Here is a 57,671-nt window from a genome sequence, read left to right on the forward strand (position 1 = left end):
ATCCGACCATTTGGCGGAAGAAAGATTCTGTATATTTGGGAAACTATCGTAAAAGACATGTGCAGGTTTTCGCAAGATGCTATGTCCATACCGATGTCCAATGGAGGAAATATCCATGGGTAATGTCAGATCAAGAAAAGAAACAGGTAAACTATATTTTGACTTCAGATATAGAAATATCAGATGCAGAGAGCAAACTAAACTCCAAAATACACCGGTTAACAGGAAAAAACTGGAAAATATTATGGATAAGATAGATGCTGAAATTTTATTAGGTAAGTTCAAATACGGGGACTATTTTCCAAATAGTCCCATACTTGAAAAAATTAATTATCAGGATGATATGATTCGTAGAAATACAGATTGTATTCCGACAATTTCTGAGTTTTTTGATGTGTGGATTGCAGAATTGGATTTTTCATGGAGGAAAAGTTACAAAAAATCTGTCTTGAGTATTTTTAAAAATCATATTCTTGAGGTGTTTGGTGATAGAAATGTTGATACACTAACTAAGTCTGAACTACTGAAGTTTAGAGCTGATATTGCAAATAAGGTTAGAAAGAACGGAACCTATGTGGGTGCTCAGCATATCAATAAAATTATGAAGTTTTTCAAAAGAGTTATTGTTGAAGCGTCAGAGCGATATGATTTTAAAAGTCCATTTATTGGAATCAAGCATTTAAAAACTTTAAAGCCTCAAATAGAACCATTTACTTTGGAGGAAGTGATGCTGATTTTGAATAATGTCAGAGATGATTTTAAGAGTTATTATACAGTACGCTTCTTCACCGGAATGAGGACCAGTGAGATTGATGGGCTCAAATGGAAATATGTTGATTTTGAAAATCGATACATATCAATTAGAGAAACGCTTGTTAAGGGACGAGTAGAACAAACCAAAACCGATTCCTCACTTAGAGATATAATGATGTCACAGCCGGTTTATGACGCTTTGAAGCATCAATATCGAGTCTCAAAAGAACATGATTATGTTTTTTGTACTAGAAGTGGTAATCCACTGGATTATGGTAATGTCACCAAAAGGGTATGGAATCCAATATTAAATTATCTGGGGCTGAAGCAGAGGAGGGCGTATCAAACCCGCCACACAGCTGCCACATTATGGCTTGCCAGTGGCGAAAATCCTGAATGGGTTGCACGTCAGCTTGGTCACTCTACAACTAAAATGTTGTTTAATGTTTATTCCAGATATGTTCCTAATGTCACCAGACAAGATGGTAGTGCATTTGAAAAATTACTGGATAAAAATATGTGAATATTCGGAGAATATGTTTATGGCTTTATCAGATATTTTGATATTTGTATTGAGTTGTCAGATAAAGCCAGAACTATTACAGTTGTTAAAGGAGGTTTATTAGAACATTATTGGTATTTTATTGGAATCATGTTAGAATTATATTGGTATAGTTCTCTTATTAAGCAAAGTATTTAGTATGTTCAAACCAAATTTTCAAATCACTCCTGCCTTGAGTAAAATTCTGATGGATATTGAGGCTTCTCGTCAAGCGGTATCAGGATTGCCGATTACTATTTCAGTATTAACATCCTTACGAGAGTCAGCACGATTGATTTCTACACACTATTCAACCCAAATCGAAGGAAACCGTCTCACCCAACAACAAGTGCAAGATGTCATTCAAGGTGGTACTTTCCCGAATAGGGAAAGGGATGAACGAGAGGTCAGAGATTACTATAAAGCATTGGATTTTCTTGATGTTCTGGTCAATCAAAAAGCCTCATCAATCAAAGAGAAGGACATTCAAACTTTACATGGCTTGGTGATGGAGGGAAAAGAAAAACCAACGCCTTATCGTGATGGACAAAATGTTATTCGGGACAGTGGGAGCGGAGCTATTGTGTATATGCCACCGGAAGCCAAAGATGTACCGGATTTGATGAGTGAACTCATTGCATGGATTAATAAACAGTTAAATGAAGATGATTTGCCTGTGCCAATGATTGCCGCAATCGCTCATTACCAGTTTGCAACCGTTCACCCCTATTATGATGGAAATGGGCGTACTGCCCGCTTATTAACCAATCTGGTTTTGCATAAATCAGGCTATGGTCTGAAAGGTATTTATTCTCTGGAAGAGTATTATGCCAGAAACCTACAAGCATACTACCAGGCACTGAGTGTGGGAGAATCTCATAATTATTACTTTGGCAGAGCTGAATCTGAAATTACAGATTGGATTGTTTACTTTTGTTCGGGGATGGCTGACTCATTTGCCAAAGTTCGTCTAAAAGCCTCAGAATCATCCCAAAGAGGTCAAACCGACCAAAGCCATTTATTAAGGGAGCTTGATCAAAGACAAAAACAGGTGTTATCACTTTTTACCAATAACAAATTTATAACCACAAAAGAAGTATCCGATCTGCTAGGAATACACAGAAGAACCGCTCTGAACTTGTGCAATCTATGGTGTAATGAAGGTTTTATTATTCAACAAGGACTGGCGAACAAATCCCGAAAATACGAACTAGCTTCTAAGTGGCTGGAATTATTGTAATTTAAGGTGCCACTAGTCTTGACTGATTATTTTATGATAATTATTTTTGGCTTGTATTAGATTTTCACTGGGCGTTGGTGGATGCTTCAATTTATTTAAAAATATTTTAAATGCCCTCTCAGATAATTTGATGTTAGTCTGGATTCCACTTTTTCCAGTTAAATCAGTTTCAATAATATTTTGGTTGTTGTGTTTCATTGAATTTACATGGTTCTTTATCAAAGATTTTAAAATGGTTCGAATCTATATTTTTAGATTCTATGTGAATTTAAATTACTATTCAAATATATTGAATAATGGATCTGAATAAAAATTGATCCGTAGCCATTATTTTATATTTTCAAAGCTACACCTAATAAAATGCTGTTTAATTTTTCTCATTCAAAGTATTGCAAATATATGCACCCAATACCACTAATGTCATATCACCCAATTTTTTTAAAATGGTTTACCTGACCTTCTTGGTCGTTTCCTTTGCATTTCAAATAATTCTTTTTGTTCTGGTTTATAAAATAATCTTGCTTTATCAAGTAATGTTTTAACCTCATTTAAAAAGGCATATCGGGGATTGAAAAAGAATTCTTTGGTACGACCTTTCATATTGCTTAACATCACACCAGCGTCTTCAAAATTGTTTAATTGGTTTTGAACAGAAGGTAATGATATGTTTAAATATTTAGCTATTTCTCTGGCGTAGCCGTATTCAAAGCAATTTACATATTGCAGAATTAACTCTCTAGTTTTTGTTCCTAAAATAGACTCAAAGACATAAATAATATAGATTTGTTGATTGATTAAAAGTTTTTATAAAAACCACTATTTGTTCCGATCTTAATCTAGTTTGAGTATTTTGCCATATTTCAGGCACAACTATTTTTGCTTTAAGGTTATATCCATGGCAGCAAAATTGATGTATGTATGATATCCTCCATCTTTAAATAAGAGCTTCAGAATAAAACTAACGAATATATTTGCCAGTTTGTTGTTGCGGTGGGTGTATTTCTTTTATTTTTTTAAATAATCATGTTCCTTGTTTATAGGCATATCAGCATAATTGAGTTTCTTAAATTGTTTAGAATCATGCACTTTTTGTAAACTGTTAAAATAAATTCACTTTTGTATTTTTCATTTTTCCATTCTTAGTATTAAATACTTTCTAATCATAATGTTTTGAAATGTGATTTTCAAATAAATTTTATATTTATGGAACAAGTATGATCCGGTTTCCATCAAAGGAAAAATAATTTTTCCATACCTTCATCATCAGGCATACATTGGAACATGTTTTAATAGGTTTGGATGAAAATTCGATGGGACTCATATATGAATATCATCAAGTTCTTCAAATTTGTGAGTAGTGAGTCGGCTAAGCATTGGGTTTCCAAACATGATTATAAATTTTGTACATGGTTTAACTTTTTCAATTGTGTTTCAAGTTCTATTATATGATATAAAATTAAATCAATATCAAAATTAATAACAAATTTTTAGGATTTAAATTGATGAAGTTTCACAAGATTTAGAAAGTAAATGGTATCAGTTAGTTTTTCTAAGAAAATCACCTTTATTTAATTTGCCAAGTTTGCGAATTGAAAATCATATGTAAGCAGAATTTCAACACTCCAGAAGAAAAAGTTACATTTTCTTCTTCAGGATTACTGTTTTTTATAGGGATTCCAATTTTAAGTGTAACTCTTCCAAATGGATATTGATGTTTTTTATTAACTGTATTGTATATTTTCTTCTCGCCCTTATATTTAACGGATGGGGAGAATTTGGCACGATTTGAAATGATATCTTTCCATATTTTCCGCTGGTTACGTATTTTAGCTCCTTTCAAATATTCATGTTCAATCTCTATTGAGTGACAAAAAAATACTCCACTAAAAATTTTAAGAAAATCATCAAGAATTTCAGGATCACTAAATCTCAACCCATTAACAGAATGAGTGCTTTATTTAAAAAATATGTAAGGACGCTTTTAAAAACTCCATTATGTTCGTTCCATTTTTTATAATACTCATCCAAGACAATGTTTGCAATTTTACTTTCATATATTGAATGTACTTTAGCAGGCTAAATGAAAGCCTATAGGTGGTATGAGTTTTTTTTCAGAAAAAAAGCAGATGAATTCTTATTAGTCTGTATACTTGAGATAAATTTAGGTTCTTATACCATTTTAATACTTGCTTATACTTAAGATTTATTTTTTCAGAAAACTCTTTTATCAATATTTTGATAGTTTGATTTTTCATTTTTTCAGACACTTGAGTATCAATCTCAAAGTTTTCAATTTTTCTTAATATATACCAAATATCACCATCTGATATTTCTATTTTATTAAAGTCTTGTACAGAAGATGTTTTTTATATTTTTTGTTCTGTATGGATTTTGTATATCTATTTAGTGCACCTTTAAGCACTTTGTTTACTTCGCATAAACTAACTGATTTAGTCTTTTTCAAGAGTATTCCTATACTTTGTTAAGTATTTTCTACTACACCCACTAATATTTTCAACTTCTGACCAAGTTAGTGATTTATCATGTTTTATCAGATTAGAATACATTTGTATATCACAAAAATGTATATAGGTTGCAAAGGTTGTAAGAGGAGAAGAGTGTCCTGCAAATTTTGCTAATTCCCAGTACCTGTTTTTTCCTGTTGAATTAAAAAAAGTTTGAATTTTTATTGTTTCTTGTTGATTATAGTCTGAAAATATACTCAGTAATTTAGTATTATCAGTGAAAACCGCATATAGTCGACTTATAGCTGTATGTCTTAATAAATGTAAAACATTTGGTAATGCATATTTTTCAGATAAAACTTTCGAATATACTCGACTGATGCTTGAGATAAAGATTCATTAGGAGTGAATTTTGCTAAATGCAAGACTATAATTTGTTATTTTTCGAGCATTAATTTAAATTGAAAAATAGTTTCTTAAAAAATATGTTCTTCCTTTTTAAGTAATATGCCAAGAGGGATTCTTCTCAAACTTGAATAAGTTTTATTATCACCTTTATTATTTTCTCTAATGTCAATCCAAAACTCATCTGATATTTCGATGTCTTTAAGCTTTATTTTTAATACTTCTCCAACTCTTAATCCTGTTCTATACAAAATGATAAAAATTGATATCATCATTCTTTTATAATATTGAAGATCGTTTTTTGAACTTTTATATTTATTGAGGAATCGATTGAAAACCTGATTTGATATGAATCCAGCTCTGACATATGTTTTCTCTTTTAATTTTAGATTTTCAAAAAAGAGTTGACTTCAGGGAATCCATAGGTAATTAAACAATATCTATGGAATAGATAAAATGCCCTTTGTTTGTAGGGTTTAACCTTCAGATTTTTATTAGCATTATAGAAGAAAATATTATTATAGAATTATTTAAATTTTTTTTATTTTAAAAACATTTTAATCCATATTTCGGTTTTTATTTTCACACAACTATTTTGTTTTTCCTTTTAAGGTTATATCCATGCAGCAAACTTATGTATGTAATTCATTAACTCCTTTGAATGCTATAAAAACACGGTAATTGACCAATATTTGTCAGTTTCTCAGTCAAGGGTATTATTTTTTTAAATCATCATTTTGTTTTATAGGCAACATAACCTAAGAGTAAATTTTTAAATCATGATTTACATGTATTTTATCTTCATCATTTATGAATTTAAAACCATAAGTGGTTGACTTGTGAACTTTCGGTATAGATCTTTTCCTTTCACATTCTTATTTAAAGAGTTGCTTCATTATTGTTTAAAATGTTTTTTCACAAAGTTGGTTGATTTCCAAATAAAACTTCAGTTTTAATTTTCAATCAAAAGCCAGATAACAGTATGATCCTCCATCAACAAGTAAATAATAAATTTCCAATTGTTTTTCCTGCCTTCATCACATATACAGGCAGTAACAGATTTTTCTTTGAGAAAACATATCCTCAGATGACGACGTCAGTAATATGAGTTCTTCAAGATTTAGATACTAATGAGTCGGTATTAGGCTAAGTTGTTAAATTAAAATTTGTCTATAGTTTAACTTTTTCAAATTTCTTGTTTTGCAAAGTTATAGATTTTTCAAGTGTTGATTGATCAAACGGATCTGATTTTTTTACTGGAAAGAAATCCATTCTTTTACTACTGCACTCTTATAGTTTCTTGTTGTACTTACTGCGTTTTTTCGTTCTTCGAGGTTATATCTCAACCAATCTAGCAGAAAACCATCATTTTCAAATTCAGGTTGAATATTATATAGTCCATTAAGAACATCATTATTATTAAGTTTTCATCTTGCTCTGTAAAAATCTCATTAAGTGAATTTATTAGTTCTTCTCTGGGATTGTCATCATCGAAATATATAGTCCGTTCAATTTTTTCATACAGTTTGTTTCATTTTATTTGATGGAAAACTATTTTTTATCATGCCCTCCCAGTAATCCGGTCTAAGTGAAGTAGATATAATTATGTTTCTTGAATAATTAATATGTGCTTGGTCAAAAATTACATTGGGAAGTAGTTCAGTAATACCAAAAGCTGTATTTAAAATTGATTGAAGCTTAGTTATTTTTGAGATGTTTATATTGAATTTCATACCAAATGATTTTATGAAATGAGATATGTACTGATTTAATTCATTTTTTGTAATTTGTTTTTTAATTCTTATATTCAATAGCTTATATATCATCATCAGTGATATATGATCAGGGAACCAACGTCGAATAGTTACTTTTTGCTTATTGATTACGCAATTACTTGGAAAATTTGGGGACTCTAATATTAAATCACACTGACCTTCCCCCCAAATTAATACCAGATTTTGGATGAGAAATTCATCTTATGCTGCCTGTTTTGCAAAGTCCACCGGTGATAAATAATTTAGTGAACTATGTGGTCTTTTTGTATTGTAATGATTCCTCCATTGCATGATTAATTCTTTGGCTTCTTCTATATTTTTGAACCAATATTGGTTCAGGCATTCACTTCTGAATTTACCGTTCAGACTTTCAACAATGTATTCTGAATTGGTTTTCAGGCTGAATAAAGCCCAACTTTACTCCTGTTTGTTGCTGCGAATACATGGTCTTGCATGTAAATTCTGTGCCGTTATCACATGTTTTATCTGATTCGGTTTCTTTCTCTGATCAATCAGTCTGTCTAAAATCCGCTACTTGACGGCCATTTATTGAGAATGAAACCAGCTGACCGATAACCTGACGAGAATAATCATCTATGACATTAATACCTGAACCGTCTCCATTTGCCAGTTGATCACTGACAAAACCATAGACCATCTCATATCCACTGATGAAGGCATCACCATTGGCAACCTTGGCCGAACCAGTTTTTTTCGTTTTCGTGTCCGTACTGCAAGCCAAGCTCTTTGTATATACGATAAGTCCGCTTGCGATTGCAAACCAAACCTCTGTTTTTAGAATACTGTGTAAAAACAAATACAGCCATAACTGGGATGCCTTAGCTAATTCCAGCAAACGTAATCTGATACTTATCCTTGTCAGATTTATGATGATATCTGAAACCGCTCCGACTGATGCCTGCCAATTTACATGATGACCTTTCACTAAGATGAAAGGTTTTCTTCATGTGTTTGGCTATCTGCCTTTTACCAGCAGGCTTTACCACTTTTTTGAGAGAACATCCCTCATTGCTTCATTCTCAAGAAGCTTTTCAGCCAGTAGCTTTTTCAATTTAGCATTTTCATGTTCCAATTCTTTGAGCCTTTTGGCTTCTGAAACTTCCAATCCCGCATACTTGCTTCGCCAGTTGTAGAAAGTGCCGTTGGAAATTCCAAGCTGGCGACAGATGTCATCAACCTTTACTCCGGATTCATGCTGTTTAATAGCTCTGATTATTTGTTCTTCTGTAAATCGTTTTTTCTTCATTTTGAGATCTCCTGCGTTGTAGTTTAATTGGAAATCTCATCCTTGTCATGGTTCTTTTTTTGGGGGGAAGGTCACGATACATATCATTGATATAATTAGGACAATGGTTGAGAATGGAGAGTTGGTCGATTGCATTGATGTTTGGGATCACAAAGAGATGTGTCCAGTTTCGGAGGAAGAGGTTGAAGTAGATTTATCGATTATTTCTAATGAAGAATTCCGTTTTTTTGAGAATCATCACTTCGTATTCAAAAGTTCAATCTAACAATTAGATTAAGACGTTCAGTACCAACTTACCAATTGTGTTGGCAAAAGCCAACTACGTATTATCATAATTATAAATCACGGAATTGTTAGGAGATACTTACGACTTCATGGACTTCGTCCACTTCGCTCGGTATGACCGAACTGCTTGAAAACCCTCAAATATAAAAACATCCCTCTGCAATCTCCCTTCAAAGGGAGAATTTAATTATGACTACATCGACGCCTTAATCTTATTCTGCAAAGCAGCAATTATATTCAGATTTCCGGCGATAATATTTCCGCTTTCGAGAAATTCGTTTTTCAGGTTAAAATCAGTGCAATTTCCACCGGCCTCGCGAATGATTAAACTTCCGGCTGCCATGTCCCATTTTTCCAGGCCCATTTCCCAGAATCCGTCAACTCTTCCGGATGCAACATAAGCTAAATCCAGTGCTGCTGAACCGGCTCTGCGGATGTCTCCAACAGATTTGAAAATTGATTTAAATTGCAGCATATAACGATTAAAAACTTCACGCTTTCTAAATGGGAAACCGGTTGCGATAATGCTATCCTGTAAAGTGGCTTTACTGTCAATACGAATCCGGCTGTCGTTGAGATAAGCACCATGTCCTTTGCTGGCATAAAATGTTTCATCTCGAACCGGGTCATGAATCAAGCCATGTCTGATTTCGCCATCAATTTGCAAAGCAATAGAAATCGCATAATGCGGAAATCCGTGCAGGAAGTTGGTCGTGCCATCCAGAGGGTCAATGATCCAGACATGGTTCGAGCTTTCGTTACCAAGTAAACCACCTTCTTCTGCCAAAATAGCATGGTCGGGATGAGCTTTTAAAATAGTTTCAATAATTGCTTGCTCAGATGCTTTGTCGGCTATTGAAGCAAAGTCGTTTTCTTTTTTCTTTACCACATGAAGCAAATGGACTTGCTTTTGCATACGCATTAGAACATTACCGGCTTTAAAAGCGGCTTTTTCAGCAATATTGATTTCGGGTTGTCGCATTAGATATCGTGATTTTAAAACAGGCGGGTATGATAACTTTTATTTAAGAATTTATGTATTTAATCGCATCAATTTTCGCTAAAATACAGCCTTTACAAGTTTTTAATATAGAAATTATGTCTGAAAATCTTCGCTTTGTGCTTTTATCAACAACTCATGCGGGAAATATTGGTGCCGCTGCTCGAGCGATGAAAACAATGGGAATTAATGATTTGGCATTAGTGAACCCTAAACTTTTTCCAAATGTGGAAGCGACAAAAAGGGCTTCAGGTGCCGATGATTTGTTGGCAAATGCTAAAGTTTGTAACCATATAGATGAATCCATTTCTGACTGTAAGTTAGTAATTGGCACGACAGCAAGAAAAAGACATTTAGATATTCCAGTAATTGATGGCAGAGAAGCCGCAAAACTGTTAATTGAAGAATCGAAAAAGCATCAGGTGGCGTTAGTGTTTGGTAAGGAACAATATGGCATGACTAATGAAGAAGTTGAGAGATGTCATTGTTTGGTTCGATTACCGACTGTTGAAAGTTTTTCATCATTGAATTTAGCTTCTGCTGTGCAAGTAATGGCTTATGAGTGTCGTATGCAATCACTTGAGAACATTGAATTTAATAACGAATTTACTGAACCCAATGAGGGAGACTTAGTGAATGCAGATGCTATGGAGAGTTTTTATCAGCACTACTTCAAAGTTATGGAAGATACAATGTATTTACGTAAGGAAGGGCATGATTCGATACGAACAAAATTACGATTATTATACAATCGAGCTCGTCTAAGAAATTATGAAGTGGACATTTTGAGGGGCTTTTTAACAAAGCTGGAAAAAAAGTTAAAATAAGTTTGTAAAGTTGTTGACAGAATCATCTTTTAAGTTACAATGCGTCCTCTAATTTATTCCCCGATAGCTCAGTCGGTAGAGCAAGTGACTGTTAATCACTGGGTCGGCGGTTCAAGTCCGTCTCGGGGAGCCAAATATCGAAAAAGGCTACATTTTTTGTAGCCTTTTTTATTTTCTAATGAAAAAAAAACAGATTTAGGCTAATATAGCGTTCCTTTATTTGCACAATATTATTTGTGTTCAAAAAATTAATTTAATAACAACAGGATAGAATTCATGGCATTTGACGAATACGATGATTTTGAACAGGAAAAACTGGTCAAAGAGTGGATAAAAAACAACTGGATGACGATTGCATTGGGTATTGTCATTGGTCTTGGTGGTGTTTTTGGTATTAATTATTGGAAAGCCAAGGAACAAGAAAAACGCTTTGAAATGGCAAAGCAATACCAATCTTTTTCTGATATTGTTGAACTTTCCGAGTTTACAGATGCTCAAACGAAACTGTCTGAAATGGAGAGTCAATACGGCACTAATTTTTATCTGATTGAAGGACATTTACGTTTAGCTAAGGAGTTTATAGCGAAAAACGAATTGGAAAAAGCAACAGTTGAATTAAATAAAGTAATTAGCCTGAAACCGGATCAATTAATTACTGAATTTGCTAAATTACGCTTGGCCAGAGTTTATAATGCAATGGCAAAACATGATGAGGCTTTAACACAGGTGAAAGGAATTACAATTGAATCTTTTTCCTCTATAGCAAAAGAAGTTGAGGGAGATGCCTATATTGCTAAAGGTGAAGCTAAGAAGGCCAAAGCATCTTATCAAGCAGCAATTGATGCCGGTGAGGGTTACTCTGGAAAAAGAAATATCGAAATGAAGCTGGAAAACTCTTAATCGAACTTTTCTGAGGGTTTCAATTCACACAACAAGAACACTTGAGGTTTTTATGCAAAGAATTTTATCTGTATTATTTCTGACATTGCTTTTTACCATCTCATGCTCATCCAATAAGAAGGATAAAAAATTTGAGCCTGTTGAGTTGGAAAAAATCATCCAACAAGGTCATTTTAAAACTCTTTGGACTAAAAAATTGGATAGTGGTGACAAAGCATTCGGATATGAATTGATTCCTTTTGTTGATGGTAAAGATGTATTCGTTGCTGATAAAAAAGGAAATGTTTTAAAGCTGGATCTACAAAATGGTAAAACAATTTGGTCAACTGACTTGGAAGTTGAACTGAGTGCCGGTCCGGGTGTTGGCAGTGATATACTGCTTTTGGGAACTCCTGAAGGTCAGGTCATAGCTTTAAACAAAGAAACGGGTGTTATGATTTGGAAATCATTGCTATCATCTGAAATTTTATCACCTCCGGTGATTGAAAATAATATGGCAATTGTTCGTGCTCAAGACGGAAAAGTTTATGCACTCAATGCTGAAAATGGCAACCGCGAGTGGTTGTTTGATACTAATATTCCTAATCTGACACTTCGTGGAAACTCCAAGCCAATTGTAAGAGCAGGGCGCGTTTATATCGGTTTTGATAATGGTAAAGTCGCTGCCATAAAACAAGAAAGCGGAGATGTGATTTGGTTGCAAAGTGTGATTGATACCCAAGGTAAAACAGAATTGGCTCGAATCGTTGATATCGACGGTAACATGGCATTGATTGCTACCGATTTGTATCTTTCAAGTGCAGATGGGAAAACCGTTGCCGTTGCCACAGAATCCGGTCGGGTCATGTGGTCACAAGATGTGGGTTCTGCTAATGGAGTGACCGCATCTCGTACAGATTTATTTGTGTTGGATGATTTATCCAATGTTCATGCGCTCAACCGCACTGATGGCAGTAAAAAATGGAAAACCACAGAATATAAATATCGTATGTTGACACGTCCGGTATTTTATCTTGGTGATATTATTGTTGGAGATGTCGATGGTTACATTCATGTGATTGACGGAACAGATGGTAAAACTCTGGCACGCAATCGTATGGGTAAAGACTCGTTTTATTCAGCTCCGGTCATCAGTGGTTCAACAGTTATTTCCTATAACAAAGACGGAACACTCACAGCTTTTGAGTATTCAAGATAATTAGTGAGATGAATTATGGTTCCAGTAATCGCTTTGGTGGGTCGTCCTAATGTAGGAAAATCAACCTTATTCAACATTCTTACCAACACCAGAGATGCTTTGGTCGCCGATTTCCCCGGACTAACCAGAGACAGACAATACGGAACTTTTCAGGTTAATAACTCGAATGCTATTTTAGTTGATACCGGTGGATTACTGGGTGATGAGGGAAATCTCTCTGAGCTCATGAATTCACAGGTTGAAACCGCAATTTCAGAATCAGATTTGATTTTGTTTTTGGTGGATGCCAAATCCGGATTGATGGATAATGATAAAAAAATCCTTCAGAGTTTAAGAAATACCAATAAGCCTGTTTTTCTCCTGGTCAATAAAATTGACGGGCAAGATGAAGATCTCGCCGTTGTTGATTTTTATCAGCTGGGTCTTGAGGAGATTTTGCCCATCGCAGCGGTTCATAAACGAAATATAGCGACATTAAAATTCAAAATCGAAGAATTTTGTCAGAACTTAGAAAAAGAAGATTCTGAACAAGATATGATTCCTGAAACCAAAGGTCCAAATTTAGCAATTATTGGGCGACCTAATGTTGGAAAATCAACTTTAGTGAACCGTTTGCTGGGAGAGGACAGAGTATTGGCATTTGATATGCCGGGAACAACAAGAGATACAATTAGTTTGCCTTTAGATTGGGATGGCAAAGATTATACTTTGGTTGATACTGCCGGAGTGAGAAAACGCTCAAAAGTTGGAGAAGGTATCGAGAAATTCAGTGTCATCAAGACTCTTCAAGCGATTGATAAATCTCAAGTTTGTGTGCTTCTAGTTGATGCTCAGGAAGGATTGACTGACCAAGATATGCATTTGCTTGGACTCATAAACAACAATGCTCGTGCTGTTGTTATTGCGTTAAACAAATGGGATCATCTATCGGAAGAACACAAAAATAACATCAAGTCTGAATTTGCACGCCGAATGACAGCTTTTCAATGGGTTCCTTTGGTTTATATTTCAGCTTTACATGGCTCCGGTTTATCAGAGCTAATGGATAGAGTCGATTTGGTTTATGAAGCTGCGACCAAAGTTCTGGAAACCAATCAATTGACTGAAGTTTTGAAAGAGTCGTTCAAGGCTCATCAACCGCCTTTGGTTCACGGACGTTTAACAAAATTGAAATATGCTCATGCCGGCGGGCAAAACCCGCAGAGAATTGTGATTCATGGAACACGCACCGATGTTTTAAAACCGGCCTATATCAAATATCTGGAAAAACAATTCAGGACTGCTTTTAATCTACGAGGTGCACCGATAATTTTGCAATTCAAGAGTGGTGATAATCCTTATAAAGATGCAGGCAAAAGAAAGCAACCCAATAAAACTCCAAGAAGGCACAAGTTAAATCGCCATACAACGGGAAGCAAATATGGCAAATGATTATTTGACGTCCATTTCTTATTCACAGGCTTTAAAAGTTATTCTTGCCGAAGCTCAGCAACAGTTTATTCCACAAGTTGAAAACGTGGAATTGTTAAACGGCGTGAACCGGGTTTTAGCTGAGAGTGTGACAGCACAAATTAATGTACCGGCATTCGATAATAGTGCGATGGATGGTTATGCTATCAGATATTCAGACTTACCGGAAAAGCAAGGTTGGCTGGATTTGCAAGACCCACAATATGCCGGAGTTGCAGGAAACATTGTATTGGGTGAGAATTGTGCAATTCCAATTATGACTGGTGCGGTTATTCCTGAAGGGGCAGACACTGTTGTTGTTAAAGAAAACTCACAAGTTAAAAATATGCAGGTTCACTTGCGTGAAATTGGCGAGAAAGGCAGCTGTATCAGAAACACGGGTGCAGATATAAAATCGGGAAGTGTGATTGCTGAACAAGCTCTTCGCCTTAAACCCCAGGACTTGGGTTTGATTTCCTCTGTTGGATGTAGCGAATTAAAGGTCTATTCAAAAGTCAAAGTTGTTTTATTCACCGGTGGTGATGAAGTGATACAACCGGGAAATGAACTGCAATACGGCCAAATTTACGATTCTGTAAGACCGACATTGCTGGGTTTGTTAAAAACACAAAATTGTGAAGTCATTGATATTTGTTCACTAGAAGATAATCCGCAACAAATCAAAGCCAAACTGGATCAATATGCCAATGAAAATGTTGTGATAATTTGTAATGGTGGTGTTTCCGCCGGCGATAAAGATTATACCTTACAGGTTATGGAAGAGTTTGGGGAAATTAGCTTTCATAAAGTGAATGTCAAACCCGGTTTTCCTTTCTTGTTCGGTAAATACGGGAAAGCTATGTTTTTTGGTTTACCGGGAAATCCGGTTTCCAGTTTTAGTAGTTTCTGCCAGTTTGTTATTCCTGCATTAAGAGTTTTAGAAGGAGAAGCCATCCATACTACAGGTTTTATTCGTGCGAAAATGGCAAAGAGTTATAGCAAACATCATTATCGACGCGAATTTGTTCGAGCACGACTCAGTTATGATCCAACTATTGGATATGAGGTGATTGTTACCGGAAATCAAAGTTCCGGTCGTTTAACTTCTGTGGCTCAAGCCAATTGTTTTATTGTTTTGAATGAAACGCCGGTTGACCTACAAATTGGTGATGAAGTGAATGTCCAACGAATGGTCGATTTGCTTTATCCGCATTTGTTATGACCATTAACAATGTTACAGTTGAAGAAGCGTTTGAGGCGTGTCAAAAAACTAATCATCTGATTCTGGATGTCCGAACTCCTCAAGAGTGGTCTCAAGGTGTTGCGAACGGTTCAGTCTTGTTATCATTGAATGAGTTGAAAGCTAAAGCCATTTCACAACTCGATAAAAATACCAGTTATTATGTCATTTGCCAGATTGGCGAACGCTCAAAAAAAGCAATAGAAATACTCAATCAACTTGGGTTTAATAAGTTATTCCATATTTTTCAAGGATTTGGAGAATGGCAAAAGCAGAAATTACCGATAGAACTTCCTCAAATCAATACAGATGAAGTTCGTTATTCCCGACATTATATGCTCCAAGGTTTTGGAAAAGAAGCACAAAACAAGCTTAAAGAGGCTCATGTTTTGATGATTGGAGCTGGCGGTTTGAGCTCCTCTTGTGCATTGTATCTGGCAGCAGGCGGTGTTGGAAAAATTACCATCGTCGATGACGACAAAGTTGAACTCAGCAATTTACAACGCCAGATTATACACAGCACATCGTCCATTGGAAGTCAGAAAGTTGAGTCAGCAAAATATCGCCTGAATGATTTAAACCCTGAAATATCTGTCGAGGCTGTTTCCGAAAGAATTACAGAAGCAAATGCTGATGAATTAATCAAAAACTGCGATATTGTCATCGATGGCAGCGACAATTTATCCACCCGTTATCTGGTGAATGATGTTTGTTTGAAATATAGCAAGCCTTTGATTTATTCGGCGATTTATCAATACGAAGCTCAGCTGACAGTGTTTGATTTCAGAATCCCCGACTCGCCTTGCCTGCGCTGTTTGTTTCCGCAAACCGAAGGTTTTGAACCGGAAAACTGCACTGATGTTGGTGTTTTGGGAGTGGTTCCCGGAATGGCTGGAATTATGCAAGCCACAGAATCGATAAAACTCATTACCGGCATTGGTGATGTTTTGCAAAACCAATTAATGATGATTGATTTACTGAGATTTGATTTTAGGAAGATTTCTTATCTGACATCAAAAGCCTGCAATAAACACTAGAAAACTTACAATTTATTATTGCTCAACCCATTAAGTCACCGTATTTATTGAGTATTCATAACTTCTTTTGCTAGAATCAGACATCAATATATATGTAAACTAGATAATTAGGTGTCAAATGAAAACTGTCTTATTAATTCTATTGTGTTTGATTGCTCTACAGTCTTCTGCAATTTCAATATCTGAAAATATTAATATTAGCGATAACGGAACCGGTGCTGCCTGTGAGTCTGAGGGGGTTTACATATCTTTTGGAGTTGGAAGTTTTGTTGATGATGGTGATGGTAATGACTATTACGCCCGAGCTGTCGTCGATGCGAGAGGAGTGGTAATGAGTTTTAATGAGTCCTCAATTGATGTAAATAGTTCGACAATTGCATTAGGAATTCCTCAGAGTTTGAGCGGAATAACAGCCCGTCCACTAACCTTTGTATTTTTTGATAAACTCACAACATCCACAACTCCCGGAGGTAGTAATTCGGGAAAATATAACTATGCTGTTAATAATTACCAGATAATTGTAGAACATGTTTTTGATCCGGTTGAAGTGGGAGTGGAATCTTGTGAAACGATATCAGAGTTATATTGTCACGATCCGTTGATTTATAAATCAGGTGTTGAAGCCTTAAGTTGTGGTGTAAATGATGATCCAATGGCAAATTTTACTTCACCTTTAGGTACAGTAAATTTGTGTATTCCACCAACAACCTTTGATTTATCGGGAAATGATTTTGAGGTGTGTAATACATCATGTTCTTTTGGGGGTACTGGCTGCGATCTACAATTGGACACCCAAGATTTAGTTAACTTTACTGAGAGCCAGTTGTGTGCCACTTATACTTATAGTGCTCCAAATGTAACCGTTAATAATAATTTTTTTGGAAATTGTGAACATAACATTGAAGGAGATTATTATATTGGAACTTTTTGGGAAGGAAGCTATAGTGCACCATTTTCATGGCTTTATACGATGCCTGATATGGTGATGAAATGGTTTAATGTTAATTATGTGTCTTCGGTGGGTCCAGGATGTAATTTTGCTTCAGCACTTAACAATGCTGTTGAATCTTATATAGCATCATTCATTCAAAATTACTATCAAAACCATTTTACCACGAATGAGAGTAATGTATTTTGTGAAATTGTGGAGTAGATTAATCAATTATTTATGCAGAACGACTAATAAATAATGTTTTCATTATCTGTTGTATTAATTTTATTTCTATCAGTTGCATTATTTATTCAATATTATCTTAATTTACCAAAAAATATTACTGTGTTGTTTCTGGCAGCACCTTTGGTGGGGACTTCGGCTCCGATAATGGTTTTTATTGGTTCGATTGTTTCGTTGGAGTTGTCACCGGATTCATCATTAGCGACCTTGCCTTTGGGTTTGATGGTGGCAGGAACGGCATTATCGACGATTCCTGCTGCATTGTTAGCCGGAAGAATAGGTCGGAGAAAAGCAACAATTACCGGGTTTGTATCTGTTTTTACAGGTTCTATTTTAGCTGCTTTTTCTATAGTTAAAGAGTCTTTTCTTTTGTTTTGTGTTTCTGCATTTTTGATTGGCGTGAGTCTCGCCTTTGCTCAGCAATTGCGTTTTGCAGCGATTGAAAGTGTGGAAGAGAAAGATATCAATAAGGCATTATCTGTTTTAATGTTCGGAGGAATATTTTCAGCTTTTCTTGGTCCTGAAGTGGCTGTTGTTGGGCAGAAAGCATTTGCTAATTCAATTGGCTTTGCAGGATCTTATCTGTTTTTAGCGTTGATGGTTTGTCTTTCAATAATTGTACTATTGAATTTCCGCGACACCCAAGTCAACAAACCTAAAGAAATTCAAATATCCAGACCTCTGTTACAAATTATCAGACAACCGATATTTTTAATTGCGATGTTGGCAGCAGCTTTGAGTTATGGCTTGATGAGTTTTATTATGACCTCAACACCGTTGAGTATGAACAAACTCTACGGTTATGATTTAACAGATACCAAACTGGTGATTCAGTCACACATTGCTGCCATGTATCTTCCATCACTGGTTACCAACTGGTTGAGCCGCAAAATTGGCATTCGTTACATTTTATTGATTGGCTCAATAATGTTTGCAGCAGTTGTATTGATTGCAACACAAGGACACTCTTTTTTACATTACTGGTGGGCTTTGGTGATTCTTGGAATCGCTTGGAATTTTCTCTTCTTTTCAGGTACATCACTGCTACACTTCAGCTACTTTCCGCATGAAAAACACAAAGTTCAGGCAGTTAATGATTTCAGTGTTTTCACTTTTCAGGGTTTTTCTTCACTGATGGCAGGCTGGGTGTTATTCCGCTACGGCTGGAGTGGAGTGATTTATGCATCTATTCCTTTTGTGATTATTATGTTTGCGTTGAGCTTTTATTATCTTGACCATTTCTCCAAGTTGAAAAATTCTAATAACCATAATTAGCCATAATTAAGTTCATAGATTCATTAAGTCTAAAAATTTGACCCGATTTTTTTATTTTTTCGATGGTTGATTTAAGTACAACTTGACGAGTTAAAAAATGAAAAAAATTATTTTCACTGTTCTATTATTTCAAATTGTTGGATTATCAGCAAAAAACATTATAGATAAAAAAGAGTTGCCTGAGTTTGTTCAGAAAGAGCTAAAGAAAACAGCGATACATCTATCAAACTATAAAAACCAAAATATGGTAAAAGGAGGTGGTTCAATTGCTTCGATTGGTGGTGATGTGAATTGTAACTATAATGTCAATTCAACAAGCATTCAAGATTTAATCAATAATGCATCAATCACAGAAATTCGTTTAGCGGATACAACCTCTTATTTTGAAGACTTATTCATAAGTGATAAAAGCATATCCATTCGCGGTGGATTTGCAAATTGTATGGATGCAAATAGCAATAACCAATCGAATACACAAACATTAATTACAGGTAGTGGAACAGCTCCTGTAATTAGTATCAGTGGATCGAGTGAAACTCACAACATTGTTTTGCAAAACCTAGGTCTTACCAATGGGCAAGGAGCGGAGTTTTTTCATGGTGGAGGAATTTCAACCTTAGGAGCAAGTGCCTCAATTACTGTCGATAATGTCAACATTTTTGGAAACTCAGGAACATCTGGAGGTGGAATTGCAATTAATAATGGTGATACTGATGTGGTTGTATTTAATTCTTTCATACAAAATAATATTGCAGAAAATGGTGGTGGAATTCATTGTTTAGGAACAGATGCATCCATCGCAATTTTGGGATCGTCCGGAGTTTTAAATAATTCAGCAACAGATGAAATTGGTCCCGATGCAACTGGTGGAGGAGGAATGTATCTCACCGAAGGTTGTGTGGTTTCTGTTTTTTCTGGTTCTAAGGATAATCCAAGTCAATACGGAATTAGTGGGAATACCTCTCAGTCAAATGGTGGAGGTGTGTTATTAACAAATGGTGCGAAATTAAATTTATATGGACAGGTTTTTTGTTATGGGAACAACTGCTACGGTGATGCTTCACAACCTGTAAATATCAGTAATAATAAGGTTTACGATAATACAGCATTTGATTTTTTTGGAAATGGCGGAGGAATTTATGCTTATGGATTTCAAAGTGATACTCAGGTTTATATGCAAGGAGTTTTGATAAATAATAACCATGCTGACCAACATGGAGGTGGTTTGATGTCAAATACCGCTGATATAGAGTTACAAATAGATAATGCTAGTTGTTGGGATCATATGAGATGTAATTTTTTTCAAGGAAATGAAGCTAAAAACTCTGAAGGTGATGATTCTTATGGAGGAGCACTCTATTTAAGTGGTTCAAATTCCATTATAAATAACACATTTTTTGAGGATAATAGAGCTGATTACGGCGTTGCAATATCTTTGCGCACAGGTATTACGAATATTTCAGGAAGTGTTTTGAATAATAATGGAAACTCAGGACAAAGTGGATTGAGCGATAATTATGTGGTTTCGTTTCAAGACTCCTCAGCAATTACAATGGAACATGTGACAATTACTGATAATAAAGCCGAAACTGGTGTGTTGGGTCGCATGGACTCATCGACGATGAGTCTGAATATCTACTCTTCTATAATTCATGATGTGAATTCCAGTTCGCTATTTGATGGTCCGACTGGTTTTATGAGTACCAATTTAGATTGTATAATCGCTCACGATTTGGCATTTTTGAATACCATGATTGCAACCAATGTTTTAAATGAAAATCCTCAATTTGTTAACTCTGCCCAAAGAGATTATCATTTAAATTCGATATTATCACCTGCAGTTGATTTTTGTGTCCTACATAATACATTGGGAGATACTAGAGATATAGACGGACAGCTCAGAGGTTGGGATGATAATCTAGTTGGAAATAATCAAGGAAATCCTTTGATGGTTTATGATGCAGGCGCGGATGAAACTTATGACAATGATATTATTTTTGCTAATGATTTTGAGCAAAAATAATACGATTGAGTGTTTCTGATAGCAGAAACACTCAATAATTGCTTACACTTTAAAAACAATATCCATGAATGAAACTAATTCCACAATGAAAATGGCTGAAGTTCGTAAAAACATTTATATTTCTGATTGGAGGTTGCTTTGTCCAGATATAAATAACGTCAGTTTTAACTACTGGATATTCATACTCGTATTCACCCACATTTTGTTTGGTATAAGCAACCAATGTACCTGTAATCGTCACCATTCTTTCGTTGAATGCATGAGGCTCAAGAAAGCCATCTTTACAAGCAAGAAAGCGGCTTGAGTTTTTTGGAATAATTCGAGTTGGTCTTAAATTCTGATTAGTCTCTGATGGAATAATCTCAAAACAAGTTTTATCTTTTTTGTTGACTGTTTGAGCAATATATCCGCTCCAACGAACATCCACATTGGTATCATGATTCAATTTGGATTGAGCAGGAGTGATGGTTGAAAAATCTCCTTGTAAAACTTTTGGTGTATAAGCACAAGAAGATAACAGAATTATAAATGTAACACTAATCAATTTCATACTTTTCATGTTGGAGTCCTCGAAATCATTTTCCGATATTATTATAAACAAAGATGAATATATGCTTAATAACAAGTATTCTTCTGCAACAAAATATGATGTTTTATTGTAACAAATATGACAAATGCAAAATTGAATTAGGTTATAATCGGTTGCAAATTCAAGCTGACGATCGATAAAGTATGATTAAATTATTTAGAAAAGCATTTGTTTTGTTTTTGATTCCATTTGCGGTTTCTGCTCAAACTGTGAAAATAGAAACAATTTTAGGTGATATTGTTGTACAACTTAGACCTGAGTGGGCTCCTGTCACGGTTGAGAATTTTATGAACTATGTTAATGATGGTGATTATAATAACTCGTATATTCATCGTTCGTATCCCAATTTTGTGATTCAAGGAGGAGGTTTTAATTTTATAGATGGGGTTGGGGGACAGGTTCCGACTGATTCTGCTATTATAAATGAATCAAGTGTTGAGCATAAAAACCTTAGAGGGACCATTTCTATGGCTAGGACTAGTAGTTATAATAGTGCTACAAGCCAATGGTTTATAAACGTAGTGGACAATCCTGCTTTAAATGGCGATGGAGTCGGCTATGCTGTTTTTGGAGAAGTAATCTCCGGAATGGATGTGGTTGATACAATTAATGATTTAGAATTTGGCACGATTTATCTTCCAACAAGTAGTGGAAATGTTTACGCTGAAGAAGTACCATACCTAAATTCAAAACCTGATGTGATGATAGAAAGTGAAGCAGTGATGGTTTCGAGCGTTTCAAGAATTGATGTGTTTAAAATTAACTCAGGTTTAAATGGTCTTTGGCATTATCATGAGACCAGTGGCTCTGGAATAATGCTTGAGGTCTTTCCGCAAATCAAGAAAGCATTTATGGCTTGGTTTACTTATGATACTCAATTACCAGATGAAAATACAGTTGCAAATGTCGGGGATGCCGGTCATCGTTGGTTAACAGGTATAGGTGATTTGGATTTAGAAAACAACTCTATCACTTTTGAGTTAACAAGCACCTCAGGTGGATTATTTGATAATCCTCAAGATACACAGAACTCAGAATTTGGCACTTATGGAACTCTAATTATTACCTTTAATAATTGTGGTGAGGCTCAAGTGAGTTACAATTTGATTGAACAAGAGTTATCAAATACTTTCCCAATTGAAAAAGTTGTGTCTGATAATATTCCTCTTTGTGAAGGTTTATATAATCAAATTTCCGAATAATATTTCATGAAAATAAATATCACTCCCGAGTATTTACGCAATTGCATTATTGGTGTAGATGCGCCTTTTTGTACGCCTTTTGGTCAGCGTATGATGCTGTATTGTGATTACACGGCATCCGGAAGGACGTTGAGTTTTATTGAAAAATATCTCATGCGTCTGCAAAGGCATTATGCCAATACTCATACAGAAGATGATATGACTGGCCGTTCAATGACGCATTTGTTGCATTCAGCAGAAAAAACCATAAAAAAATGTGTTAATGCCGATGAAAATTACCGAATTATTAATGTTGGAACCGGTGCAACAGGAGCAATCAATAAACTTCAACAAATATTAGGAACTTATCTTCCTCCGGCAACAAGAAAAAGCCTTAAAGAGAGTCTTGGTGTGGATTTTCATAAGACTCCAAATACTTTACCAATTGTTTTTGTTGGTCCTTACGAGCATCATTCCAATGAAATTTCATGGCGAGATGGTTTGTGTGAAATTGTAGAAGTCAGATTAGATGTTAATGGACATATTGACATGCAACATCTCGAACAATTATTACAAAAACCAGAGTACCAAAACAGAAAGAAGATTGGATCATTTTCTGCTGCTTCGAATGTGACAGGACTTATTTCTCCGGTTCATGAAATCGCTGCCTTATTGCATAAATATAATGCCTTGGCGGTTTTTGATTATGCGGCGAGTGCTCCTTATGTGAAAATTGATATGAATCCGAAGGATTCAACTGCAGAGCATAATACGTCTTTGGATGCTATTTTTATCTCGTCCCATAAATTTCTTGGTGGCCCGGGATCATCCGGTGTTTTGATATTTAACAAATCATTATACGATTCTTCCTTACCGCCAACTGTCAGTGGTGGCGGAACTGTCAGTTATGTTGCAGAACACCATCATGATTTTTTTGATGATATTGAAGAGCGTGAAAAAGCAGGGACTCCCGGAGTATTGCAAATATTACGAGCGGCTTTGTGTTTTAAAGTCAAAGATAAGATTGGTTGCAAGCAAATTTCAAATATTGAACATCAGTGGTTAGATAAAGCCTTTACCGCGTGGAAAGATAATGAATCGATTGAGATTTTAGGCGATTTGGATATTAACAATCGGGTTGGAATTGTTTCGTTTAATATTAAAACAAAAGCGGGAAAATATTTACATCCTAAATTTGTGACTGTTTTACTAAATGATTTATTTGGAATTCAGTCTCGCGCCGGTTGTTCTTGTGCAGGTCCTTATGGTCATAAATTGCTTCATATTGATGAGCAAACATCCGAACAATACAGAGAGTTAATCAATAAGGGTTTTCACGGGATTAAGCCGGGTTGGTGTCGAATTGGTTTCCACTATGTGATGGATGAAGCTGATGTTGACTACATTATCCAGGCCATTGAATTTATCGCTGAACAAGGCGAAAAATTTTTACCTTGGTATAATTTTTGTTTGAAACAGGCATGTTGGAAGCATATTGATGAAAAAGAGGATTGCCCGAAGTTAAAACTGGACGATGCATTTAATGAAGATATCATGGGTTCGAGTCCGGTGCCATCCGGATTGCGCAAGCAACTCTATTCTCAGTTTATTGCTGATGCGTATCAATGGGCTCAAAAGGGTCAAGAATTGCCCAAAAGACAAACCAATTATTTTGAGGAAGTGGCACACCTCAATCAATTCCTTGTATAGTTTTTAGAGTAATATAATATGGTCAAGTATGCTCATAAGCCATTTCTTGGTGCGTTTTGGATGGTTTTTGCAGGAATGTGTTTCGCACTGAATAACGCTGGGATAACCTATCTGACAAAGCATTTTAATCTTCATAATACCGTTATAGGTTTTTATCAATATTTCATTGCTTTTGTTTTTATGGTTCCATGGATATTAAGTACCGGACTGAAAAAATCATTAAAGACAGAACGAATTGGAATGCATGTTGTTCGGGTATTATTGTCTGTAATCGGTATTCAATTATGGATTTGGGGTTTATCGAGAGGAATTCCAATTTCTCAGGCAATTGCCTTGTTAATGACTTCGCCGATTTTTGTGACGATTGGCTCATCAGTTTTTCTTGGTGAACATGTCAGCCTATCCCGATGGTTTGCGACTCTGATAGGAATTATTGGATCATTGATAATTCTTGAACCTTGGGGTGAGAGCTTTCGAGTTGCCAGTTTGCTCCCTGTTGCAGCTGCTTTGTTTTGGGCAGGTTATTCTCTTATGGTCCGTCATTTGTCTCATACTGAAAGTACCGGCTCAATTGTTGTTTACTTATTAATTTTGATTGCTCCTTTCAATTTGTTTTTAGCCTTGCCGAATTTCCAGGTTCCGGGAAATGAAGCGTGGTATTACTTGACTGTAACCGGTTTGTTAATTGCTTTGGCTCAGTGGGCATTGGTGAAAGCTTACAGTAGTGCCGATGCTTCATTTATTCAGCCTTTTGATTTAGTGAAAATGCCATTGAATATTCTTGCTGGTTGGTATTTTTTCAGCGAAATGCTACCACCGAAACTCTGGATAGGCTCGGCGTTGTTATTTGGTGCGGCAATTTTTATTTTAAGCAAAGAAAAAAATTCAGGAAGCTGATTGTTTAAACAATTGAATCGTTCGGTTTTTAGCTGATTGATAATCGACAATCTCTTTTGGGTATTGGCATTTTTTTCTGGTTGAATCCGTAGGGTTGTGGATTTCTTTATTCGATAAATTCATTAATTCAGGGACATATCTTCTAATGAATGTTCCCGCAGAATCAAATTTCTGAGATTGCAAATAAGGATTGAATATTCTGAAATAGGGAACGGCATCACACCCTGTCGAAGCCGACCATTGCCAACCACCGTTGTTTGCAGCAAATTCACCATCAATCAGGTTTTCCATAAACCACTTTTCACCAACTCTCCAATCCTGAAATAGAATTTTGGTGAAAAATACAGCAACAATCATTCTCAGTCGATTATGCATCCATCCGGTTTCTTTGAGTTGCCTCATGGCAGCATCTATGATTGGAAAACCGGTTTCTCCATTTTGCCATTTCTCAATTAATTCCGGTCGATAGTCCCAATGAATATTTATTGTTCTATTAAAATTCTTGTTTTTACTAATATGCGGAAAGTGAATCATTAACTGCCTGTAAAAGTCTCTCCATGTCAATTCTCTGAGCCAAAAATCATGTCGCCAATCAGATTTTTTTAAATCATGACTCCTCTTTATTGCTGATAAACATTGTCTCGGACCCAACATTCCAAAACTGAGATAAGGCGAAAACATGGATGTACAATTCAGTGCCGGATAATCTCTATTTTGTTGATATCCCTCTAATTTCGATGAACAAAAGGTTTGTAATTTTTGATAAATATCAGATGATGAAACACTCCAGTTTGATAATTTTAAGTCAAACTTCTTATCAATTTCAAAAGGAATTGCATTTGTGATGGGTTTATGACTTTGACGGATTTTGTATTTGAGCCATTGTTTTGGATTCTCAATCATTGAAAGCCACTTTTTGTAATAGGGAGTGAAGACTTTATAAGGCTGATAATTTTGTGATAATACCGGTTGGCTAACAATTAAATCATAATCAAACGCATGGACTTCAATGGAATGTTTAGAGAGTGTGGAAATTACTTTTTTATCTCGTTGGTTTTCATCGAATGGAGTTTCTTTAAGAAAATAAATCTTGCGAACTTTATTTTTCATGCAGTAATTTAAAAGTAATTCCGGTATGTCTTTAAACATATCGCATGAAGTTTTCTCAAATCTTATTCCGATCGAACCAGATTCAACAGCTAATTGATTGACTCTACGTTTGCGAAATTCAATGCTTATATCTGATTCATTGTGCTTTTTCCATTGCTTTTCAGTAGCAATATACAGGATTTGTGTTTTGCAGGTATTATCCTCTAATGCTTTTGCTAGAGCAGGATGATCCTGAATGCGTAAATCACGGCGTAACCAAACCAAGTTCATGAACTATATCTCGTTTTGCAAACCAAGTTCAGAAGGATAGGGTTGTAAATAATATTGCGAATTCAAATATTCGGAACCAAACTGTTTGAAATAGTGTTTCAATAGTGTCAAAGGCGTTATTAAATTGACTTCACGTTTTCTATATTGCTCAATCACATTCAGAATATCGCTTTTGATATCGGAGCTAATGTGTTTCTTCAAATAACCAAATAAATGTTGCAGAACATTAATATGATTGCGTCGTTTAGGTGAAGTTTGAATGGCTCGCATAAATCGGCTGAGATATTCTGTTTTAACTTCTTCATAATTTTGGTTATGGCTATTGGCTAATAATTTACCTAGATATCGATATTCCTGTTGACTATGAGCCATCAGCATGTATTTGTATCTGCTGTGAAATTTAATGATATCTCCATATTTAACAGAATTGTGGACATTTTTCATATAGTTCGAGTAGGCATAGACACGCATTATAAAATTCTCTCGTAACGCTTTGTCATTGAGCCTTCCTTCTTCTTCAACAGGCAAAGCTGGGAAAGTTTTCATCAATAATTCTGTAAATAAGCCGTTGCGCATTGTTTGATGAGCATGTCCATTTTCCTGATAGACTTTGACCCTGAACATTCCGCAACTGGGAGATTTTTTCATCAGGATATAACCACACATATCATTGGTTTTCTCCAGATGTTTTTTTGATGATTCTATTAATTTACCTGATAAGTCATGATTTTCATGTCCTTTAATCACTAATTTGGGAGCTGTGGGATTACCATACAGTCTCATTGTCGGTCTTGGAGTTGAGAAACCGGCAGAAACTTCAGGACAGTATTTAATAAATTCAAAATACCGACTTAACACATTGGTGCAGTATTTTGATTGTGTATGACCGCCATTGAACCTGACTTCGTCGCCAAGTAAACAAGAACTAATTCCTACTTTAATTTGATTATTCGACATTTTAGTTATACAAAAATATTTGATGTACAGGTATTATATTGTACAATTACACAAAATGTACAATATAAAAATCAGATTGATATGATTAGTATTACAGAATTATCTGAAAAAACAGGCGTCAATAGCGTGACACTAAGAGCTTGGGAAAGACGTTATGGCTTATTAAAACCTCAAAGAACTCCAAAAGGGCATCGATTTTATACACATGCTGATGTTGATAAAGTCATCAAAATTCTAAATTTAATAGAGCAGGGAGTCAGCGTTAGCAAGGTAAAGCCACTGTTGGATTCTGGAGTTGAAACTGCTGAATTGAGTGAAAACTGGCAACAGCATATTGACAGGGTCTTTCTGGCTTCTGAGTCGTTTAATAAAAACCGCATTGATCAAATATACCGAGAAATTAGTAAGGAATATCCTTTTTCTGTGAGTGCATTTCAGTTTTTTAAAGTTATTCTTAATGAATTAATTACCCGAAAAGACACAGGATTTCGTTCTGATTTCATGCAAAATATAATTCTCGATAATTTGAAACGGTCGAATTATTCTTATCAGCAATCTCACTCTTCTGAATTTAAGACAGTCATCTTCCTAAACTCAATGCAATTAGAGGGAAACGCTCTATTGTTGTCACTCATTTTGAAGGAAATCAATCATGAAGTAGAAATTTTTAAAAACTGTACTTTTAATCAAATATTTGAATATATGCGATACAACCCTATTGATCATTTCGTCTATATTGACAATAAGATGCTGGATTCAAATCAGCTCAAAAAAGAACTAAAAGACAATGATCTTGCTCAAATTTTTCTAGTTGGTGCTCAATTGAAACTCAATCAAGAAATGTTCAATTTTTCTAATTTATTGACTGTAGTAGCCAATCCGTTAGAAGTTTTTTCAATTATTAAAGGAGATTAAAATGGACCATAAAACCCTTTGGAGCACTTTTGTATTTTTGTTTTTTAATTTTTTAGCCCTCTATTTAGGTGCTCTTTTTACTGATGCCGGAGTCAATTCAGATTGGTATCAAAATGCTCAAAAAGCTCCCTGGACACCGCCTGGTTGGATGTTTGGCGCTGCATGGAGTTTGATTATGGTTTGTTATGCCTTGTACATGGCAAAAGTTTGGAATACTATATCAAATAGAAAAGTATTGATTGGTTTATATGCCTTTCAATGGGTACTGAATGTGCTCTGGAATCCTTTGTTTTTTTATTATCATTGGGTTTGGAGTGCAGAAATAGTTTTAATATTTTTAACTATCTTATTGATTTATAAGCTAATAGTATTTTCAAAATATGTAAAAACAGCCGGAATATTTTTACTTCCTTATATATTCTGGCTGTTCATTGCAAATTCCTTAAATCTCTATTTTGCAATAAAGAATTAAGCTATATGTACTACTAAATCTCTAGTTTTGAAATATCGGCAATCGCTAAAAATATCTGATTCAGCTCAGATAATATGGCCAACCGATTCAAGCGTACTTCCTGATCATCACTATTAACCATAACATTCTCGAAGAACTTATCAACCGGTTCTGCCAGAGAGGTGAGAAAGTTAAATGCATCTTGGTAATTTTGTGACTCAACCTCTTGGTTATAACGACGTTTGATAGACTCAATCGCACCAAACAGGTTCTTTTCTTGCTCTTCACTCAGCAAACGAATCGTGACTTTTTCAGGAATAGAGTCGTCAGATTTTTTCAGAATATTGCTGATACGCTTATTGGCCTCAGCCAGTGCTTGAGAGGAAGAGTCCTCTTTAAATTGAGCACACGCAGCGATTCGTTTGCTGATATCTGCTAAGTTTGCCGGTTTTAATGATAGAACCGCATCAACCACATCGTGACTAAATCCTTGTTCTAGATAATTATTTTTTAATCTTTGTAAAACGAAATCTTCAACTTCTGCTTTGATAGAGTCAACATTCAGATTTTGTACCGGAACTTGCCGAACACAAAACTCAATTAAGTCAAAAACATTTAAATTGAGTTCACCTTGTTGGATGATTTTGATAATTCCCAAAGTGGCACGGCGCAAAGCAAATGGGTCTTTATTTCCTGAAGGCTTCTTACCAGCTGCAAAAATACCACAAAGTGTATCCATTTTATCAGCAATTGCTGTTGCCTGAGCGAGTGCAGTTGTTGGTATGGAATCATTTGAAAATGCCGGCTTATATTGTTGGCGGATAGCGGTGCAGACGTCCTCGTTTTCACCTTGGCTTTGTGCATAATAGGCTCCCATGATCCCTTGTAAATCAGGGAACTCACCAACCATGTCAGTGAGCAAATCACATTTTAAAAGAGTTGAAATCCTTGCAGCATCTTCTTGATTTAATTCAAGTTTCTCAGATAAATATTTGAGTATTGATGCAACTCGGTCAGATTTATCAGCCAGAGAACCCAATTGTGTTTCAAACGTCATTTTTTTCAACATTTCAAAACGACTTTCGAGTGGCTGTTTGCGATCTTGTTCCCAGAAAAATCCGGCATCCGCCAAACGAGGGCGAATCACTTTTTCAAATCCTTTGATCACTTGTGATATATCTTTAGACTCAATATTTGCCAAAGCTATGAAATTGGGCATTAATTGATTGTTATTATCAAACACCGGGAAATATTTCTGATGCTTTTGCATGGATGAAATTAGTGCTTCAGCCGGAACTTGCAAGAATGATTCTTCAAAACTACCGGCAACCGCAACCGGATATTCAACAATAGAAGCAACTTCTTGTAGCAAATCCTCATCAATTTTTGCAACACCGTTGAGGGATGTTGCTACCTTTTCAACTTGTTGACGAATGCTTTCTTTTCGGCTTTCCTGATCGACATAAACTCTGACACTTTCCAATTGAGAAACGTAAGAATCTGAAGAATCGATGGTGATAAAATCAGGAAAGTGAAAACGATGACCACGGGTTTGATTGGATGCCGTAATCGAGAACATTTCAAATGGAATCACTTCGCTGTTTTTCAACAAAACCATCCAGTGAACCGGTCTGATGAATGCAAATTCATTATTTCCCCAACGCATTGGTTTAGGAATTGGCATTTTGCCAATACTGTTTTTAATAAACTCAGGCAATAATTCTGTTATATTTTTACCTTTTTCTTTAATGTCATAAACCAGCCATTCGCCTTTATCTGTTTTTAATGTTTGTAAATCAGAGACTTCAACACCAACAGATTTAGCAAACCCGATTGCTGCCGGTTTTGGGTTGCCGTTTTCATCAAATGCCGCAATAACAGCCGGTCCTTTTCGCTGAATAACTTTATCTGCCTGCATTTCATCAATATCATCCAGAATAAAAGCGAGTCTTCGAGGCGAAGCAAACCAACGGCTTTTGGATAAATTGAAGCCAATTTCCGCTTTTTGAAGTTCTTCAATGACACCGTTGTATAAACTTTCAGCTAATGAATTGAGTGATTTTGGAGGAAGTTCTTCAGTTCCTAGTTCAAATAAAATCTGAGTCATTTATTTTTCCTCCTTTTGTGTGTCTTTGCATCCTGGAAATCCAAGTTCTTCACGAATGAGATAGTACATTTCAGCAATGGCTTTGGACATCGTTCGAACGCGTAAGATGTATTGTTGTCTTTCGGTCACGCTAATCGCTTTTCTGGCATCCAGTAAGTTGAAAATGTGAGAGGCTTTAAGAACTTTTTCATAAGCAACCAAAGGCAATTTGGCATCAATCATTTTAAAGCATTCGGACTCGCAATTACCAAAGTCTTGCAGACACATTTCCACGTTTGCATATTCAAAATTGTAGGTTGACTGTTCAAATTCATTTTGGTGAAACACATCTCCATAAGTAACGGTTCCGTTTGGAGTTTCTGCCCAAATTAAATCATAAATGCTTTCCTTTTCCTGCAAATACATTGCCAGTCGTTCCAAACCATAAGTGATTTCGCCCATAACCGGTTTGCATTCCAAACCGCCAACTTGTTGAAAATAGGTGAATTGTGTGACTTCCATGCCATTCAACCAGACTTCCCAACCGAGTCCCCAGGCACCAAGAGTGGGGGATTCCCAGTTGTCTTCCAGAAAGCGAATGTCATGCAACAATGTATCTATTCCCAGTTCTTTCAAAGATTCCAAATACAATTCCTGAATATTATCAGGAGATGGTTTTAACACCACTTGGAACTGATAATAATGCTGAAGTCTGTTTGGATTCTCACCATAACGCCCGTCTGTAGGACGTCTGCAAGGCTGAACATAAGCACTATTCCAGGGCTCAGGACCAATAGAGCGTAAAAATGTCGCCGGATGAAAGGTGCCGGCACCGACTTCCAAATCCAAAGGTTGTACAATTACACAACCATTTTTTGCCCAGAAATTTTGTAGTTTTAAGATAATCTCTTGAAACGTCAACATATAGAATTGTCCATTTAGCTGTAAATCACAAGGTTGTGAATTATACTCACTTTGATGGTTAAACTCCAACATGGCTGAATGCTAATTTATTTTTTCAGCCATGTTTTTGATTTCTGTCGGAATTGTATGATTATTCGATAATTTTTATCGTAGAAATCATCTCAGCCATTTGCTCTAGTTCAGTTTGCAAAGATTGTGATTGGAACTCAGGATAGGGAATCATCGTCAGATAAAACACCACACCGTCTTTTAAAAATCTGCTGAAAGCAATATTTTTTATGTTATCACCGTCTTTGTGAATCAGATAAGAAACTCTTTGTCCATTGGGATTGGCCACCATTCTGTTTTCCTTCATATCTGCCATGAGAAAATCTGACTCTGAAACGGGTTCTGAATCATCATTTTTCTCAAGCATGTATGTTGAGGTTGCATAGACGGATTTATTTTTTGTCAGAAGATAATCGCCGTATTGTGAGTTTGGGCTGATTGTCCAGTTTTCATTTAATTGTAAATCAACTGCAACCGTTCCTTTGTTTCCCGAGTCATAGAGTTTTGCATTGTATGTTTCGGCATTGGAGAAAGAGGTTATCGTTAGTAATAAAAGTAAAAAATATTTCATGCTTAATTCATCTTTTTGTTCAATTTAGTAATATACGCTAATTTTTTTTAATGGGTGACAATGTTAGAGAAATTCTTAACAATTTATTGAAAGCGGAAATAAAAAACCAATTTGCTTAATATCGCCCTGGCAAAAGTTTATAATAGCAAAATTCTAAAAATATTTTGTAAATGTCAGAATCGAATCAATTACCAAAACTCAGTAAAGTTATCGTTTATGGTTTGGGTGCTATGGGGCGGCCAATAGCCAGAAATTTATATGAACACGGACTATTACTCGGTGTTAAGAATCGTACAGAGGGAATTGCAACAGGGCTTGCAAATGAACTCAATCTGGAGGATTTTGAATCCGAAGAAGATATGTTTGCTCAAGCTGATTGTGTACTCACTTGTGTTTCTGCTGACGATGATTTGTTGCAAATAATTGATGAAATCAAACCCTATTTGCAGAAAGACTCAGTGGTTATTGATTGTTCAACAGTGAGTTCCTGGACGGCGAAACAAATTGCAGCAGATTTAGAAAAACAAGATGTTGGTTTTATGGATGCGCCGGTTTCCGGTGGTGTGGAAGGAGCGAAAAAAGGCACTCTTTCCGTTATGGTTGGAGCTAATTTGAAAACGTATAAACGAGCCAATGATTTGTTTCATTCCATTGGATCGCAAGTGACATATATGGGAAAAGTCGGGCAAGGTCAAGCGACAAAAGCAGTCAATCAGGTCTTGGTTGCGGGTGTGGCTCAAGCGGTTTGTGAAGCTCTTGCTTTTGCGGAAAAATGTAAATTACCAATTGAAAAAACTGTAGAGGTCCTTTCATCAGGTGCAGCGGGGAACTGGTTTCTGGATAAACGTGGCATCACCATGTGTAAGGACGAGTTTGATAAAGGTTTCAAATTGGCTTTACTCCACAAAGATTTGAAAATTGTACAGAAAACTTTATTAGATATGCAATCTGAATCACAAATAGTTGAAAAAGGTTTAGTTGAATACAAACAATTGATGGAGCAGGGCTTTGGCGATTTGGATATTTCAGCGCTGATTAAGCTCAAAAGAAAGCAACTGCATAACGAGGAAGACTCATGACTGAGACAACAAACTCACAAACACATTTCGGTTATAAAACCGTAGCGGTCGAAGAAAAAGAAAAACTCGTCGGAGAAGTTTTTACTTCCGTTGCTGCCAAATATGACATCATGAATGACTTCATGTCATTAGGCATTCACAGGCTTTGGAAACGTCATTTTGTTTTAACCAGTGGTGTTGAAGAAGGTGCACAAGTGCTGGATTTAGCCGGTGGAACCGGCGACATTGCCAAGTTACTTGCACCGAAAGTTACCGATAAAGTTCATATCATTGTTGGTGATATCAACCAAGGAATGCTGGATGTTGGCAAAGACAGACTCATCGATGCCGGGCTTTGGGGGCAGGTGACAACTCAACAAATGAATGCGGAGTCTTTACCTTTTGAAGAGGACACTTTTGATTTGGTGACAATTGCTTTCGGATTGAGAAATGTGACCAACCAACAAAATGCACTGGATGAAATGTATCGTGTTTTGAAACCGGGCGGAAAACTGATGATTCTGGAATTCACACGGGTCAATTTGAAGTTTCTCAGCAAAATCTATGATATTTATTCCTTTAAAATCTTACCAAAGATTGGCGAAATTGTAGCTAATGATCGCGATTCCTATCAATATCTCGCCGAATCAATTCGCAAACATCCCGATCAGGAAACATTAAAATCAATGATGGAACAATCCGGTTTTGAACTTTGTAAAGTTGAAAATCTCAGTGGCGGAATTGTTGCTATTCATACAGGTTATAAAACATGACAACTAAACAATTACAGCAAAATCAGGAAAATTGGTTCGAGAAATTTTTTCTGGATAACCTCAATACTGCCATTCGCAAAACTTTATCTTATGACTACGAAGCAGTAAAAAAACTTCAGGTTTATGAAGGAAAAATTGTAAAAGTTGAGTTGGACTCAACACCTTTTGAGTTTTTTTTAAGTATTCAAAAAGATGGTATTGCCCTTAGTAAATACTCGAACTCAGAAGCGGATACCACGATCAAGGGTTCGCCGTTGGCTATTTTTGCGATGAATATGGAACAAACCGTTAGCGGAATTAAAAATGTTGAAATATATGGTGATGCCAATGTCGGGCAGTTTTTGGCAAAGTGGTTAAAAACTGTCAAACCCGATTGGGAAGAGGCTTGGTGTGAACTGCTTGGTGATGGCATGGGTGTCAGGGTTTCAAAAACCATCAATAGTGTTTTGGATTTTGGTAAAAAGTTTCGGGAATCGCTCGTCACAAGCAGTAAGGAGTATCTGGTCGAAGAATCCCGAGATTTGATTTCTCCAACCGAAATGGAACAGTTTTTGGATGATGTTGATGATTTGAAATCTGATGTTGACAGACTGGAACAACAAATTAATCTTCTTAAATCAACTTTATGAATCTACTGCGTCTCACTAAAATTCTGCACACGTTTGCGGATTATCGGGTTAAGGATTTGTTGCCTGAAAACAAACGCAAAAAGCGAATTCATTTATTGAGATTGCTTTCGCCTTTCGCTTCAAAAGGGAAAAAGTGTCAAAGTAATCCTGAAAAACTTCGCAAAGCTCTTGAACATTTAGGTCCTATTTTTGTGAAATTCGGGCAAGTGTTGTCCACACGTCCGGATTTGATACCATTGGAAATTACCAAAGAATTATCCAAACTGCAAGATGATGTCGAACCTTTTGCATGGAATGAAGCTAAAGAGTTTATCGAACATCAAATGGATCAACCATTAGATGAAATTTTCAGCTCCATTGATGAAAAGCCATTAGCATCGGCTTCAGTGGCACAGGTTCATGCTGCTGAGTTGAAAGATGGCAGAGAAGTTGTTATCAAAGTTCTGCGCCCCGGAATCAGAAAACAAGTCAGAAAAGACCTCGAATTGATGCGATCAGTAGCGAAAATAGCACGAACTTTCTGGAATCCCGGAGTTCAGGTTGATCCACTTGAAATTGTTGCTGAGTTTGAGAGAACCATTTACGATGAGCTTGATTTGCAAAGAGAAGCTGCAAATGCTTCGGTGCTTCGTAAGAATTTTAGTGACTCGAATGATTTGTACATTCCTGAAATTTACTGGCAATATTGCAAGGAAAAAGTCATGGTCATGGAACGGATTTATGCGATTCCAATTGGTCATTTTGACAAATTAAAAGCTGCCAATATTAACCTCAAAGTATTATCAGAAAAAGGTTTAAGACTGTTTTATACACAGGTTTTCAGAGATAATTTCTTTCATGCAGATATGCACCCGGGAAATATTTTTGTCAATCCGGCAAATCCCCAAGATCCACAAATTATCGTGCTTGATTTTGGTATTTGTGGTTCTTTGCCAAAAGGTCATAAAAGGGATTTGGCGAATAATTTTATGGCATTTTTTAATCAGGATTATCGTCGAATTGCAGAGCTGCACATTGAAGCCGGTTGGGTTCCTGCTGATACGCGTGTGGATGAATTGGAATCTGCAACCAGAACCATTTGTGAGCCATATTTTTCTCGTCCTATCAGCGAGATTTCTTTTGGCGAAGTGATGCTGAAAACTTTCGAAATGGCAAGAAAATTTAATTTGGTGATTCAACCTGAATTTATTCTTTTGCAAAAAACTTTGTTAAATATTGAGGGGTTAGGGAGGCAACTTTATCCGGAACTCGATATCTGGAAAACCTCCAAGCCGGTTTTAGCATCAATTATGCGGAAACAATACGGCATGGATGGGGCTTTGGAAACTTTAAAAAATAATCTTCCACGCTGGCTCGAACAAACCAGTGAAATCCCAACTTTGGTTCATGAAATATTGAGTCAACAAGCAAGACCTTTGACAAAACTTCAGCAAATTGAAAAAGCGAAAGCGGATAAACTCAAAGCTAAACAACAAAATAAAAAAGTTTATGCAATTCTTGCTTCCGGTTTCGGAATAATTTCAGCATTATTGTATAGTTTAACGACAGATGGCACTCAATATTTTGGAATGTCGACTCCAACAATCCTGACATCGCTTTTGACAATTGGCTTTGTTTATAAAGCAATTAAGAATTGAATTGATTCCAATTTGGTTTTTAAAATCAATTAGTTACAATATTTGCGCTTTCGTTTGAGAGGCTGATTGTGGCAATGGCTCCGCTATTGAATTTGATAAAGTCTTTTTCAACACCATCACTAAAAATAACTCCTTGAGTTGGCATCAATGATTCAATGACCAGTTTATTTTTCTGATTGATAATTCCGGCTACAATATCCGCTTGAGTACGAATACTTTTGAATGGTTCCCGAACAGCGAATAACAATTCTTCATTGCTTAGTTTGGGTCGATAATGTTTTTGAGGAGCAATTATTTCATCTGAGTTCTTTAATTTTTTTTGTGGAACTTTGCGAGTTTTTAGCGGCTCACTCGGCTCGAAAGTATCTGAAATCCCGTAAGCCATGTTAAAAATAGAGCTTAACCATCCGGTTGAACCGGCAGCTGTTGAAATGATTAAACCACTTGATGATTGTTCTTCAGTTTTGCCGTTAAATGTGATTTTATATCTTGCTGAAATATGTGATGTCGGTCCAATAAACAAATCATTAAATGCTAGTAAACTCTGGCCATCATTGAGACTGGCTTGGGCGAATCGGACATTTCTCACGCTATATTTTTGTGACATGACTGAATCAACAGCCTGAATAAAATTGTCCGGATTGTAAGGAAGCAAAACACCATCATAACGCTGTTGGTCAGGGTTGACCGCAATCATGGGGATTCCTTTTGAATACTTGGCAGTATTGGCAACTAAACCGTCTTGACCGATAACAATGATTATGTTTTTTTGATCAAAAATGTATGAGGGAAGAAAAGAGCGGTCAATCGTTTTATGTTTGATAACTTTGGATAGTTGAGTTTGTAAACGATTGAGTGAAGTATAAAATATTTCATGCTCAAGCTCGTAGTCCTCATAAAAACCACCGAGGCTTTCGATATAAAACTTAGTTTGTGCTTTGGTATTAAATCGCTCTATTAAAGATTCCAGCCGGGTTTTGCTACGAACAATTATGGCATATTCTTTTGCTACAGGTTTCACTGTTGTTGAATATTATTCTTCAAAATCGAATCCAGTAAATCGGGACTAATATTCAAATTAGAAATTTTATCAGCATTTTGAGCTAACTCTCTGAAAGCCAAAGAAAGATTGAGTCTGGGGTCGTTATTATTTCCTAATGCAGTTATCACTTTCCAGTCCATCTCTTTATATGGTTTTAGAGTAGTTTCAAGCACATAACCTTCAGTTTCTGCTTGTTTTTTATCGTTTTCAGTTTTTTGCTTGAGAAGTGACTTGCGTTGTTCTTCTAATAATATATCGGTTTCCAAATTCATTTCTTTGAGCTTTCTTTGGTTCTGAGCTTCTAAAACATCAGTTTCCATTTTTTTCTCAGAAATTTGCTTTCTTTTTTCTTCAACAGCAATCTCAGTATTGAGTTCGGTTTCCTTGATTTTTCTTTCTTGCTCGACAGCAAAGTTTCTGCGTGTATAGATGGCTTCATCGGCTTCTTGTTGAAGCTGTTCTCTAGTTTCGGTTTCCAAAGCACGTTGCATTTCAGGGGTAGGGGTGACTGCCAATATATTTACACCCATGATTTCGACCCCTAGAGCTTGTGCTAAATTTCCTTCAGAAAAACCTTGTAAAATTGCATCTTCAATGATTTTTGCTGAACGAATGACATCTTTTAAGCTGGTATTATGAGCCAGACTGGAAGTCGCAGTTTGAGCCGAATTAATGATTCTTTGGCTGAGTTTTTCAATATCATTGACTTTATATTGACCATCATCTTTAACTGTAAAGTCGAGCACATCTGCTAATATTTCAGGTTGGGTAATTTTATAAGTTATTTGACCTTGAATACTAACAGTTTGATAGTCATGAGTGGATTCATTAAAAATAAACGGCAGACTGTTACTACCAATTGGAATTGCAACAATCGAACTACTTGGAGCATAATAAAAAAACGATAATCCACGACCTTTGGATTTTACCTTGCCTTTTTTATAATGAATGACATAAGACATGGAGTCAAATTTGATGTGTTTGATACCGAACATTTGTTATTTTCTCCCAAAAACCAGAAAGTTATTTTAACTTATCAGTATCTAAAATGAAAGCGCAGTTGTTTCGGAAACCAGACTTCAATGTTTTAAATACTTAAGTATGAGCTGGATTCAACAACGAAGTGCAACAAAATTTTTATCGAAGTTGAAAAGTAAGATGTGATGTGTTGCACTTGCAGTTGAACTTCCCAAAAAGAGATTGCAAATGTCACACTATTCACATCTTACTGAAGCAGAAAGATATCAGATATCAGCTCTGCTGAAAACTAATTGTAGCAAAACTGAAATAGCAAACATCCTAAATCGTCATAAAAGCACTGTAATTCGTGAAATTAAACGCAATACCGGACTTCGAGGATACAGACCCAAACAAGCCAATGAATTTGCGGTTAAACGAAAATCTGATAATGCCAATAAAATAACCGACTTTTGCTGGGCTTATGTCACTTACTTGTTAAAGAAGAAATTCTCCCCGAACAAATCAATGGTCGTTTAAAACTCGATGGTTGGGATGGTGTACCCAGCATCGAAAGAATCTATCAATTCATTTATGCTAACAAAGAGAACAAAGCCTCATTGCTTAAACACCTGAGATGCCAAAAACAAAGAAGAAAACGATACAACTCCGGTCAAACCAGACGTGGAAAGATAAGCAACCGCGTAGATATTGATAAACGCCCTATGGTTGCAAATAATCGTTCACGCCTTGGAGACTATGAAGGTGATACAATTATTGGCAGCAAGCACAGAGGAGCACTACTGACTCTTGTTGACAGAAAATCACTCGAAGTCAAAATCAAACCATTGAACCGAAAACTGGCAACCGATGTCAGTCAAGCCTGTATTGAAAAGCTAAAGGATGAAATCACACATACCCTGACTTTGGATAACGGTTTGGAATTCGCAAAACACGAAATGATTAGTGATACTATCGGAATAAACATCTATTTTGCCAAACCTTATCATTCCTGGGAGAGAGGCACGAATGAAAATACTAACGGTTTAATCAGACAGTATTTCCATAAAAACAAGACTCTTGATCAGTTATCAGAAAACGAAGTTCAGGTTGTTGAAGACGCTTTGAACAACAGACCCAGAAAAAAATTAGGCTTTTTAACTCCCCTTGAAGTAAAATCTAGAAACTGGAGTGTTGCACTTCGTTGTTGAATCCAGCTGATTTAATTATTTTTGAGACTTCAATTCAGCAACTTTATCTCTAAGAACTTCTTTAGTAATGTTTTCCGGAGATATTGGTTCGCCAACGTTTAGTCTGATTTTAGCTAAAAACTTTCTGGGTCGTCTTTTTAAAACACCTTTATCTTTTCTGGAAAACAGACTTCCCCATAAATTGCTGAGGGACATAGGAATCACATCTACAGGTGTTTCAGATATTATTTTCTCAATTCCATTCTTGAAAGGTTGAATGGTTCCATCTGAGGTCAATCCTCCTTCAGGGAAAATACCAACCAAATCACCTTCATCCAGAGCTTTTTTTACTTCAATGAAGGCTTTTTCATACATTTCAGGGTCTTCTTTATATCCGGCAATTGGAATTGCTTTCGCAGCTTTAAACAACCATTTGAGAACAGGAATATTATAAATTTTATAATACATAATAAAACGAACCGGTCGTCTGATATATCCACCGAGAATGAGTGGATCGATAAAACTGACATGATTACATGCCAGAACCGCTGCGCCATCATGAGGAATATTCTCTAAGCCTTTGGCACGGATTCGATAGAATATCGATACCAGGAACCAGACAATCAATCTCATTAAAAATTCCGGAACAACTGTAAAGATGTACAAAGCGACAATAATATTTAATAAAACAGTGACTTTGAAAAGTTGAGGGATAGTCCATTTCATTGCTACAAGAATAACCATAGCCATAACAGCTGCTAACACCATAAATAAAGCATTGATGATGTTATTTCCGGCTATCACTCTTGAGAGGTGTGACTGATCAGCTCTTTCTTGCACAAGGGCGTACAAAGGAACAATATATAAGCCACCGAACACTCCAATAAAACATAAATCAGCTAATATTCGTCCGCTCCCTTTTGAACTCCAGAATTGATTGATACTTTGTAACTCAGTAGACGCGATCCAGTTTTCCGCTGCAACGGCAATGTCATAACCAAAGATAGCCAATCCGAAAGCACCTATCGGAACCAGTCCTATTTCAACCCTTTTGCCTGATAGTTTTTCACATAAAAGAGAACCAAGACCGATACCCACAGAAAACATTGATAATAATAATGTGATTACATAATTATCGCCGCCTAATACTTTTGAACCAAAGTTTGGAATTTGCATAAGATAAACCGATCCGTAAAACCAAAACCACGAAATTGCCAAAATAGATAAAAACACAACACGATTCTGAGGAAGAAAACTGATGTTTCGATAAGTTTCAGTAAATATATTAAAATTCAATTTTATATCAGGTGATGATGCAGGGGTTTTGGGGATAAAACTCGCACTTAAATATCCGGCAACAGCTATACAAAGAATTGCTACAGTAATTGGCGTGATTGACTCCATTGCAATGAGAATTCCTCCAAGAATTGTACCAATTAAAATTGATAGGAAAGTAGATGATTCAATAAGGGCATTACCGCCAATTAACTCCTCTCTTTCAAGATGTTGAGGAAGATATCCATATTTGACCGGGCCAAAAAGAGATGACTGTGAACCCATCAAAAATAACACAAATATTAATAAATTGATGTTATCAATATAAAAACCAAACGCAGCAATCAGCATTATGATAATTTCAATAAATTTTACGATACGAATGAGTCTGGATTTTTCGAATTTGTCAGCAATTTGACCGGCGATAGCAGAAAACAAGAAAAAAGGCAGGATAAACAACCCTGCTGCTAAATTAACCAGCATGTCACTGTTTGCAGCTGCTTTATAAGCTATCATTATGACAAGTGCATTTTTAAAAACATTATCATTAAAAGCTCCAAAGAATTGAGTCAGAAAAAATGGAAAAAAACGCTTTTCTCTCAATAAACTAAATTGTGAATGCTCAGACATAAACGGTTCCTGCTAAATTTCAATATAGTTTAGCATTGATTTTGCAACTCATTTAGATAAATTTTAAAAGTGTTAACAATTGCTACGTTTGGTTTATCCAATTGACCTGAATTATTAAAATTGGTATTATCATAATTTTTACACAGGAGTAAATTTTATGGGTTTTTTCGATTTTATTGCAGATGCCGGCTCAAGATTATTTAAAGATGATGATCCGGAACCAGAAGTAACCAAACCGATTGCTGTTCATATTAAAGAAGCAGGAGTCATGACAGATTACTTGAAAGTTGATTTTAAAGCAGGTGCGGTCACTTTATCCGGTTATGTTCCGAATCAAGAGCAAAAGGAAAAAGCAGTATTAGTTGCAGGAAATGTGAAAGGTGTTTCTTCAGTTCAAGATAATTTGATTCTCGGTGAACCACCGGCTGATAAGGCGGAACAGGAAGCACAAGTTGCTAAAGCCAATGAAGAAGCAAAAAGTGAGCCTAGCTTTAAAACATATACTGTTAAAAGTGGCGACACATTAGGAAAAATTGCTCAGGAAATGTATGGAAAGGCTAGTTTATATCCAAAGATTTTTGAAGCAAATACTCCAATGCTGAAAGATCCGAATAAAATTTACGTTGGACAGGTGCTGAAAATTCCTGAATAAAGATTTCAGCTTTTCATAAATTTAAAACCGGGGTTCAGAGATGAGCTTCGGTTTTTTTATTGTATTCAGTTGTTATTCAAATCCATTCTCAAACAATGTATCTGTTAATACTCTGATGATACCTGTATTTCCGGTATTGATATGAGCATCACACTGATATGTAATCTCTTCAACAGTAGCAAATTTGTAGTAAAACTCCCAAGGTGCGCCGGTTGCACCGGTTTCAGTATTGAATCCATCGCCCTCACAAGTTTCAGAGCAAATCATACTGTTGTCAGTGGAGTGAATATTATGCTCACCTCCGGCATTACTGAACTTAACCACATCACCACGCTGAATAGAAATATCTGCCGGTATAAAATCATTCCCTACAGTAGCTTGAATATAATGAACATTGACTGAAGTTGGTTCTACGATGGTTACGGACCCCACCATTCCAAAAATTTCATGTGGTTCACACCGATAATTGACAACACCGATATTTCGAAATGTAACTTCTGCAACCCATGCAAGACTGGATGGATTGCCATTCCCTCCGCTTGCATCACAACCATTGGCACAACGAAAACTATTATCATGTGCCCAAACATTATGATTGCCACCGGTATTGATCCATCTAACAGTATCGCCAGCTTCTATGACTAAGGAACTCGGGCTGAAAACATTGCTTGAAACCAATACTTCATGTGTTTTACTATTGGCTGAAAACGTAATTATTATCAGAATTAATTTTAAAATAGTTTTCTTTAACATAAATTGTCATTGTTAATTCTATAGATATCAGATTATGTCATTAATAACAAAATTATCGTTAAGAAATTGTAAAACCATGATGAATAATCATTTATTTGAAAAGATTGTGTGAATTACTTCTCAGTCAGTATTCTAGTTTTTTATTAAATTATGCTAAAAAAATTGGAATCAACATGGGAATATTTAGAACGAAATTTTATCCGTTGTCTGAAAAAAACTTGCCGGAAAAGTCAGTAAGTCCGGAAAGTACTAAGCTATCAGTAAATAAAATCAAGGTCATTAAAGACCAATACAAATTTAACAAAAGGGTTAATTTCCCTTCGGGAACTATTACGACACCAAACATTATTCATCGAGTTTTAACCAAGATGGGTTATGGTGCTAATGATGAATCTGTGAGTCATATTCAGTCTCTACCCGGAGCAACAGATACAGATAAAATTTTTGCTTATATTGATGAGCAATTAGACCCAATGAGTATCGATGATAATGCTGCCGAATCACAACTCAATAATGGTTATGAAACGCTCAACAAAACTCGCATTCAGCTTTATCAAGATCACTATCGCCGTCCTGATGGAGTTGACATCCCTTGGGAGGTTCATGTTCGCCCGGGCAGAGAAACAAACTACGCCAGTTATATGCGAGCGACTCAAAGCAAAAGGCAATTGCTGGAAATTTTAGTGGATTTCTGGCACAACCATTTTAATGTTTACATGGACAGTGGTGGAGTGCAACCGATGTTTGTGCATTATGACAGAGAAGTCATTCGAGCCAATGCGTTGGGAAGTTTTCGACAAATGCTAGAAGATGTTACGACATCGACCTGTATGCTTGATTATCTTGGAAACGGGGTGAATGATAAAGATGCTCCCAATGAAAATTATGCACGTGAATTACTGGAACTACATACTCTGAGTGCCAAGAATTATTTTGGACATATGGCACCTGAGGATGTTCCTGTTGATGGACAGGGACGTAAAATTGGCTATGTTGAAGCTGATGTTCTGGAAATGGCACGAGTTCTCACTGGTTGGTCTTATAGCGGAGCGGACTGGTGGGATTATCAAAATGGTAATGTTTCAACTGGTGAGTTTTTATATCGCGATGAATGGCATGATAAAGACCCAAAAGTAATATTGGGGCAAACATTTAATTTTGATCAAAATAACCCATTATCTGATGTTCGTAGCGTTTTGGATATGCTTGCCGAACATCCGGCAACAGCAGAGTTTTTGGCTTCTAAATTATGTAAACGATTTATCAGTGATAATCCGCCACAGTTAATCATTGATGCGGTTGCAAATACTTTGCATCAAAACTGGCAAGCTCCGGATCAAATCAAACAGGCAATGGAAACTTTGCTGAAATCGAATGAATTTCTGAATACTTGGGGAGAGAAAATTAAGCGTCCATTTGAAAGAATTGCATCTTCTATGCGCCAAATTGGTGTGACTTTTGATTTTTCACCGAATCATGAATACTCGTCATGGATGTTTTGGAGCCTGGATACCACAGGACAAAATTTATTCTATTGGACTTCACCCAATGGTTATCCCGATACAAAAATGTCATGGCTAGGAGCTTCCAATACAATGGCGACATGGAGATTTATGCAATGGTTTACTCGCTTGCGTGATGACAATAATGGCGATATTCCTTTCAATGATATTTTGAATATTACAAATACAGCGATTCCGGAAAGCAATAACCATACAGCAAATAATCTGGTGAATTTCTGGTTCGAAAAAGCCTGTGGACATCCGCCGAGTGTAGAAGTGCAGGATAAATTGGCTCATTTCATGTCGTACAGCAATTATACTGAACCAGGTTGGGCTCCAACTGACAGGAATACTCCTATTGATTTATCAACAAACGATTGGCCTTCTTACAATCAGGAACGATTGTATGCAATGGTCTCATCAATTTTTTTAACATCCGAATTTTTGTACAGGTAGTCTTATGAAAAAAATAAACAGAAGAGAATTTTTAAGAAATTCGGGTTTAATTACACTCGCGGGTTTCGGGGGCATGAAACTTGGGTTTGCTAATTCAGTGGTAAACACAATTAAAGGAACAAACAATAACGGCAAAGATTTGTTGGTATATGTGTTTTTGAACGGAGGGATGGATGGTTTAAACTTTTTACCACCTCGTTCGGGAGTAAATTACACAGAATACAGCACTGTTCTTCGTCCTGGATTACATATTCCAAATACTGAATCACTCGCTTTAAATGGTAATTCTGAATTTGGTTTTCACCCATTGGCAACTGGCATGAGAGATCTTTACAATGCTAATAAAATGGCAGTAATTCATGCTACCGGATTGCAACAATCGAATCGGAGTCATTTTGTAGCTACGGCACTCATGGAATTGGGTGTTGAAGATCAAAATGCCTCACTTGGCAGTGGTTGGTTGACACGTTATTTCGATTCATCGTTGACTACTCCTGATAACGCTCTGATTCCATCAATCGTACCTTCATACAATATCACTGATGCTGTATTAGGTGACTTATCAGCATTGATTGTGGGTTCACCAACTGAGTTTGCTTTAGATATGGGACATTGGGCGTGGGAAGATGCCATGCAAGCAACTGTTTTTGATGTTTTTTCAAATCCGACAACGCTAGAACAAACTGTTTCTCATCAAACTTTGCTTGCTTCACAAGTGATTCAGGGAATTGATTGGAATAATTATGTCCCGGAAAATGCAGCGAGCTATCCGGCAGGATATTTTGGTCAACAATTAAAAACAATTGCTCAATTGTATAAAGAAAATGTCGATTTGGAAATTGCCTATGTGCCAACCGGTGGTTGGGATACACATATCGGGCAGGGCACCGGAACAACCGGTGAATTCGCAAATTTAGTGCAAGAGTTGTCTGATGGACTTTATGCACTTTATCAGGATTTATCAGCGAGTTATTCCGGTAAATTTACAATTATAGTTCAAAGTGAATTTGGTCGCAGAGCTTATGAAAATAACAGCAATGGTACCGATCATGGTTATGGCAACCCGATGTTTGTGATTGGTGATAATGTCAATCCCGGGTTTTTCGGACAGTTTCCGGGACTTCAAAGCAATCAACTCTATGAAGAGGAAGATGTGAATGTGACAACTGATTATCGGAATGTTGTCAGTGAAGTGTTAATTAAGCGAATGCAGAATCGGTTTTTAGGTTATATTTTCCCCGGTTATGATAGTTACTCTCCCTTGGGTATAGTCAATGGTACAGATTTGTCTCCTGTTTATAATTTTGACTATGACCCGATATTTGCCTCAGGATTTGATTAAATATTTGAGGTGATAAAAAAAGGCTGATAGTTTGGTTCTGTCAGCCTTTTCTTTTATGCAGTTTTACAAGTTTATATATTCCACACCTTGTTTAAAAACAATATCTACAGGGATATTCTGTAATCGGGATAAAGCATTTTCCAGTTCAGATGAAACTTTCCCTTGTTCATGAACCCACTTTTCAACTCCTTCATAGTCTCCGTTACCTTGTAAAGTTAGGATTTTATTTGAAAGTGATTGAATAGCTTGTGACATTTTTTCAGGATTAACTGAATAATATCCACTTTCTTCGTCAAAGTTAAAGGCTTGTTGTTCAGCGAAATAATTAAAACGCAACATATTAGCCACACCATGAGCCGAACTCGAACCAAATCGTACCGAACGGAAAATACCAGCCATAAATGTCACATAGTTATCCATCACTTCACCTTCGGTGATTTCACCCATTTCATAAAGTTTTTCAACCATATAAAGCCCTAAAATATCTGCTTTGCCTTCTTCCTGAGCTGAAGCATGCTGTTTCAAAGCAGTCCTGACCGTTCCTTTGCCGTTGATGGTGTTTTTAATTCCTAAGCCGTGAGCAACTTCATGAAACATGGTGTTGCCAAAAAACGCATCAAAAGTGATGTGCTTTCTTTGTTCAGGTGCAACTAGAACTTCAGAAATTGGAACCAAAATTTTATCAAACTTGGCTTTCATCGCATTTTTTAACTGCAATCTTCTTGAACCTTTAGCGAGTTGAACTTTTTCGTCATTTGGTAAGTTAATCGCAATGGTTTTACTTCCGGCATTGGAATGACCGGCATAATACAGCGCATCGTAGGCATTTAAGTCTGAATCAGTTCCCGGAGTTTCAGTTTTATAGGCTTCATCAACCGGCAAACCTTCTTGTAAAACAGGGAGCAATTTTGCAAATTTGCTGAGTTTTTCACTCCATGATTTGTCCTTAATCAATACATAGGCTTCGAAAGCAGTTTTGTAGTTGTAAAGCTGATCTTCATAGTTTTCAATAGGACCGACAACAAAATCAATATCATTGGATTTCATGTCCATCCACGCCATATCACTTTCAAAATACTGACTTGTCATTAATGCTGTTGCTCTGAGAGCCAGATAATCTTTAAACCCTTGGTCTTCAGCAAGTTCAGATGCTTTTATCAATAATTTTGACGCTTTGAACAATTGCTCTGAGTAAACGTCATGATATGGTTTTGAGACTAATTCACCCTTATCATTTCTTTCAACAATAGTGTATAAGCCCGATTTTTCTGGATCATTTGAGGATTCAAATTCTTCTTTAGTCATATCATGAGGATAAAAATTAGCACCAAGTGGTTTTTCACCATAGGATTTTATAAATGATTGATCGCCATTTAGTCGATCCCAAGGTCCGTAATTAATATCAGCTAAGCCTTTTAAGTTGCTATCATCAATTGAATTTAACAATTCATCTTTATTTCCATAAGATTGCAACCAGAACAGCTCATCCATAATTTGTGAAATTTCAATCAAAATCGGAATCATTTTTTTCTGATTATCATTTAGATGTGATAAATCTGAAGTCAATGTGAATTCCGCATAAATATCTTCCAATTGACTGACTTCTTGTGTTTTTTCTACTTTTTCAACAGCAGCAGGTTCGTTTACAGGCTCGACCACCTCTGGCTTTTGGTTTTCCACAGACTGTTTGCTTTCGCTAGTAGCGTTTTCTTTGCTACAAGAAAATAGTGCAGCGAATGTTAATAAAATTATTATTTTTTTCATTATGTATTCTCAATTTTAAATTTCTGAGGAGAACTCCTAAGGAGTTCTCCTATAGTTTTAGTTAAAAGTGATAAGAAACTCCTAAAAAGAAGCCGTCAACGGTTAAGTCACTTTTATAATCTTCAATATCAGGTAAGTCTAAATCAAGGCTTTTATAACCCAAATCTGCTCCAAAACCAAGTTTGCTTTCGTAACTCAAAGCAGCTTCAAAATCGGTGACTTTGGAGTTTTTGAAACTCAAAGCATTCAATTGGATTGAGGTTGAAAATCCTGTAAATGGTAAATCAAACTTTCCTTTTCCGTATAGCATTGGAATCCACTCATCAAATGAGGAATGTTCATCAATAAATCCTTCGGAGTAAAAATCATTGTAACCATCAAAATGTTTAGCTGTAATTCCTAAATCCAAATTAACCCAATTATCCAAAACTTCATAATAAAGCGTGAAATCGGTATGACTTAAATCTGTTTTTGCAAAAACATCAATGGTCTGACCGGGAGCGGAAGTCGCATTACTTAATGAAATAACATCACTCGTGTCAATATTGGTTTGTTTCAGTCCGATATTTGGCAAAAAAGGAACAGCATGTTCCACATTTACATACAGAATGTTTCCATTGGCTTTTGAATAATCAATATCCACATTCTCGTTCTGAGAAATGCCTGACTGAATATTTCCATTGATGCCATAGTTCCAATATTTTGCTCCTGCATAGAGACCGAAAATTGTATCCGCACTCACTGTAGTGGCGAGAACAAGTGCTAGTATTCCTAATTTGATTTTCATTTTTGTATTCCTGATTGGAAAAAATTGAGTTATTTTATCAATTAAAGTTAATGATAGCATAACCCTTTTGTTGCAAATCAGTTAATGCCGTAATTGCAGAGAGTGATACTTTGACAAAATCAAGAATTTCATCACGTTTATATTCTTTAAATTCAATGGATTGACCACAAACAATAATTTCTACACCATGCTTATGAAGTTGTGATAACAAAACTGAATTTGGGTTATTGATACCAAACTGTTTGTGATAGGCTTGATCAGATAAAATATCCTTTGCGGCCGAACCATGTATAACAAGTGCGGCTTGAATATTCTCACTTTTAACTCCGGCGTCATGATGCATATTCAGAAAACGAGCAACAGTGTTGATGCCTTTGTTGATTTTACTTTTATCATCATCAGAGGTATAAACATCAAAAACAGTTTTTAAAGTTTGAGGTGTCGGGTAAGTTGTATTTGCTACCGGTTTAAATGGTCCGTAGTTTTCAATCAGTTTTGATGGCTCATTTGCATAGCCGGAAGTAATTATTAGTGTTGCTAAGAATATAATTTTTTTCATAAGAGTTGACCTGTTTTAATGTTGTTTAGTAATTTCATAACCGTCTTCTTGTATAAGACGCTGAACTGAATGACTCAATAGAAAATCAAAAATTTCCTTTCCTTTTGGTGTGAGCATAATCATTGCTTGTTGCAATGAGTCATCTGAAAAAGTTTGGATACAGCCTTTGTCGTTTTTGGTAATCATAGAGTAGGGCACAAACCCTGCATTTGCAAGATTTTGATGAGTGTATAAATAGGCTTGTGCAGCATTAGAGGTGATGACTGTTTTTTGAGGCTGTATCTTGTTTTCTGTCAGAATTGTTTGAGCAAATTGACCATAAGGAGCTGTTTCAGGATTGGCAATTGCTAGTGAGTTAATATTGTTTAAAACGAACAAGCAATCACCACTATCATCAATAGAAGGAATCCATAAAGCCAGCTTTCCTGTCGCATAAACCTTTGGTTTATAAGATGATTTTAATTTTTCATAAATTATTTTTGTCTTTTCGATATCCGCAGAAAGAAATAAATCAATCGGAGCGCCATTGAGAATTTGATTCGCTAAAACACCCGATGATGCCGATGTGACATGAATTATTCTGTTTTGTGAATCTTTATAATCTTTAAGAATTTTTGAAAGTGTGGGTTCAAAATTACTGGCAACAGCTATTAGAATTTTATCTTCTTTTGGATTGCATGAGCTAATTATAAAAGCTAAGCCAATTACAAAGAAAACTCTCGTCAATTGAACAGCAATCACTTGAGATTTAATTAAGGATGAATCCAATCACGGCTTTTGTCACCATAAACCATGAAAAACGGATTGAGTAAGGATTCTTTGGTGTTGTATTTGAGAGCTTGATTGTCCAGAGTGACTACATGTCCTCCGGCTTGTTCAACAATACATTGAGCCGCTGCCGTATCCCATTCGGAAGTGAGTCCCAATCTTGGATAAAGATCGGCTTTTCCTTCAGCAACCAGACAAAATTTTAATGAACTTCCCATAGAGGTGAGTTCGTGAGTTCCTAAATCCTGTAAGTAGTTTTTCACATCATCTGACATGTGAGAGCGTGAACCAACCACAATAGGGATACTACGAGACGTTTTTTTAACATGAATTTGTTGCCGTTGATTATTTGACTTTTTAAATGCTCCATAACCAAGTGCAGCTGTATAAGAGACATCCTGTACCGGAACATATACCACTGAAACAACGGACTTTCCGTTCTCAATTAATGCAATATTGACTGTAAATTCACCATTTTTCTTAATGAATTCTTTAGTTCCGTCCAGAGGGTCAACCAGCCAGTATTTTTTCCATGATTGTCTTTCTGCAAAAGCAATATTTGCAGATTCTTCTGACAAAACCGGAATATCAGGTGTGAGTTCTTGTAATCCTTTGGCAATCACATTGTGAGATGCTAAGTCAGCTTTAGTCAGTGGTGAGTCATCCGACTTCATTTCAACTCCAAAATCAGCTGAGTTGTAAATTTCCAAAATGGCTTTTCCGGCTTCAATTGCCAGATTTTCAATACTGTTTAATAGATCAATCATTCTTAGTTATTTAATATTTCCAAAGCTTTGTCATAATTTGCTGGGTTTCCGGCCAGTATAGAAGTCGTTTCTAATCCAATGGGTTTGCCTTTTAAGTCGCTAATTTTTCCACCGGCTTCTTTGACTAAAAGGCTTAAAGCTGCAATATCGAGAATATTGACATCGGATTCGATAACCAGTTCCAGCTTTCCGGCTGCTAGCAAATGATAATGATAAAAATCGCCGTATCCACGGGTTTTATGACATAAAGACATGATTTGTCTGAGTTTTTCCCAATGAGTTTTGACTTTTGCCATGCTTCTAAGGTTTCCTGTGGAATAACAACTGTCTTCAGGCTTGCTAAAATCACTTACTTTCAGTGGAGTGTCGTCAATAAAAGCTCCTAAACCTTTTGCAGCCCATGCTGTTTCTGCAAACATCGGAGCGTGTGATAAACCCATGATAATTTCATCTTTATGCATCAAGGCAATTTGGGTGGAGAAAAAGTGATACTCACGCACAAAACTTTTTGTTCCATCAATGGGATCGACCAGCCATATAAATTCAGACTGGCTGTCTGATTGGCCGGTTTCTTCGCCGTAAAAGCCAAAATCAGGAAATTGATTCATTAAAACCTGTTTAATGACTTGTTCGCACTCCAAATCAGCTTGGGTGACCGGTGTCAAATCACTTTTTATTTTCACATCCGGTGAGCATTTGTAATAATGCTTCATGATTTGTTCTGCAGATTTGGCAGCTCTTTTGGCTGTTAATATACAGCTTTTTAGAAATTGTTCATCAATTTCAGTCATCTGTTGTCCTGCCGTAAACGTCTTCCAGTCTTTCGATGTCATCTTCACCGAAATAATCTCCGCATTGAACTTCAATCAAAGCGATATCAGTGTCTGTCGGGTTTTCCAGACGATGGAGTGTGTTTTTAGGAATATAAGTGGACTCATTGGCATTCAGGAGAAATTCCTCTTCACCATTCCTGACTTTTGCAGTACCGGATACCACAGTCCAATGCTCCGAACGCTTTTGATGACGTTGTAATGATAAGACTTGACCTGGTTTTACAACTAGGCGTTTCACTTTGCAATCATCCTCATCTTCCAATATGGTGTAACTTCCCCAAGGACGGTGAACCGTTTGATGAAAAATAGCCGCTTCGTGGTTTTTGGATTTCAAAAACTGCACCACGTCTTTCACACCTTGTGATTTATGTTTATGCGCAACCAATACCGCATCTTTGGTATCCACAATCATTAAATCATCGACGCCGACAGTTGCCACAATACGATCGCCGCTACGAATATAACAACCACGAGAATCAATTGTAATGGCTTTGCCTTCGACACGATTTCCGGAATCATCACTTTCCGCCAATTCAGCCATAGAGTTCCATGAACCTATATCATTCCAATCAAATTTACTGTTGATAACGGCTCGGTTTTTTGCTTTTTCCATCACTGCATAATCAATCGAAATATCGGGCATAGCTGCAAATGAGTCATTATCAAAATGTATGGCATCTTGCTGAAGATTTTTAGATTCAAAACATTTATTAACTGCTGATAAAACATTAGATGAAGTGGTTTCTAGCTCTTCCAATAATTGTTTGACGGTCAAGCAAAACATGCCTGAATTCCAGCTATAATTGCCTGACTCCAGATACTCTTGTGCTGTTTTTAAGTCGGGTTTTTCTTTAAACTCATCAATGATGGCGGCATCCATTCCATCAATGTTTTCAGCAGCTTTGATATATCCATAACCGGTTTCCGGAGCGGTCGGAGCAATTCCAAAAGTAGTAATATATCCTTTAGCCGCCAACTTCGCACTCTCAGAAACATCTTTCTTAAAGGATTCAACATCTTTAATCAAATGATCCGATGGCATGACCAACATGATGGCATCTTCTCCGTATCTTTGTTTGATTTCAAGAGCGGCGAGTGTAATTGCCGGAGCGGTATTTCGCCCCATTGGTTCAAGCATAAAAATTTGCTTGTCCATTTTATCTTTGGCGATATTATTGTATAAATCTCTACAGATAAAATAATAATCTCTGGAGGTGACCGTCATAACCGTTCCATCTTCTGAAACTTCCAGAGCGCGTTCAAATGTCAATTCAGCCAAGGTACGACCATTGGACAATTTCATGAATGGTTTTGGGTAAGCTCTTCGCGAAACCGGCCATAAACGAGTTCCGGCACCACCTGATAAAATAACAGGAATTAATTTCAAGACTCTCTCCTAATTTTTTGCATGCATAGTTGCAAAGACGTTTGCCAATTTGGCATTTTGATATTAAAGGTTTCAAATAATTTGTTACAGTCAAGAACCGAATACGATGGTCTTTGAGCCGGAGTCGGGTATTGACTGCTTGGAATGGCGTTAATTGATGGTTGTTGATCCAGTAAGCCCAATTCAAAAGCATCGGCAATAATTCTTCGGGCAAAACGATGCCAGCTGGTTTTTCCACTGGATGTGATATGATAAATTCCATCAACAGGGTTTAATAATGCCATAGCGACAGCTGTTGCGATTGATTCTGCCGAAGTTGGTGAACCAATCTGATCATCAACAATATGTAAAACATCCCTTTGCTTTGCCAAATTAATCATTGAGTGAACAAAATTATGGCCTCGATATGAAAATACCCAAGCAGTACGGAAAATCATAAACTGACAACCGGAGTCAATAATGGCTTGTTCTCCCTGAAGTTTTGTTTCTCCGTAAACTCCCAAAGGATTACACTCATCATCTTCCTTCCAGGGCTGTTTATTTTGACCGGAAAAAACATAATCAGTCGAAAAATGCACCACACGAGTGTCAGTAATCACTGCATATTTAGCAAAAATTTCGGGAGCAACAGCATTGATTTTGTAGGCAGTTTCTTTATCAGATTCAGCATTATCAACCGCTGTATAAGCCGCAGCATTACAAATTAAATCCGGTTGAATCGTATTGATTTTGTTCTCAATATCTTCAGTGTTACACAAATCCATAGCAATTGTCGGCATTCCTTCAACTTCTTTACCCAAACGTGTTGTTGGAATGACCTCTCCAATGTGCTGTAAAGTTCGCCACAATTCATAGCCAACTTGTCCATCTGCTCCTGTTAAAAGTATTTTCATAGCAAACTCATCAATAGTCCGGAAGTTTATTTGAATCTATAGTTTTTAAAGTGGGAGCGTTTTTGTCTTTCTCTGAAAGCAGAGGATTGTTCAAAGGCCAGTCAATGGCAATCTCCGGATCATTCCAAAGGAGTGAACAATCATATTGTGCATGATATATGTTCGTACACATGTAGGAAAAAACAGCAGAATCTGACAAAACACAGAAACCGTGAGCGAATCCTTCAGGAATATAAAACTGTCGGTTGTTTTTAGCCGAAAGAATTTCTCCATGCCATTGTCCGAATGTTGGAGAACCTTTACGAATATCGACGGCAACATCAAAAACTTCACCCTCAATAATCTGAACCAACTTACCCTGTGCATGCGGATTCTGAAAATGCAAACCTCTCAAAACACCTTTGGAGGATTTTGAAAGATTGGATTGAACAAATTTTGCATCCAAGCCGGCATCTTTATATCGCTGGTAGTTCCATGTTTCCATAAAAAAACCACGTTCATCACCAAATACTTTTGGCTCAAAGACCATAGCTCCGGGAAGTTTAGTTTCAATAGTCTTCATGAATATCAGCTACCAAACTGAGTAAGTATTTGCCATAACCGTTTTTCTTAATCGGTTGCGCCAGTTTTTCAACCTGATCAATATCAATCCAGCGTTTTCTGAATGCAATTTCCTCAGGACAGGCAATTTTAATTCCCTGACGCTTTTCGATCGTTGCTATAAAATTACTTGCATCCGTTAATGAGTCGTGAGTTCCTGTATCCAACCACGCGTATCCACGTCCCATCAATTCTACCATCAATTGGTTCTGTTGCAGATAAACTTTGTTGAGATCAGTGATTTCCAATTCGCCACGAGGAGATGGCTTGAGTGATTTTGCAATATCACAAGCCTGATTATCATAAAAATACAAACCGGTAACGGCATAATTGGATTGAGGTTTTTCAGGTTTTTCTTCCAATCCAATGACCTTGCCGCTGGAATCAAATTCTGCCACACCGTATCTTTCAGGGTCATGAACACGATAGCCAAAAACAGTAGCGCCGACTTCTCTGCAATGAGCCCTCGAAAGCAAGTCCATCATTCCTGAACCATGAAAAATATTATCTCCCAATATCAAACATGAAGGATCGTTTCCGACAAATTTTTCACCAATCAGATAGGCTTGTGCCAATCCACCGGGATCCGGTTGCACCGCATAAGTTAAATTGATTCCCCATTGCGAACCATCACCAAGCAATTTGACAAACAATTCCTGCTCATGAGGTGTGTTGATGATTAAAATATCCTTGATTCCGGCAAGCATCAGCGTTGTCAAAGGATAATAAATCATCGGTTTATCATAAATCGGCAACAACTGTTTACTGATTGAATGAGTCAGAGGGTACAGACGTGTACCTGAACCTCCGGCTAAAATAATACCTTTTCTATTCATAAATCTAGTTACCTAGTCTTTGACCTTGATATGAGCCATCCAGCACCCGATCACACCAAATTTTATTATCTAAATACCATTGGACAGTTTTTCTGATTCCGCTAAAGTTTCTTCCGGTTTCCAACCCAATTCATTCTGTAATTTTGACGAATCAATGGCATATCTTTGGTCATGTCCCGGCCGGTCTTTTACGAAAGTGATTAAGTCTCTGCGAGATTTGCCGGAATTGGGAGCAACTTCATCGAGAATATCACACAACGTATGAACAACTTGAATGTTTGTTTTTCTTCATTGCCGCCCACATTATAAACTTCGCCGATTTTGCCTTCTTTTTTCAAAACCGTTTCAATCGCTTTGCAATGATCAGTTACAAAGTTCTAACCAATCCGGGAATATTTTTACCATCACCATAAACAGGTAAAGGCTCAAAGTTGGAGAGCCTTGGTAATCATCAATGGAATTAACTTTTCCGAAACTGATAAGGACCATAATTGCTGGAACAATTTGTCGTCAAACCGGCAATCCGTATGTATGAAAATAAGCTCGAACCAAATGATCGGACGATGCTTGTGTGAAGCCGAATAAGGTGAATTTGGCGAGTAGGGTGTGGTTTCTGTAAATAAGCCTGTTTCTCCCAGTGAGCCATAAACTTCATCGGTAGAAACATGCAAAAACCTGAAATGATTGTCCGAATCTGCTGGGATTGATAATAATTCAAGGAATTCTTTAACAGGTTGAATGTTCCCAAGATATTCGTCTGAATAAAATCATCCGGAGCATCAATTGATCGATCGACATGGCTCTCAGCCGCAAAATTAACCACAGCATCGGGTTTGTATTTGTCGAATATTTCGCAACCAAATCATTATCTGTGATATCACTCCTTGATGAAAACATGGTTATCATTATTTTCGAGTTGCTTCAAGGTGTCCAGATTTCCCGCATAAGTCAATTTGTCCAAATTGATTACTCTTACATTGTTTTCGAGAACCTGACGAAGAACAAAATTCCCACCGATAAAGCCGGCTCCTCCGGTCACTAACCAAGTTTGTGTCATATTCACACTAATTTAAAAGGATTATATCATAATGCAAATATCATGAATGTTGCATGGTTGAAAAAAGCAAGAAATAATACATAATATCCTTTCAAACAATTAAGAATGCCTTTTTAGAGAAATTAAATATGCCTTTTGACGGAAAATATTTTTCCAAACAACTCCCGCAGAAGCTGGAATTTACCAAATGTTTAATGAATTTGGTAAAGTTATCTATGTGGGAAAGGCACTAAATTTAAAAAACCGGGTTTCCAGTTACTTCACGGGAAAAGCACGAGATTCTAAAACCATGGCTTTGGTTGAATCAATCGCAGATATCAGGTTTAGTATCACCTGAACGGAAGGCGAAGCTTCCGATTCTGGAAAACCAACTCATTACAGCACAAACCGAAATACAATATTTTACTCAAAAAGACGGTAAAAGTTATCCTTATATTTATTGCTCAGAAAACGAGGATGAGTTTCCCAGACTTGAATTTCCGCAGAGGAACTAAACAGGGCAAAGGTCGCTATTATGGACCTTCCCGAGTGCTCAAGCGGTTCGTCATACACTCAACCATTTACAAAAATTATTCAAAGTCAGACAATGTAATAATGCAAACTTGGCAGCAACCGTTCCAGACCTTGTTTACAATATCAGATTAACCGTTGTTCCGCACCGTGTGTGGGTTTTGTTTCTAGCGAAGATTATGAACATCAATTACATTTTACCAAAAAGAATTTTTACTAGGAAATTCTTTAAATGTTATCAATGAGTTAGTTGAAGAAATGCAAGTAAAATCGACTCATATGGAGTTTGAAAAAGCCGCTGAAATTCGTGATCAGATTAAGGAACTTAAAATCATCCAATCACAACAGGTTGTTGAAAGTTCCAACAGTATGAATCTGGATATTTTTAGCATTACCAGCGAGTTAGGAATATTTATTGTCACTATGTCGGCGGTTCGTGGTGGTTTGCTAC

The 57,671-nt window shown here is 36.4% G+C and carries 49 protein-coding genes, 1 tRNA gene and 2 pseudogenes (1 of these 52 running past the window's edge); 27 read left to right on the forward strand and 25 right to left on the reverse strand.

Annotated features, from left to right (window positions below):
- The first annotated feature begins 115 nt into the window (after positions 1 to 115).
- Positions 116 to 1,276: a DUF3596 domain-containing protein gene (locus tag R3F25_00005; protein MEZ5495216.1), complete on the forward strand. Its 1,161-nt coding sequence runs from the start codon at positions 116 to 118 to the stop codon at positions 1,274 to 1,276.
- Between the two features lie 178 nt (positions 1,277 to 1,454).
- Positions 1,455 to 2,534 carry a Fic family protein gene (locus R3F25_00010; GenBank protein ID MEZ5495217.1) on the forward strand — a complete coding sequence of 360 codons (1,080 nt, stop codon included), beginning with the start codon at positions 1,455 to 1,457 and terminating at the stop codon, positions 2,532 to 2,534.
- A 1,564-nt stretch (positions 2,535 to 4,098) separates the two neighbouring features.
- Here R3F25_00010 and R3F25_00015 read toward each other — a convergent pair.
- The 4 genes and pseudogenes from R3F25_00015 to R3F25_00030 form a co-directional block, all read right to left on the reverse strand.
- Positions 4,099 to 4,467, reverse strand: a complete 369-nt coding sequence (locus tag R3F25_00015; protein ID MEZ5495218.1) for a hypothetical protein — start codon at positions 4,465 to 4,467, stop codon at positions 4,099 to 4,101.
- 1,008 nt (positions 4,468 to 5,475) lie between these two features.
- Complete coding sequence (locus R3F25_00020) at positions 5,476 to 5,754, reverse strand: tyrosine-type recombinase/integrase (protein MEZ5495219.1); 279 nt, start codon at positions 5,752 to 5,754, stop codon at positions 5,476 to 5,478.
- Positions 5,755 to 7,380: 1,626 nt separating this feature from the next.
- A pseudogene (locus R3F25_00025) lies at positions 7,381 to 8,446 on the reverse strand (IS3 family transposase).
- A 478-nt stretch (positions 8,447 to 8,924) separates the two neighbouring features.
- On the reverse strand, positions 8,925 to 9,713 hold the full coding sequence (locus tag R3F25_00030; GenBank protein ID MEZ5495220.1) for an inositol monophosphatase family protein: 789 nt from the start codon (positions 9,711 to 9,713) through the stop codon (positions 8,925 to 8,927).
- A 116-nt stretch (positions 9,714 to 9,829) separates the two neighbouring features.
- Between R3F25_00030 and R3F25_00035 the strand changes: the two genes are divergently transcribed.
- The 10 genes from R3F25_00035 to R3F25_00080 all read left to right on the forward strand — a co-directional run bounded on the left by R3F25_00035 (position 9,830) and on the right by R3F25_00080 (position 20,854).
- Positions 9,830 to 10,558 carry an RNA methyltransferase gene (locus R3F25_00035; protein ID MEZ5495221.1) on the forward strand — a complete coding sequence of 243 codons (729 nt, stop codon included), beginning with the start codon at positions 9,830 to 9,832 and terminating at the stop codon, positions 10,556 to 10,558.
- Between the two features lie 57 nt (positions 10,559 to 10,615).
- Positions 10,616 to 10,691 (forward strand) — tRNA-Asn (locus R3F25_00040).
- 143 nt (positions 10,692 to 10,834) lie between these two features.
- Positions 10,835 to 11,458 (forward strand): tetratricopeptide repeat protein, encoded by a 624-nt coding sequence (locus R3F25_00045; GenBank protein MEZ5495222.1) that lies wholly within the window; start codon positions 10,835 to 10,837, stop codon positions 11,456 to 11,458.
- 52 nt (positions 11,459 to 11,510) lie between these two features.
- Entirely contained in the window at positions 11,511 to 12,656 is a 1,146-nt protein-coding gene (gene bamB, locus R3F25_00050; GenBank protein ID MEZ5495223.1) for an outer membrane protein assembly factor BamB, read from the forward strand.
- Positions 12,657 to 12,671: 15 nt separating this feature from the next.
- Entirely contained in the window at positions 12,672 to 14,087 is a 1,416-nt protein-coding gene (der, locus tag R3F25_00055) for a ribosome biogenesis GTPase Der (protein MEZ5495224.1), read from the forward strand.
- A complete protein-coding gene (locus R3F25_00060; GenBank protein ID MEZ5495225.1) occupies positions 14,077 to 15,327 on the forward strand; it encodes a molybdopterin molybdotransferase MoeA in 1,251 nt (416 codons plus the stop codon). Before der ends, R3F25_00060 begins: the two co-directional genes overlap by 11 nt.
- Positions 15,324 to 16,382, forward strand: a complete 1,059-nt coding sequence (gene moeB, locus R3F25_00065; GenBank protein MEZ5495226.1) for a molybdopterin-synthase adenylyltransferase MoeB — start codon at positions 15,324 to 15,326, stop codon at positions 16,380 to 16,382. Before R3F25_00060 ends, moeB begins: the two co-directional genes overlap by 4 nt.
- Before the next feature lie 118 nt (positions 16,383 to 16,500).
- Positions 16,501 to 17,535, forward strand: coding sequence for a hypothetical protein (locus R3F25_00070; protein MEZ5495227.1), 1,035 nt, complete (start codon positions 16,501 to 16,503; stop codon positions 17,533 to 17,535).
- 36 nt (positions 17,536 to 17,571) lie between these two features.
- Positions 17,572 to 18,831: an MFS transporter gene (locus R3F25_00075; GenBank protein MEZ5495228.1), complete on the forward strand. Its 1,260-nt coding sequence runs from the start codon at positions 17,572 to 17,574 to the stop codon at positions 18,829 to 18,831.
- A 97-nt stretch (positions 18,832 to 18,928) separates the two neighbouring features.
- Complete coding sequence (locus R3F25_00080) at positions 18,929 to 20,854, forward strand: hypothetical protein (GenBank protein ID MEZ5495229.1); 1,926 nt, start codon at positions 18,929 to 18,931, stop codon at positions 20,852 to 20,854.
- A 49-nt stretch (positions 20,855 to 20,903) separates the two neighbouring features.
- Here the strand turns inward: R3F25_00080 and R3F25_00085 are convergent, their stop codons facing one another.
- Positions 20,904 to 21,413: a Slp family lipoprotein gene (locus R3F25_00085; protein MEZ5495230.1), complete on the reverse strand. Its 510-nt coding sequence runs from the start codon at positions 21,411 to 21,413 to the stop codon at positions 20,904 to 20,906.
- Positions 21,414 to 21,586: 173 nt separating this feature from the next.
- Here R3F25_00085 and R3F25_00090 point away from each other — a divergent pair, with 173 nt between their 5' ends.
- The 3 genes from R3F25_00090 to R3F25_00100 are packed head-to-tail and all read left to right on the forward strand — an operon-like array spanning position 21,587 to position 25,231.
- Positions 21,587 to 22,645: a peptidylprolyl isomerase gene (locus R3F25_00090; GenBank protein ID MEZ5495231.1), complete on the forward strand. Its 1,059-nt coding sequence runs from the start codon at positions 21,587 to 21,589 to the stop codon at positions 22,643 to 22,645.
- 6 nt (positions 22,646 to 22,651) lie between these two features.
- Positions 22,652 to 24,334 (forward strand): aminotransferase class V-fold PLP-dependent enzyme, encoded by a 1,683-nt coding sequence (locus tag R3F25_00095; GenBank protein ID MEZ5495232.1) that lies wholly within the window; start codon positions 22,652 to 22,654, stop codon positions 24,332 to 24,334.
- Positions 24,335 to 24,352: 18 nt separating this feature from the next.
- The gene (locus tag R3F25_00100) at positions 24,353 to 25,231 is read left to right on the forward strand and encodes a DMT family transporter (protein ID MEZ5495233.1); all 879 of its coding nucleotides are present in this window, start codon (positions 24,353 to 24,355) and stop codon (positions 25,229 to 25,231) included.
- Here the strand turns inward: R3F25_00100 and R3F25_00105 are convergent.
- Both R3F25_00105 and R3F25_00110 read right to left on the reverse strand, forming a co-directional pair.
- On the reverse strand, positions 25,220 to 26,611 hold the full coding sequence (locus R3F25_00105; GenBank protein MEZ5495234.1) for a deoxyribodipyrimidine photo-lyase: 1,392 nt from the start codon (positions 26,609 to 26,611) through the stop codon (positions 25,220 to 25,222). The two genes, R3F25_00100 and R3F25_00105, sit on opposite strands and share 12 nt — an antisense overlap.
- Positions 26,612 to 26,614: 3 nt before the next feature.
- The gene (locus R3F25_00110; protein ID MEZ5495235.1) at positions 26,615 to 27,568 is read right to left on the reverse strand and encodes a DUF523 and DUF1722 domain-containing protein; all 954 of its coding nucleotides are present in this window, start codon (positions 27,566 to 27,568) and stop codon (positions 26,615 to 26,617) included.
- 81 nt (positions 27,569 to 27,649) lie between these two features.
- On the opposite strand from R3F25_00110, the gene R3F25_00115 reads away from it, so the two are divergent.
- Both R3F25_00115 and R3F25_00120 read left to right on the forward strand, forming a co-directional pair.
- Positions 27,650 to 28,483, forward strand: coding sequence for a MerR family transcriptional regulator (locus R3F25_00115; protein MEZ5495236.1), 834 nt, complete (start codon positions 27,650 to 27,652; stop codon positions 28,481 to 28,483).
- 1 nt (position 28,484) lies between these two features.
- The gene (locus R3F25_00120) at positions 28,485 to 28,955 is read left to right on the forward strand and encodes a TspO/MBR family protein (GenBank protein ID MEZ5495237.1); all 471 of its coding nucleotides are present in this window, start codon (positions 28,485 to 28,487) and stop codon (positions 28,953 to 28,955) included.
- A gap of 13 nt (positions 28,956 to 28,968) precedes the next feature.
- On the opposite strand, the gene glyS is transcribed toward R3F25_00120, so the two are convergent.
- The 3 genes from glyS to R3F25_00135 all read right to left on the reverse strand — a co-directional run bounded on the left by glyS (position 28,969) and on the right by R3F25_00135 (position 32,563).
- Positions 28,969 to 31,041, reverse strand: a complete 2,073-nt coding sequence (glyS, locus tag R3F25_00125; GenBank protein MEZ5495238.1) for a glycine--tRNA ligase subunit beta — start codon at positions 31,039 to 31,041, stop codon at positions 28,969 to 28,971.
- Positions 31,042 to 31,944, reverse strand: a complete 903-nt coding sequence (gene glyQ / locus R3F25_00130; protein ID MEZ5495239.1) for a glycine--tRNA ligase subunit alpha — start codon at positions 31,942 to 31,944, stop codon at positions 31,042 to 31,044.
- A 130-nt stretch (positions 31,945 to 32,074) separates the two neighbouring features.
- The gene (locus R3F25_00135) at positions 32,075 to 32,563 is read right to left on the reverse strand and encodes a hypothetical protein (protein MEZ5495240.1); all 489 of its coding nucleotides are present in this window, start codon (positions 32,561 to 32,563) and stop codon (positions 32,075 to 32,077) included.
- A 170-nt stretch (positions 32,564 to 32,733) separates the two neighbouring features.
- Between R3F25_00135 and R3F25_00140 the strand changes: the two genes are divergently transcribed.
- The 4 genes from R3F25_00140 to ubiB are packed head-to-tail and all read left to right on the forward strand — an operon-like array spanning position 32,734 to position 36,660.
- Positions 32,734 to 33,642 (forward strand): NAD(P)-dependent oxidoreductase, encoded by a 909-nt coding sequence (locus R3F25_00140; GenBank protein MEZ5495241.1) that lies wholly within the window; start codon positions 32,734 to 32,736, stop codon positions 33,640 to 33,642.
- Positions 33,639 to 34,394, forward strand: coding sequence for a bifunctional demethylmenaquinone methyltransferase/2-methoxy-6-polyprenyl-1,4-benzoquinol methylase UbiE (gene ubiE, locus R3F25_00145; protein MEZ5495242.1), 756 nt, complete (start codon positions 33,639 to 33,641; stop codon positions 34,392 to 34,394). Before R3F25_00140 ends, ubiE begins: the two co-directional genes overlap by 4 nt.
- Positions 34,391 to 35,023 carry a hypothetical protein gene (locus tag R3F25_00150; protein ID MEZ5495243.1) on the forward strand — a complete coding sequence of 211 codons (633 nt, stop codon included), beginning with the start codon at positions 34,391 to 34,393 and terminating at the stop codon, positions 35,021 to 35,023. The genes ubiE and R3F25_00150 overlap by 4 nt, the downstream gene beginning before the upstream one ends.
- The gene (gene ubiB, locus R3F25_00155) at positions 35,020 to 36,660 is read left to right on the forward strand and encodes a ubiquinone biosynthesis regulatory protein kinase UbiB (GenBank protein MEZ5495244.1); all 1,641 of its coding nucleotides are present in this window, start codon (positions 35,020 to 35,022) and stop codon (positions 36,658 to 36,660) included. Before R3F25_00150 ends, ubiB begins: the two co-directional genes overlap by 4 nt.
- Before the next feature lie 25 nt (positions 36,661 to 36,685).
- Here ubiB and R3F25_00160 read toward each other — a convergent pair whose 3' ends face one another.
- Together R3F25_00160 and R3F25_00165 are read right to left on the reverse strand one after the other, a co-directional pair.
- Positions 36,686 to 37,681, reverse strand: a complete 996-nt coding sequence (locus R3F25_00160) for a sugar kinase (protein ID MEZ5495245.1) — start codon at positions 37,679 to 37,681, stop codon at positions 36,686 to 36,688.
- Complete coding sequence (locus tag R3F25_00165; protein MEZ5495246.1) at positions 37,678 to 38,697, reverse strand: SPFH domain-containing protein; 1,020 nt, start codon at positions 38,695 to 38,697, stop codon at positions 37,678 to 37,680. The genes R3F25_00160 and R3F25_00165 overlap by 4 nt, the downstream gene beginning before the upstream one ends.
- 211 nt (positions 38,698 to 38,908) lie before the next feature.
- Here R3F25_00165 and R3F25_00170 point away from each other — a divergent pair, with 211 nt between their 5' ends.
- Positions 38,909 to 39,199 (forward strand): helix-turn-helix domain-containing protein, encoded by a 291-nt coding sequence (locus tag R3F25_00170; protein MEZ5495247.1) that lies wholly within the window; start codon positions 38,909 to 38,911, stop codon positions 39,197 to 39,199.
- Complete coding sequence (locus R3F25_00175; protein MEZ5495248.1) at positions 39,133 to 39,870, forward strand: IS30 family transposase; 738 nt, start codon at positions 39,133 to 39,135, stop codon at positions 39,868 to 39,870. Before R3F25_00170 ends, R3F25_00175 begins: the two co-directional genes overlap by 67 nt.
- 15 nt (positions 39,871 to 39,885) lie before the next feature.
- On the opposite strand, the gene R3F25_00180 is transcribed toward R3F25_00175, so the two are convergent.
- Complete coding sequence (locus tag R3F25_00180; GenBank protein MEZ5495249.1) at positions 39,886 to 41,754, reverse strand: MFS transporter; 1,869 nt, start codon at positions 41,752 to 41,754, stop codon at positions 39,886 to 39,888.
- Between the two features lie 157 nt (positions 41,755 to 41,911).
- Here R3F25_00180 and lysM point away from each other — a divergent pair, with 157 nt between their 5' ends.
- On the forward strand, positions 41,912 to 42,406 hold the full coding sequence (lysM, locus tag R3F25_00185) for a peptidoglycan-binding protein LysM (GenBank protein MEZ5495250.1): 495 nt from the start codon (positions 41,912 to 41,914) through the stop codon (positions 42,404 to 42,406).
- 72 nt (positions 42,407 to 42,478) lie between these two features.
- Here lysM and R3F25_00190 read toward each other — a convergent pair whose 3' ends face one another.
- Positions 42,479 to 43,159, reverse strand: a complete 681-nt coding sequence (locus R3F25_00190; GenBank protein MEZ5495251.1) for a plastocyanin/azurin family copper-binding protein — start codon at positions 43,157 to 43,159, stop codon at positions 42,479 to 42,481.
- Positions 43,160 to 43,332: 173 nt separating this feature from the next.
- Here R3F25_00190 and R3F25_00195 point away from each other — a divergent pair, with 173 nt between their 5' ends.
- Both R3F25_00195 and R3F25_00200 read left to right on the forward strand, forming a co-directional pair.
- On the forward strand, positions 43,333 to 45,117 hold the full coding sequence (locus tag R3F25_00195) for a DUF1800 domain-containing protein (protein ID MEZ5495252.1): 1,785 nt from the start codon (positions 43,333 to 43,335) through the stop codon (positions 45,115 to 45,117).
- Positions 45,118 to 45,121: 4 nt separating this feature from the next.
- Positions 45,122 to 46,459 (forward strand): DUF1501 domain-containing protein, encoded by a 1,338-nt coding sequence (locus R3F25_00200; protein ID MEZ5495253.1) that lies wholly within the window; start codon positions 45,122 to 45,124, stop codon positions 46,457 to 46,459.
- Positions 46,460 to 46,522: 63 nt separating this feature from the next.
- Here the strand turns inward: R3F25_00200 and R3F25_00205 are convergent, their stop codons facing one another.
- The 11 genes and pseudogenes from R3F25_00205 to rfbB all read right to left on the reverse strand — a co-directional run bounded on the left by R3F25_00205 (position 46,523) and on the right by rfbB (position 56,710).
- Positions 46,523 to 48,223, reverse strand: a complete 1,701-nt coding sequence (locus R3F25_00205) for a Zn-dependent hydrolase (protein ID MEZ5495254.1) — start codon at positions 48,221 to 48,223, stop codon at positions 46,523 to 46,525.
- 61 nt (positions 48,224 to 48,284) lie between these two features.
- Positions 48,285 to 49,010: a TIGR04219 family outer membrane beta-barrel protein gene (locus tag R3F25_00210; protein MEZ5495255.1), complete on the reverse strand. Its 726-nt coding sequence runs from the start codon at positions 49,008 to 49,010 to the stop codon at positions 48,285 to 48,287.
- Between the two features lie 37 nt (positions 49,011 to 49,047).
- Positions 49,048 to 49,569, reverse strand: coding sequence for a DsrE family protein (locus tag R3F25_00215; GenBank protein ID MEZ5495256.1), 522 nt, complete (start codon positions 49,567 to 49,569; stop codon positions 49,048 to 49,050).
- A 15-nt stretch (positions 49,570 to 49,584) separates the two neighbouring features.
- Positions 49,585 to 50,337 (reverse strand): molybdate ABC transporter substrate-binding protein, encoded by a 753-nt coding sequence (gene modA, locus R3F25_00220; protein ID MEZ5495257.1) that lies wholly within the window; start codon positions 50,335 to 50,337, stop codon positions 49,585 to 49,587.
- Positions 50,322 to 51,104, reverse strand: a complete 783-nt coding sequence (gene cysQ, locus R3F25_00225; GenBank protein ID MEZ5495258.1) for a 3'(2'),5'-bisphosphate nucleotidase CysQ — start codon at positions 51,102 to 51,104, stop codon at positions 50,322 to 50,324. The genes modA and cysQ overlap by 16 nt, the downstream gene beginning before the upstream one ends.
- A 2-nt stretch (positions 51,105 to 51,106) precedes the next feature.
- Positions 51,107 to 51,895, reverse strand: a complete 789-nt coding sequence (locus R3F25_00230) for an inositol monophosphatase family protein (GenBank protein ID MEZ5495259.1) — start codon at positions 51,893 to 51,895, stop codon at positions 51,107 to 51,109.
- Positions 51,888 to 53,324 (reverse strand): mannose-1-phosphate guanylyltransferase/mannose-6-phosphate isomerase, encoded by a 1,437-nt coding sequence (locus R3F25_00235; GenBank protein MEZ5495260.1) that lies wholly within the window; start codon positions 53,322 to 53,324, stop codon positions 51,888 to 51,890. The genes R3F25_00230 and R3F25_00235 overlap by 8 nt, the downstream gene beginning before the upstream one ends.
- Positions 53,321 to 54,217 carry a dTDP-4-dehydrorhamnose reductase gene (gene rfbD / locus R3F25_00240; GenBank protein ID MEZ5495261.1) on the reverse strand — a complete coding sequence of 299 codons (897 nt, stop codon included), beginning with the start codon at positions 54,215 to 54,217 and terminating at the stop codon, positions 53,321 to 53,323. Before rfbD ends, R3F25_00235 begins: the two co-directional genes overlap by 4 nt.
- 10 nt (positions 54,218 to 54,227) lie before the next feature.
- Positions 54,228 to 54,779: a dTDP-4-dehydrorhamnose 3,5-epimerase gene (gene rfbC, locus R3F25_00245; protein MEZ5495262.1), complete on the reverse strand. Its 552-nt coding sequence runs from the start codon at positions 54,777 to 54,779 to the stop codon at positions 54,228 to 54,230.
- On the reverse strand, positions 54,766 to 55,653 hold the full coding sequence (rfbA, locus tag R3F25_00250) for a glucose-1-phosphate thymidylyltransferase RfbA (GenBank protein ID MEZ5495263.1): 888 nt from the start codon (positions 55,651 to 55,653) through the stop codon (positions 54,766 to 54,768). Before rfbA ends, rfbC begins: the two co-directional genes overlap by 14 nt.
- Before the next feature lie 4 nt (positions 55,654 to 55,657).
- A pseudogene (gene rfbB, locus R3F25_00255) lies at positions 55,658 to 56,710 on the reverse strand (dTDP-glucose 4,6-dehydratase).
- 747 nt (positions 56,711 to 57,457) lie between these two features.
- Here rfbB and R3F25_00260 point away from each other — a divergent pair.
- Positions 57,458 to 57,671 carry the start of a UvrB/UvrC motif-containing protein gene (locus R3F25_00260; GenBank protein ID MEZ5495264.1) on the forward strand. It continues 473 nt past the right edge of the window, so only the first 214 of its 687 coding nucleotides appear in the window; it begins with the start codon at positions 57,458 to 57,460; its stop codon lies off the right edge, out of view.

It is taken from the genome of Gammaproteobacteria bacterium (genome assembly GCA_041395445.1).
Classification (GTDB): domain Bacteria; phylum Pseudomonadota; class Gammaproteobacteria; order Xanthomonadales; family Marinicellaceae; genus NORP309.

Coding starts and splice junctions, on each gene's coding strand:
- R3F25_00005 (MEZ5495216.1), top strand. CDS start 116: ATGGGTAATGTCAGATCAAGAAAAGAAACAGGTAAACTATATTTTGAC.
- R3F25_00010 (MEZ5495217.1), top strand. CDS start 1,455: ATGTTCAAACCAAATTTTCAAATCACTCCTGCCTTGAGTAAAATTCTG.
- R3F25_00030 (MEZ5495220.1), bottom strand. CDS start 9,713: ATGCGACAACCCGAAATCAATATTGCTGAAAAAGCCGCTTTTAAAGCC.
- R3F25_00035 (MEZ5495221.1), top strand. CDS start 9,830: ATGTCTGAAAATCTTCGCTTTGTGCTTTTATCAACAACTCATGCGGGA.
- R3F25_00045 (MEZ5495222.1), top strand. CDS start 10,835: ATGGCATTTGACGAATACGATGATTTTGAACAGGAAAAACTGGTCAAA.
- bamB (MEZ5495223.1), top strand. CDS start 11,511: ATGCAAAGAATTTTATCTGTATTATTTCTGACATTGCTTTTTACCATC.
- der (MEZ5495224.1), top strand. CDS start 12,672: ATGGTTCCAGTAATCGCTTTGGTGGGTCGTCCTAATGTAGGAAAATCA.
- R3F25_00060 (MEZ5495225.1), top strand. CDS start 14,077: ATGGCAAATGATTATTTGACGTCCATTTCTTATTCACAGGCTTTAAAA.
- moeB (MEZ5495226.1), top strand. CDS start 15,324: ATGACCATTAACAATGTTACAGTTGAAGAAGCGTTTGAGGCGTGTCAA.
- R3F25_00070 (MEZ5495227.1), top strand. CDS start 16,501: ATGAAAACTGTCTTATTAATTCTATTGTGTTTGATTGCTCTACAGTCT.
- R3F25_00075 (MEZ5495228.1), top strand. CDS start 17,572: ATGTTTTCATTATCTGTTGTATTAATTTTATTTCTATCAGTTGCATTA.
- R3F25_00080 (MEZ5495229.1), top strand. CDS start 18,929: ATGAAAAAAATTATTTTCACTGTTCTATTATTTCAAATTGTTGGATTA.
- R3F25_00085 (MEZ5495230.1), bottom strand. CDS start 21,413: ATGAAAAGTATGAAATTGATTAGTGTTACATTTATAATTCTGTTATCT.
- R3F25_00090 (MEZ5495231.1), top strand. CDS start 21,587: ATGATTAAATTATTTAGAAAAGCATTTGTTTTGTTTTTGATTCCATTT.
- R3F25_00095 (MEZ5495232.1), top strand. CDS start 22,652: ATGAAAATAAATATCACTCCCGAGTATTTACGCAATTGCATTATTGGT.
- R3F25_00100 (MEZ5495233.1), top strand. CDS start 24,353: ATGGTCAAGTATGCTCATAAGCCATTTCTTGGTGCGTTTTGGATGGTT.
- R3F25_00105 (MEZ5495234.1), bottom strand. CDS start 26,611: ATGAACTTGGTTTGGTTACGCCGTGATTTACGCATTCAGGATCATCCT.
- R3F25_00110 (MEZ5495235.1), bottom strand. CDS start 27,568: ATGTCGAATAATCAAATTAAAGTAGGAATTAGTTCTTGTTTACTTGGC.
- R3F25_00115 (MEZ5495236.1), top strand. CDS start 27,650: ATGATTAGTATTACAGAATTATCTGAAAAAACAGGCGTCAATAGCGTG.
- R3F25_00120 (MEZ5495237.1), top strand. CDS start 28,485: ATGGACCATAAAACCCTTTGGAGCACTTTTGTATTTTTGTTTTTTAAT.
- glyS (MEZ5495238.1), bottom strand. CDS start 31,041: ATGACTCAGATTTTATTTGAACTAGGAACTGAAGAACTTCCTCCAAAA.
- glyQ (MEZ5495239.1), bottom strand. CDS start 31,944: ATGTTGACGTTTCAAGAGATTATCTTAAAACTACAAAATTTCTGGGCA.
- R3F25_00135 (MEZ5495240.1), bottom strand. CDS start 32,563: ATGAAATATTTTTTACTTTTATTACTAACGATAACCTCTTTCTCCAAT.
- R3F25_00140 (MEZ5495241.1), top strand. CDS start 32,734: ATGTCAGAATCGAATCAATTACCAAAACTCAGTAAAGTTATCGTTTAT.
- ubiE (MEZ5495242.1), top strand. CDS start 33,639: ATGACTGAGACAACAAACTCACAAACACATTTCGGTTATAAAACCGTA.
- R3F25_00150 (MEZ5495243.1), top strand. CDS start 34,391: ATGACAACTAAACAATTACAGCAAAATCAGGAAAATTGGTTCGAGAAA.
- ubiB (MEZ5495244.1), top strand. CDS start 35,020: ATGAATCTACTGCGTCTCACTAAAATTCTGCACACGTTTGCGGATTAT.
- R3F25_00165 (MEZ5495246.1), bottom strand. CDS start 38,697: ATGTTCGGTATCAAACACATCAAATTTGACTCCATGTCTTATGTCATT.
- R3F25_00170 (MEZ5495247.1), top strand. CDS start 38,909: ATGTCACACTATTCACATCTTACTGAAGCAGAAAGATATCAGATATCA.
- R3F25_00180 (MEZ5495249.1), bottom strand. CDS start 41,754: ATGTCTGAGCATTCACAATTTAGTTTATTGAGAGAAAAGCGTTTTTTT.
- lysM (MEZ5495250.1), top strand. CDS start 41,912: ATGGGTTTTTTCGATTTTATTGCAGATGCCGGCTCAAGATTATTTAAA.
- R3F25_00190 (MEZ5495251.1), bottom strand. CDS start 43,159: ATGTTAAAGAAAACTATTTTAAAATTAATTCTGATAATAATTACGTTT.
- R3F25_00195 (MEZ5495252.1), top strand. CDS start 43,333: ATGGGAATATTTAGAACGAAATTTTATCCGTTGTCTGAAAAAAACTTG.
- R3F25_00200 (MEZ5495253.1), top strand. CDS start 45,122: ATGAAAAAAATAAACAGAAGAGAATTTTTAAGAAATTCGGGTTTAATT.
- R3F25_00205 (MEZ5495254.1), bottom strand. CDS start 48,223: ATGAAAAAAATAATAATTTTATTAACATTCGCTGCACTATTTTCTTGT.
- R3F25_00210 (MEZ5495255.1), bottom strand. CDS start 49,010: ATGAAAATCAAATTAGGAATACTAGCACTTGTTCTCGCCACTACAGTG.
- R3F25_00215 (MEZ5495256.1), bottom strand. CDS start 49,569: ATGAAAAAAATTATATTCTTAGCAACACTAATAATTACTTCCGGCTAT.
- cysQ (MEZ5495258.1), bottom strand. CDS start 51,104: ATGATTGATCTATTAAACAGTATTGAAAATCTGGCAATTGAAGCCGGA.
- R3F25_00230 (MEZ5495259.1), bottom strand. CDS start 51,895: ATGACTGAAATTGATGAACAATTTCTAAAAAGCTGTATATTAACAGCC.
- rfbD (MEZ5495261.1), bottom strand. CDS start 54,217: ATGAAAATACTTTTAACAGGAGCAGATGGACAAGTTGGCTATGAATTG.
- rfbC (MEZ5495262.1), bottom strand. CDS start 54,779: ATGAAGACTATTGAAACTAAACTTCCCGGAGCTATGGTCTTTGAGCCA.
- rfbA (MEZ5495263.1), bottom strand. CDS start 55,653: ATGAATAGAAAAGGTATTATTTTAGCCGGAGGTTCAGGTACACGTCTG.